Raw genomic sequence first — 57,671 nt, forward strand, 5'->3', positions numbered from 1 at the left:
AGAGACTAGTCCCTATTCCCTATTCCCTATTCCCTATTCCCTTGTCCCTTTTCCCTTCTTCCTCCGTTCAGCCCCATCCCCTCACAACGCACTACTTCAGGTCAACCGCGGTCAGCGTGCCGTCCGACTGCGCGATGAACAGGATGCCGTCGCGGCCCACCGCCAGGTGCCCGCCGGCGGGGTGGGACCAGGTCGCCGCGCGCGCGGCGATGTCGATGGCGTACGTGTGGCTTTCGGTGCTTACGAACAGCAGGTTGCGCGTGGCCACGATCGTTCCGGTCGCCCTCTGCCCGGCGGGCGGAATCCACACCCACACCCCCGATCCGTCGCTCTCGTTGCGTGCCTCGACCTGGCCGTTGTTGATCACGTACAGCATGCCCCCGGCCACGGTCACGTTGCCCGTGTAGTTCGAGCTGCGCTGCCACCCGATGGTGCGGCTCTGCAGGTTGAACGAGACCAGCCGCCCCGCCTGCGTAACCAGCACGTTGTTCATGGAGCCCAGCACGGGCGAGGCGTCCATGCTCCACCCGTTCCACGAGAAGCCGGGATCGGGGATGCTGAAGAGCTCCGCGCCCGTGGCGGCGTTGTGCACCTGCAGCTTGGGCGAGTAGCTGCCGGTGTACGCGTACACCCGGCCGTTGTCCACCGCCGGCGTCCACTCGTCGTACTGGTTGGTGTTGGCGAACCAGCGCTGCGCGCCGTCGGTGGAGGCGAAGGCGTACATTCCGTCGTAGTAGCCGCCCGCCATGTACACCGTCTCGCCCACCACCACGGGCGCAAAGTAGCGCGACCACTGGTTGCCGTACCGCTCGCGGAACGCCACGGCGCCGGTGGCCGCGTCGAACGCGTACAGGTTGGCGTCCTGGTGCCCGCTGGTGGTGGCGTACACGCGCCCGTTGCCGTACGCCGGGGGATGCACGCCGTGGATGGTGCCGAAGGAGTGCGACCAGACGGGCGCGCCGGTGCGCGCGTTCACCGTCGCCAGCGTCTGCCCGCCGAAGTACGCGTAGCCGGAGATGAACAGCCGGCCGTCGCCCTCGGTGACGGGGTTCAGGGACGTGGAGCCCAGCGGGCTGCGCGCCCACAGCGAATCGAAGGCCGTCGGGTCCGCCGTCACCGGCACGTAGCCGGTGTGGCGGGCGTTGCCCTGGTGCGTGGTCCACATCGTGGCCTGGCTCCAGTCGGCGGTGGGCCGCGCGAGGATCTGCAGGCTCGCCGTGCCCGTCTTTCCCTCGCTGGCCGCCGTGATGGTGACCGTGCCGGCGCCCGTGCCGGTCACCCTGCCGGCGGAGTCGACCGTCGCCCGCAGCGGGTCGGAGGTGGTCCAGGTGACCGGGCGGCCCGTGAGCGGCGCCCCCGAAGCGCTGTGCAGCGTGACGGTGAGCGGCACGTTCTGCGTCTGGTACAGCGCGGTGGCCGGCGCGGCGACGCTTACCGAGCCCACCGGCTCCAGGATCGCCAGGACGAACGAGGCGCTGCGCCCCTCCACGCTGGCCGTGATCAGCACGTCTCCGGCGTCGAGCGTGGTCACCAGCCCGTCCGCCGAGATGGTGGCCCGGGAGTGGTCGCTCGCCATCCAGAACACCGCGCGGCCCCCCAGCGAGTCGCCCGCGGCGCCGCGCGCCACCGCCCGCAGCTGCACCGTCGCCCCCGCCACGACCGGTGCCGCGGGCGCCCCCACGATCTGCACCGCCGAGACCGGCTCCAGGACGGTGAGGGTGAAGGTGGCGCCGACCCCCTCCACGGTGGCCGTGATCACCGCCTCGCCCGCACGCAGCGTCCGCAGCAGTCCGGCGGCCGAGACGGGGGCCACGTCGGGGTTGCTGGAGGTCCAGGCGATCACGCGGCCCGGGAGCGCCTCGCCCGCCGCGCCGCGCGCCACCGCGGAGAGCTGGAACGAGGGCCCGGCCACCACCGGGCCGGTCGGCGCGCCGCTGATCTCCACGGCCGCAACCGGCTCCAGGACGGTGAGGGTGAAGGTGGCGCTGACCCCCTCCACGGTGGCCGTGATCGCCGCGCTGCCGGGGGCGAGCGCCCGCACCAGGCCCCCGGCCGAGACGGAGGCCACCGCGGCGTTGCCGGAGGCCCAGGTGATGGTGCGCCCGCCGAGGGCCGCGCCCGCCGCGCCGCGGGCCACGGCGGCCAGCTGGACCTCGGCCCCGCGCAGCACGGGGTTCGCCGTTACGCCGGTGATCTGCACCGACACCACCGGCTCGAGGATGCGCAGCGTGACGGTGGCGCTGACCCCCTGGTGGACGGCCATGATGGTTACCTCGCCGGCCTTGTGCGTCTGCACGTAGCCGGCGCCCGTGACGGTGGCCAGCTCCGGGTTCCCCGAGGACCAGGTGATCACGCGGCCGGGGAGCGGGGCCCCGCCGGCGGCGCGGGCCACGGCGGCCAGCTGGACGCCCGTGCCGGCGATCACCGGGCCCTCCGGCGCGCCGGTGATCCGCACCTCCTCCACCGGCTCCACCACCTGCAGCACCAGCGTGGCGCGAACGTCCTCGACGGTGGCCGTGATCTCTACCGGGCCGGCGCGCAGCGTCTGCACCATGCCGGCGGGCGAGACGGTGGCCATGTCCGGGTTTCCCGAGCTCCAGGCGACGGGGCGCCCGGCGAGCGCGGCCCCCGACGCGCTGCGCGCCACCGCGTTCAGCTGGATGGCGGCGCCCGCCACCACCGGGGTCCCCGGCCCGCCGGCGATCTCCACCGACACCACGCGCTCCACGATCCGCAGGGTGAAGGGGGTGCTGACCCCCTCGTTGGCGGCCGTGATCACCACCTCGCCCGCCCCGAGCGTCTGCACCCTGCCGCTGTCCGAGACCGTCGCCAGCTGGGGGTTCGCCGACGTCCAGGTGATCACGCGCCCGGGGATGACGGCGCCCGCCCCGTTGCGCGCGGCCGCGGCCAGCTGCACGACGGTCCCGGCCACCACCGCCTCCGCCGGCCCGCCGGTGATCTCCACCGTCGCGGGCGGCTCCAGCTTTACCCGCACAGTGGCGGTGGCGCTCTTCTGCTCGCTGGTGGCCACGATCACCACGTCGCCCACCTTTCGCCCCGCGACCACGCCCTGCGCGCTCACCCCCGCGATGGTGCTGTCGCTGGAGATCCAGGTGACGGGGCGGTTGGCCAGCGCCTCGCCGTCGGCGTCGCGCGGGGTGGCGGCCAGGGTGGCGGTGGCGCCCACGTACAGGGTGGCGGGAATGCCGCTGATGTCCACCGAAGCCACGGGCTCCGTCCGGGGACCGGTGGCGTCGCCGCAGGCGATGGCGATCGCCGCCAGCACAACGCCACACGCCGCGCGGCGCATGGAAAAGAAAGGCTTTTTCACGGGGAGAGAATGAAAAGTTTCTGAATCGGGCGGCGCCTGGCGCGCCGGGGACGGCGGGTGCGAGGGGGCAAGGGGCCCCCTGCGACCGACAGGAAGGAATGGCCGTCGGGGCGGCCACACAGGGGCGACAAATATCCCATGGATCGCGCCGGAGCGCAATACGCATGTTTTTCCCGCCGCTCCCGGCGTGTGTTCGAGAATCAGCTTGGCCGCTTCACTTCCCGCTTCACTTCCCGGCCGAAGGATCCGGCCGGCGGCACGAATGGGCTGGATCGCACCCCGGGATCGGCCGTCGTATCCGAGAGCAGATCCTTCGGGTCGCCCCCCGTAGGATACCGAAGCCGGGAAAACAACACCTTCACGAGTACAGAGGAACAGAGTCAGACAGAGGAAACCCGGATGATGTTTCAGCTCGCGTTCTCTGTCTGACTCTGTTCCTCTGTACGATCATTCTTTTTCAGGACCTGGGATGAGGATGAGACAGCCCGTGGGGGAATGCACGATCGGGCCGAGAATCTGGGATCATCAGGAAGCCGGCGGCTTGCGTCAGGAGCCCGGAACCCTGGACACACTCCTCGAGGGCCGCGGATGGAGCGCGGCACGAGGCCGGATGCGGAGCCGCGCGGAGGATCTCCCGTCATCCATTTGCGTCCCGGCGTTTTTCATCATCATCATTGTTGCGGGGCGGAATGCGGCGTAAAATGGGTCACGTGGAACGCGGACAACGTACGTTCCCGTTCCACGCGCCGTCCGGCCGGCCGGCGGCTCGCCACCCATCCGCAGGAGAGATCCCATGAAAAAGCTCGCGCTCAACCTGGACCAGCTCACCGTCGACTCGTTTGAGACCTCCGCCAGGGCCGCCGAAAAGGGCACGGTGGTCGGCGAGCAGCAGTGCACCTGCCCCACGGCCTGCGAAACCGCCTGTACCTGCCCCGGCTGCCCCACCTGCGTGCAGACGGACTGTGGCCAGGCCTCGTGCAACGGGACCTGCGCCGGCTACGACACGTGCCATCCGTGCAACACGGCCGCCGGCAACTACACCTGCGACTACAGCGTCACGGCCGGCTACCCGGGCTTCTGCGAGTGCTGCCCGCTGTAGCTTCCATCCCCGCCGCGCCGCGCTGACGGCGGCGCGGACGGATGGACGAGGCGGGCCCGCGCACCGCGGGCCCGCCTTTCTTCGTGCGGAGCCACGGGTGCCAGGGGCGTCCCGCCGCCGTGCTTCCCGCGCCCCGGGGAAAGGCGCCGGTATCTCGCGGCGCGTTGTGCGCGGGCTGTCATAAAGCGGAACGGCCGTGCGTTACTCCATATCGCAGCACCCCACGATCGACCGCACTGCCGCAGGCCCTCCATGCATCGATCCCGCCCCGCCGGCCCCCGGCGTGCCGCCCTCGCCCTGCTCCTTGCGCTGGCCGCCTGCGACGGCCGCGCGGCAGACCCCCTGGCGCATCCGGACGACCTGCAGATGACCATCGTGCGCGGCGGCGGGCAGCACGCCTCCGTACGCCCCTTCGGCGAGCAGCCGGCGGATTCGCTGGTCGTCCACACCCCGGTGGTGGTGCGCATTGCCCTGGCGACGGACCTGGAGGCGGAGGACGGCGTCACGGGGCCGTCGGGCGGGGTGCGCCTGCCGCCCGTGACCGTGCACTGGCGCACGCTGGACCCGTTCTGCCAGGTGGTGGAGGCGACCACGCAGGTGGAGCCGGGAAGCGACAGCACCGTGAACCGCTACGTCCGGCCCACCCGCTCCGGCGTCTGCCGCCTGGTGGCCGAGGCGACGGCGGAGGGGCGGCCGGTGGGCAGGCCCGACACCGCGGCCATCCACTTCAACCCGGGGCCGCCGGTGCGGATCCAGGCGCCCGCCGCTGCCATGATCGAACCCTTCCGGGGAGCGGAGATCAACCTGTTTCCCGTCGGGCTGTTCGATGCCCACGGCAACTTCGTGCGACCCTCCCGCATCACCTACGAGCTGTCCGGGGGCGCACCCCAGTTCTACGTCGAGCATGCGTTCGTGGACTGGCTGCGCACCCGGGGCGAAGGGATCGGCGAGGTGACCGCCACCGCCGACGGGCTCAGCGTCCGGGTGCAGGTGTGGGCCCTGGAGGTGATGGGGCGGTCCTCGTGGCGCCTGTCGTGGGAATGCTATGGCATGGACCGTCCGGACGGGGTGCGCGTGGACAGCGTCCATCTCCGCATGGACACGGCCCAGCCGAGCTACGGGGGCCTTTCGCCGCGCGGGGTGGCGCTGACCCTGACGGGCACGCTGGTGCGGCGGGAGTGGGTCCGCGGGGAGCCCGTGCGCGAGACCCGTACGCCGGAGGCCCAGGTGTTCGCCGCCAAGAAGCCAGGGGTGGTGGAGTGGTCCGCCACCCAGGCGGCGCCCGAAACCGCCGCCGGGTACGTGGGCGGCACCCTGTGCCAGCCGGACCCCGGCGGCGCGGCGTGGAGCCGCACTTCGCCCGCGCAGCTGATCCGGCGGCCGCTGGACGTGCCGCGGTGAAGCCGCCCGCCCTGACCCGCGCCCGCCGTGCGCTGGCCGCGCGTCCCTCATCCGCCCCGGGGCCTCTGCCGCGCATGCGCGTTCTGCCTGCCTGTCTGCTGCTTCTGCCGCTGGCCGCCTGCGACGGCGGCGGGGCAGCCCCGGTCGCGCACCCCGACGACCTGCGGATGACGATCGTGCGCGGCGGCGGGCAGCGCACCTCCGTACGCCCTTTCGGCGAGCAGCCGGCGGATTCGCTGGTCGTCCACACCCCGGTGGTGGTGCGCATTTCCCTGGCGACGGACCTGGAGGCGGAGGACGGCGTCACGGGGCCGTCGGGCGGGGTGCGCCTGCCGCCGGTGACCGTGCACTGGCGCACGCTGGACCCGTTCTGCCAGGTGGTGGAGGCGGCCACGCAGGTGGAGCCGGGACGCGACAGCACCGTGAACCACTACGTCCGGCCCACCCGCTCGGGCGTCTGCCGCCTGGTGGCCGAGGCGACGGCGGAGGGGCGGCCCCTGGGCAGGCCCGACACCGCGGCCATCCACTTCGACCCGGGGCCGCCGGTGCGGATGGAGGTGATGCCCATTCGCCTGATCGAGCCCCGGGGCGTGGCGCTTTCCTCGTTCTTCTCGGCCCTGTTCGACGCCCACGGCAACTTCGTGGACACGCCCGGCCGCACGTACGAGCTGACCGGGGGCGCGCCCCAGTTCTACTTCGAGCGCCACTTCGAGGAATGGATCCACGCCACGGGCGAAGGCTACGGCGAGGTGACCATCCGGCACGGCGCGCTCAGCGGCCGGGTGCCGGTGTGGTCCATGGTGAACCTGGGCAGGTGGCTGTGGCGGCTGTCGTGGGAGTGCTACGGCCTGGACCGGCCGGACGGGGTGCGCGTGGACAGCGTGCACTTCAGCATGGACACCGCCCGGGTGTCGCACGGCGCCTTTTCGCCGCGGGGAGCGATGCTGACCCTGTCGGGCACGCTGGTGCGCCGCGAGTGGGTGCGCGGCGAGCCCGTGCGCGAGACGCGGACGCTGGACGCCAGCGTGTTCGCCGCCCGCAAGCCGCGGGTGGTGGAATGGTCCCCCGGCCAGCCGGTGACGGAAACCGCCGGCGGGTTCGTGGGCGGCACCCTGTGCCAGCCGGACCCCGGCGGCGCCGCGTGGAGCCGCACCGCGCCCGTGCGGCTGCTGCGCCGGCCCGAGGCGCCCCAGTGAAGCCCCCCGCCCTGACCCGCGCCCGCCGGCACCCGGCCGCGCGTCCTTCATCCGCCCCAGCCCCCCTGCCTGCCATGCGTTTGTTGATCGTCTGCGCCCTGCTGCTGCTGGCCGCCTGCGACGGCGGCGGCACCGGCGCCGCGCCCGCCGGCGGCGAGTTCATCGCCGCGCTCAAGTCGCCCCACGGCCCCGAGGGCGCCGTGCTGCTGGAGGTGGCCGGCGAGGGGCTGACGTTCGTGGGCACGTCGTCGGCCACCCTGTTCAAGCAGCCGGTGAGCGGCGGGTGGCGGGTGATGCTGGTGCGCGAGCCCGCGGGGGTCATCGAGTTCCGCGTGCACGTGGCGCCGGGGAACGAGCTTCCCTCCGTGCGCGTGCTGCAGGTGGCCGGCGCCGACGACCGCGTTCGCCCCTCCACCGACGGCTACTCGGTGGCGTTCACGCCCGCGCGGGGAGACGAGTGATGCGTACCATGCTGATGCGGGCGGCCCTGGCCGCCCTGGCCGCGCTGGCCGCCGTTCCCGCGGCGGCGCAGGACGTGGAGATCCTTTCGCAGCAGAGCGGAATTCCGCTGCCGCAGGGGTACTGGGACCGCGTTCGCCGGGACCCCGGCTTCTTCGAGACCCGGCGCGGCTGGCGCAACCGCCTTTCGGCCTCGCCCGGGGGGCCGTTGGCGGCGACGGCGCCCGCGCGGGGCAACCTGCGCATGGCGGTGCTGCTGGGGCTGTTCTCCGACTCGCCCGAGCCGGTGGTGACCTCGGCGGCGCTGCAGCAGCAGCTGTTCGGCACCAACCCGATGGGCAACCTGACGCAGTACTACCACGAGATCAGCCTGGGGCGGATGAACATCACCGGGACCGTGGGGCCCTGGGTGCGCACCTCGCTTCCCCGCGCGGAGGTGGTGGGCCAGTCGTACGGCCTGGGCATCGACGCCAGCCTGGGATGGTACCTGATCGACGTGCTGGCCCGCTCCGACCAGCACATCGACTTCGGACAGTTCGACAACGACGGCCCCGACAACGTGCCCAACAGCGGCGACGACGACGGCTACGTGGACCTGGCGGCCTTTCAGTTCAACGAGGTCGCGGCGTCGTGCGGGGGACCCGGCGTGTGGCCGCACCGCTCGTGGCTCACGGGGCTCATCGGGGTGGCGTACTCCACCCGGGACCTGCGCCCCGACGGGCATCCCATCATGGTGGACGACTACCACATGCAGAGCTCGGTGGAGTGCGACGGCACGCCGCAGAGCATCTCGGTGATGGCGCACGAGACGGGGCACGCCTTTGGCCTTCCCGACTGGTACGACGCCAGCGAGGGGCTGCTGCCGGCCGAGCGCCGCTGGGTGCACGGGTGCTGGACGCTGATGGCCGGCGGGTCGTGGGGATGCGGGGACGGCGCGTCGTTCGGCAAGACGCCCCGCCCGTCGCACCTGGGCCCGCTGGACAAGATCGCGATGGGGTGGGCCGCCGCCACCCGGGCGCAGCCGGGGTGGCGCCGCACGTACACGCTGAACCCGGTGCAGCAGAGCGGCGACCTCCTGCAGGTTCCGCTGGTGGGCGAGTTCGAGTTCCTGCTGCTGGAGTACCGCCCCAACACGGGCTTCGACTCGGAGCTCCCCGCGGGCGGCGTCCTGGTGCACCACATCGACCTGTTCCGGCCGCTGCGCCTGACGTGCTTCACCTGCCCGCGCCTGTACTACTGGTCGCTGCTCGAGGCCGACGGCGACGGGGCGCTGCGGCGCTCCGCCGGCGAGGGCGGCAACCGCGGCGCGGCCGGCGACATCTTCAACGGCCGGCGTCTGCTGGACGACCGCAGCCAGCCCGTGCTGGCGCTCAACTCCGGCCAGCCCGCCGGCGTGGCCATGGAGATCGACGTGTCGGGCGGCCAGGCGCGCATCACCGTCTCCACCGTGCCCACCGTGGCCACGGCGCCGCTGCTGGCCCCCCTGCTGGGCTCCGCGGGCGGCCCGCTGACCGCCGACGAGCGCGCGGCGCTGGACTACTTCGGCAACCGCGACGGGGCGTACGACCTGGGCGACCTTCGCGTGTACATGCGCTACCGCCCCACCACCGTGCGGCAGGGAGCCTAGCCGCCCTCCCGCGCCCGTCCGGATCATCCCGCCTCTCGTTTCTGCGGGGAGCAGCGGGTGATGCGGACGCGCCGCGGCGGTGGCGCATCGCTCCATCCCACGTTTTTAGGCCCACGCCTTCACGCAGGTGTCCTCCATGCACCCAACCCGCTTCGCCGGCCCCGGGCGCCTTGCCGCCGCGCTCCTCCTCCTGCTGGCCGCCTGCGGCGACGGCGGCGGTCCCGTGCCCGTCGCGGACCCGGACGACCTGGAGATCAGCATTCTGGACGGCGGCGGCCAGCGGGCCACGGTGCGCCCGCCGGGCGATCAGCCCGCCGACTCGCTGCTCGTGCGGGTGCCCGTGGTGCTGCGCGTGTCCGTGGTGCGGGACGTGGAGGGCGAGGACGGCGCCACCGGGCCGTCGCGCCGGGTGCGCCTTCCCGACGGCGTCACCGTGCACTGGCGCACGCTGGAGCCCTTCTGCCAGGTGGTGCACGCCACCACGCAGCTGGCCCCGGGCACCGACACCACCAGCAACCAGTACGTCCGCCCCACCCGCTCCGGCATCTGCCGCGTGGAGGCGGCGGCCACGGTGGAGGGGCGGCCGATCGGCGCCCCGGACACCGCGGCCGTCCACTTTGCCGCGGGACCCCCGGTGCGGGCGGTCTCGCGCGAGCCCATCGTGGCGATGACGACCGGCACGGCCGGCGAGCACGTGTTCCGGTTCATGCCCCGGGTGTTCGACGTCTACGACAACCTGGTGGAGGACATCGAGTTCTCGTTCACGTTCGCGATCACGAAGGGCGCGCCCAACTTCGCCATCCGCGACGTGCGCGGGGGCTTCGTCTGGGCCCCCGAAGAAGGGTACGGCGCGGTGACCGCCACGTACGGGACGGTGAGCGCCACCAGCGAGGCGTGGGCCCTGGACTTTCTGCCGTTCAAGTCCTGGCGGCTGTCGTGGGAGTGCTACGGCATGCAGCGCCCGGACGGCGCCGTCGTCGACAGCGTGCACCACCAGATGGACCCCGCGGCGGCCGAGTACGGCGGCCTGAACGCGCGGGGGCTGACCACCAGCTTCCGGGGCACGGTGACCCGCAGGGAGTGGGTGCGCGGACAGCCCATGCGCGAGACGCGGCAGCTGGGCGCCACGGTCTTTGCCGGCCAGCGTCCGGATATCCTGACCTGGTCGCCCGGCCAGGTGTCGCAGGCGGTCCCCACGGGCTACCGGGGCGGCACCCTCTGCGAGCCGGGCCCCGACGGTGCCGCCTGGACCCGCACCTCGCCCATGCGCGTGGACCGGCTGTAGGCGGGATCCTTCGGCCGGGGTCCCTGGCAGGGATCGAGCCGCGCCCGCGAGAGCCCCCTCTCCCGGCCTCTCCCCCCAGCTTCGGGCCCAGCTTCGGAGGAGAGGCGGCGCGCTCGGCGGGCCTGGCGCCGTGTCGACGCGAGATGCCCACGCCCACCCCCTCCCCTGGGGCTGCCCGGGGCTGGCGGCAGGGCGCATCAGCACGCGTGCGGCGGCGCGGCGGGACATTGTTTTCCGGTCCTGAAGTCTTCGGCTCCATCCCCCTCCAGGTACCCCATGCGCCGAACCCGCCCCGCCCGCTCCGGACCCCTTGCCGCCGCGCTCCTCCTGCTGCTGGCCGCCTGCGGGGACGGCGGCGGCCCGGCGCCCGTCGCGCACCCGGACGACCTGGAGATCCGCATCGTGGAGGGCGGCGGGCAGCGGGCCACGGTGCGCCCGCCGGGCGAGCAGCCGCCGGATTCGCTCGTCGTTCTTACGCCCGTGGTGCTGCGCGTCTCCCTTTCGCCGGACGTCGCGGACGACGACGGCGTGACCGGGCCGGTGCGCCGGGCGCGCCTCCCCGCCGTGACCATCCACTGGCGCACGCTGGACCCCTTCTGCCAGCCGCTGCACGCCACCACGCGGCTGGCGCCCGGCAGCGACACCACCCTCAACCACTACGTCCGCCCCACCCGCACCGGCATCTGCCTGCTGGTGGCGGAGGCGACGGTGGAGGGGCGGCCGTTCGGCAACCCCGACACCGCGGCCATCCACTTTGCCGCGGGGCCGGTGACGCAGGTGGTTACGTACGGCCCGGTGCTGATGGAGGCCGGCAACATCGGGCTCCAGACCTATTTCTTCGAGCCTACCCTGTTCGACGTCTACGGCAACGCGTGGATCGACGTCGAGTACACGTACGAGATCGCGGCCGGGGCACCGAACTTCGCCATCCGCGACGTGCGGGACGGCTTCGTCTGGGCACCGGCCGAAGGGTACGGCGCCGTGACCGCGACGTCCGCCCCGGGGGGGCGCGTCACCACCGAAGCGTGGGCGATCACGGTGCTTCCCAAGAAGTCGTGGCGGCTGTCGTGGGAATGCTACGCCATGCAGCGCGCGGACGGCGTCCTGGTCGACAGCGTGCACCACCGGATGGAACGGGCGTCGGCCGGGTACGGGGCCCCCCTGACGGCGCTGGGGCTGACCACCGGGTTCCAGGGCACGCTCACGACCAGGGAGTGGGTGCACGGCCAGCCCGTGCGTGAAACGCGGGACACGGACGGCACCGTGGCCGGCGCGCAGCGGCCCGGGGCGCTGCACTGGCCGTCGGGGCAGGTGTCACCCGCCGTTCCCGGCGGCTATCGGGGCGGCACCCTCTGCGAGCCGGGACCGGGCGGCGCCGCCTGGGGCCGCACCTCGCCCGTGCGCGTGGAGGCACTGTGAAGCCGTGTATCGGCGTTCACCGTACCAGGATGGAGGGAGGGCCGATGCGCGGGATGATGCGGATGGCCGCGGCGGCGGCGGTGCTGGCGGCGGCGCCGGCCGCGGGCCAGGACGTGGAGCTGCGCCCGGGGATGCGCGTCCACTCGCTGCCGCCGGGCTACCGGGAGCACGCGGGCCAGGCGCCCGCCTTTCCGCGGCCGGGGCGCGGATGGCCCGCCGGGATCGCCGCCCTGCGGGGAACGCCCGCCGCCGCGGCGCCGCGCCGCAGCCCGCGCATGGTGGTGATGCCGGCCCTGTTCGCCGACTCGCCCGAGCCGGCGGTGAGCGCCGCATCCATTCAGCGCACGCTGTTCGGCGACAACCCGGACGGCAACCTGACGCAGTACTACGAGGAGATCAGCTTGGGGGCCATGCGCATCACGGGGACGGTGACGCCCTGGGTGCGCAGCGCGTACACCCGCGCCCAGGTGCTGGGGGAGTCGTACGGCATGGGCAACGATGCCCTGCTGGGATGGTACCTGAAGGACGTGCTGGAGCGCGTGGACGAGACCACGGACTTCGCCCTGTACGACAGCGACGGCCCCGACGGCGTGCCCAACAGCGGCGACGACGACGGCGTCGTGGACATGGCGGCGTTCCAGTTCACCGAAGTCGCGGCCCCGTGCGGCGGGCCCGGCATGTGGCCCCACCGCTACCGGATGGACGCGTTGCGGGGCGCGCCGTACTTCACCGATGACCCGGGTGCCGGCGGCCGCCGCATCCGCGTGGACGACTACCACATCCAGAGCGCGGTGGAGTGCGACGGGACACCGCAAAGCATGGCCGTGATGGCGCACGAGACGGGTCACAAGTTCGCGATGCCGGACTGGTACCACGCCGCCGGCGGCGACCATCCCGCGGACCACCGCTGGATCCAGGGGTGCTGGACGCTGATGGGCGCCGGTGCATGGGGGTGCGGAGACGGCTCGACGTTCGGCAAGGTGGCGCGCCCCCCGCACCCGGGGCCGCTGGAAAAGCTCGCCCTGCAATGGACCGTCCCCACCGTCGCCCAGCCCGGGTGGCGCCGGACGTACACGCTGCGGCCGGTGCAGCAGAGCGGCGACATCCTGCACGTGCCCATGGCGGTGCCCTGGGAGTTCCTGCTGCTGGAATACCGGGTGAACACCGGCTTCGACGCCGGGCTCCCCGCGGCCGGGGTGCTGGTGTACCACGTGGACACCATGCGGACCGGGCTGCCGTGCCTTACCTGTCCGCGGCTGTACCTCGCGTCGCTGGTGGAGGCGGACGGCGACGGCGCGCTGCTGCGCACCGCGCGCGAAGGAGGCGACCGCGGCGTGGCGGGGGACGCCTTCGCCGGCCGGCGGCTGCTGGACGACCGCAGCCGGCCCGTCCTGCGCCTGAACACCGGCCAGCCCGCCGGCGTGGCGCTGGAGATCGACGTGTCCGGCGGCGTGGCCCGCGTCACCGTCTCCACCGTGCCGGCCGTGGCGTCGGCGCCGCTGCTGGCCCCGCTGCTGGGCTCGCCGGGCGGGCCGCTGACGGACGACGAGCGGGCGGCGCTGGACTACTTTGGAAACCGCGACGGCCGGTACGACGCCGGCGACCTTCGCACGTACATGCGCTACCGCCGCGACACGGTGCGCCAGGAGGCCGCGGCCGCGGCGGGGCTCCCGCCGGCGTCCGGAGCGGGTTAGCTTTGGACGTTCGCCGCGCGGCGGGGATGGATGCGCCGAACGGCGGCCGAAGAGGAGAGGGCCCGGCCGGGGTTGACGGGATCGGAAAAAGCCGGTACATTTTCCGTTCTGTTCGCCAACGCACCGGTAGCTCAATTGGCAGAGCAGGGGACTCTTAATCCCAAGGTTGTAGGTTCGATTCCTACCCGGTGCATTCGCGCGCCGCGCGAGGCATGTTGAAGTCTGTGCGCCCGTAGCTCAGCTGGATAGAGCGTCTGACTACGGATCAGAAGGTCGGAGGTTCGAATCCTTCCGGGCGCACCTTTGCTTGAAGGACACGCGGCGTGGGCCGGAAACGGTCACGCCGCGCGTCGTCAGGGCCGGCAGGCCCGCGGACCGGTTACGCTCCTGTGGCGGAATTGGTAGACGCGCTAGATTCAGGATCTAGTGGGCGCAAGCTCGTGGAGGTTCGAGTCCTCTCGGGAGCACTTGTCCGCGGAACGCACACTGCCGGAAACGCACCCGCCCAGGTGCTGAAACTGGTAGACAGGCCAGACTAAGGATCTGGTGCCTTAACCGGCGTGGAGGTTCGAGTCCTCTCCTGGGCACTTTTTTGACAACACGGGTCGTGGGAGGCGAGTGAGGATCGCGGCGTCCGCGTGCGGGCGTCGAGGAAAGTCCGAGCTCCACAGGGCAAGGGTGCCGGCTAACGGCCGGGGGTCGTGAGGCCACGGAAAGTGCAACAGAAAACAGACCGCCGATGGCCTTCGGGCACAGGCAAGGATGAAACGGTGCGGTAAGAGCGCACCGCGCGGCTGGCGACAGGCGCGGCATGGCAAACCCCACCCGGAGCAAGGCCGAGCAGGGACGAGGAGCTGCCCGCTCCGCGACCAGTCCCGGGTAGGCTGCACGAGGCCGGCGGCAACGCCGGTCCCAGAGAAATGATCCTCCCCCGGTTCGCCGGGTGACAGAACTCGGCTTATTCGCCTCCTCCGATCCACGACACACAGTACGCGCGCTCGTAGCTCAGCTGGATAGAGCGCTAGCCTCCGGAGCTAGAGGTCACAGGTTCGAATCCTGTCGGGCGCACTGAACGAAGAAGCCCCATCGCGAACACTCGCGGTGGGGCTTTTTCGTACGTGATGATGAGTTGCTGTACTTTTCAGGCGTTTTGATGCACATTGCTGTCGCGTTTGCCGCTGAAAACGCATTCTCGTTGCATCTGGCTTCAGGAGATCCGCGTTTGCTGATCCGATTTCGCGTCGAGAACTTTCGCTCCATCCACGGCGAGCAGGAGCTGTCGCTGGTCGCTTCTCCTCTTTCGGAGCGGCAGGAAGCTCTCGTGCATTCCGACCGCTACGATCTGGATCTGCTGCGAGCGGCGGCGATCTATGGACCGAATGCCTCCGGAAAGTCCACGCTCGTTGCCGCCCTCGAGTTCATGAAGGCAGCGGTGGAAAACTCGCATCGCAAGTGGGCGCCGGACGGCGGCATCTCGCGGGCGCCATTCGCGCTCGCTCCTGCCGCGGCCAAAGAGCCTTCTCTCTTTGCGGTGGACCTGCTGCTCGGCGGCGTTCGCTACGAATACGGCTTTGTGGTCGATTCCTCGCGTGTCCTCGAGGAGTGGCTTTTTGCATACCCGAAGGGGCGTAAGCAGGAGTGGTTCACGCGCGAGGCGGGCCGGGAACAGGAACTGATCTTCAGCCGCCTTCTCCAGGGTGAAAACCGTACGATCGCCGGTCTGACCAGACCCAACAGCCTCTTCCTCTCCGCGGCTGCGCAGAACAACCATCCCATGCTCGATCCCATCTACCGGTGGTTCTCCTCACACCTGTGGATCATTGACGAGCAGTCTCGATCGGGGCTGGAAATGGTTGCCACCCAGCTGTGCATGAACGAGCCGATGCGCACGGCTGTCCAGGCGTTTCTGGAGGCCGCGGATCTCGGGATCACGGATGTCGACGTCATCGAAGAGGATTTCACCAGCTTTGCCGTTCGCCACAACCTGGGGGCCGACGACCCGGATATGCGGGAGTTCCCATCGCGGATCGGAACCGGCGTACAATTCCGGCATCGGGCGGATTCCACGGGTGCAGGGGTCGTTCTTCCGTTCGATCAGGAGTCGCAGGGAACCAGGGCCCTGTTCGGGCTCTCCGGGCTCATTCTCTCCGTGCTGCAGAACGGCGGGGTGCTGGTGGTGGATGAGCTGGACCGCAGCCTGCACCCGCACCTTGCCCTGATGATCGTCGGATTGTTCAACACGCCCGCGGCGAACCCCAGGAACGCGCAGCTGATTTTCAATACTCACGACACCAACCTGCTGGACCGGCAACTCCTGCGGCGGGACCAGATCTGGTTCACGGAAAAGGGTGACGACGGCGCTACCCGGCTGTTCCCGCTGACCGACTACCGTGCCCGGAAATACGAAAACGTGGAACAGGGATACCTGCAGGGGAGATACGGGGCGGTCCCGTCCGTGGGTACGCCGGGCTTTCTGCAGCACCTGGGCAGCTGATGGCCAGACGCGGTTCGCGCCGCGCGGACGGCGGAAACCTGAGACGCCGCGGCCCCACGCGCGATCCCCTCCCGCTGGTCCTGGTCGTCTGCGAGGGGAAGGTCACGGAGCCGGAGTACCTGGACGCGTTCCGGATCGCGCATGGCGCCAACACGGTGCGCGTCCGGGTGGAATCTCCCGGAGGAGATCCCAGGGCGCTGGTGGAACGGGCGGTCAGGCTTCGGGACGAAGCGGATCGGGAGGCGCGGCGGGCTCGCGACCGGAACCTGCGCTACGACGAGGTCTGGTGCGTCTTCGACGTGGACCAGCACCAGCGGCTGGACGATGCGCGATCCGAGGCGGAGCGGAGCAGGGTTCACCTCGCCGTCTCCAATCCGAGCTTCGAACTCTGGCTGCTGCTGCATTTCGCCGAGCAGACGGCGCATCTCTCACCCAGACAGGCGCGCGACCGGCTTCGGAAGCACCTTCCCAGCTACGACAAGCACGTCTCGTTCGCGGACGTATCTGGCGGATATGGTGAGGCAGTGCGGCGGGCTGAGGCACTCGACGTTCGTCACACCGCGGCCGGATCTGCCGGCGGCAATCCCTCGACGGGTGTGCACCGGCTGACGGAGCGGATTCGGCAGTTCGGCAAGGAAAACCGGTTGTGAGCGCTAGCCTCCGGAGCTAGAGGTCACCGGTTCGAATCCTGTCGGGCGCACTGAAACGAAGACCCCCGCGGCTGCTGCTTCTGCAGCGCCCGCGGGGGTTTTCGCGTTTCCGGAGGATTTGCCGAATCCGTAACGGACCTGCTTCATGCCCATACCGGATCTTGAAAAAGAATGATCGTACAGAGGAACAGAGTCAGACAGAGAACGCGAACCGGAATATCATCTTGCTTCCTCTGTCTGACTCTGTTCCTCTGTACCCCCTGAAGGGCTGTTTTCCCGGATTCGGTAGCACGTGGAGACGCGGAGGAGAGGGAGGAGCCTGTCTCTCCGGGCCTGCCCGTCTTCGCGTGAGGTCATGGCGGCGATCTGTGTATGCGGAGTGTTCGGATGGATCGGGGGGGGGAAGCATGGCCTTGCCTTTGCTGGATGTACAGGCTTTGTCCGGGGAACGCTGGTCCGCCCCTTCACCCCGTGCGGTCGTTTCAGATTCCGATGCGTGCAGCAGCCACTCGCCCCCTCCGTTCTCTCCCGCCGCGGCCGCATGCCTGATCCAGGTCTTCGGGACGGGGCGGGGCACGCGGACGATCCCGCGCAGCCGGAAGTCTTTCTGGCGCGGCTGTCCGAGGCGCTGAAGGGGATCACGGATCCCGCCGACGTGCTGGCGGCCGCTGCGCGGATGCTGGGCGTGCACCTGGGGGCCGACCGCTGCGCCTACGCCGAAGTCGAAGAGGACGAGGACCACTTCGTCATCACCGGCGACTACACGCGCGGCGACATGCCCAGCATCCGGGGCCGCTTCGCCATGTCCGCCTTTGGCGCCGAGGCGCTGCGGCTGATGCGCGAAGACCAGCCTTACGTGGTCACCGACGCCCTGGCCGACGGGCGGGTGGGGGAGGCGGACCGGGCGGCGTACGCAATGACGAAGATCCGCGCCGTCATCTCCGTTCCGCTGCACAAGGACGGACGCTTCGTCGCCGGGATGGCGGTGCACCAGCGGGTGCCGCGCCGGTGGACGGACGGGGACGTGGCGCTGGTGCACGCCGTGGCCCACCGCTGCTGGGAGTCTCTGGAGCGGTCACGGACGGTGCAGGCGCTGCGGGAGCGGGAAGAGCGGTACCACGCCCTCTTCACCTCCATCGACGAGGGCTTCTGCGTGTGCGAGATGCTGCTGGACGAGCACGGCGCCCCCGCCGACTACCGCTTCGTGGAAGTGAACGCCGCGTTCGAGGAGCTGACCGGCCTGGTGGATCCGGTGGGGCGGACGGCGCGCGAGCTGGTGCCCGGGCTGGAAGACCACTGGGTGCAGACGTATGCGCGGGTGGCGTTCGGGGGCGAGCCCTTCCGGTTTCAGCAGGGCTCCGAGGCCATGGGCCGCTGGTTCGACGTGTACGCCACCCCGGTGGGGCCGCGCCGCCGGGGCGAGTTCGCCCTGGTGTTCACCAACATCACCGAGCAAAGGCGCGCGCAGCAGCAGTTGCTGGAGGCGCGCCGGCAGGCCGAGTCGCGGGCCGAAGAGGCTGCGCGCTTGGCCGCGCAGCTGCAGGAGCAGGCCGTCGAGCTGGAGCTGCAGGTGGAGCAGTCGCGGCAGCTGGCGGCGGAGCTGGAGACCGCCAACGAGGCGCTGCGGGACACCAACGTGCAGCTTACCGCCCACGCCCTGGCGCTGGCCGAGAGCGAGGAGCGCTTTCGCAACATGGCCGACAACGCGCCGGTCATGGTGTGGGTGACGGACCCCACCGGCTACTGCACCTACCTGAACCGGCGCTGGTACGAGTTCACCGGCCAGACGACCGAGGAGGCGCTGGGGTTCGGCTGGGTGGACGCGACGCACCCGGAGGATACGGAGCGGGCGCACCGCGCGTTCGTGGATGCCAACGCCGGCCGCGCGCAGTTCCGGGTGGAGTACCGCCTGCGCACCGCGGGCGGCGGCTACCGCTGGGCGATCGACGCCGCCGCGCCGCGCTTTGGCGCCGGGGGCGAGTTCCTGGGCTACGTGGGGTCGGTGATCGACATCCACGAGCGCAAGCAGATGGAGGAAGAGCGCGAGCGGCTGCTTTCGCGGGCGCGCGCCGCCCGCGACGACGCCGAGCGGGCGCGGACCGCGGCCGAAGAGGCCAGCGAGGCCAAGAGCGTGTTCATGGCGACCATGAGCCACGAGCTGCGCACCCCGCTGAACGCCATGATCGGCTACGCCGACCTGCTGCAGATGGGGATCCCGGACCCGATCTCCACGCGGGCGGGGGAGCAGGTCAGCCGCATCGGGGTGGCCGCCCGGCACCTGCTGCAGCTCATCGAGGAGATCCTTACCTTCAGCCGGCTGGAGGTGGGGCGCGAGGTGGTGGAGGCGGAGCCGGTGTCCCTGCCGGAGCTGGTGCACGAGGTTCGCGTGATCCTGGAGCCGCTGGCGGCGGAGAAGGGGCTGCGCTGGTCCGTGCACCGCGCGCCCGGGGTGGACGTGATCCGGACGGACCCCCGCAAGCTCCGGCAGATCCTGATCAACCTGGTGGGGAACGCGGTCAAGTTCACCGACCAGGGCGAGGTGGAGCTGACCGTCGACCGCGGCGGCGGCTGGGTGGTGTTCCGGGTGCGCGACACCGGAAGCGGGATCGCGCCCGAGCACCTGGAGGTCATCTTTCAGCCCTTTCACCAGCTGGTCACGGACCGCTCGCGGCGGGCGCACGGCACCGGGCTGGGGCTGACGGTTTCGCTGGGGTTGGCCCGGCTGCTGGGCGGGGACCTGTCCGTGGAGAGCACGCCCGGCCGGGGCAGCACCTTTACCCTCCGCCTTCCCGCGGATCCCTCTGACGGAAGCACCGACGCACCGGCCGTCCCTTAGCCTTGGAAGGTGTTGCTAAACCTCGCCCTACGATTGACTTCCTGAGGGAGGCGCCGCTCCGCAACCCGCTGGTGCGATGGGCTTTGGCGCCCGACCGAAGGATCTCGCCGGCAGAACCGGGGGGCCGGCTGCCGCGCCCGGAAGACAGTCCTTCGCGAAGGCGGACGAGATCCTTCGGTCGCGCGCAGGCGGTTGTGTGGCTTCTGGTTACCCGTGGTACGCTCCCTCAGGAAGTCACCGCTTCGTTGTAAGATTGAAGGTTCGGAGGTGTGGCAACATCCTCTCAGGCACTCCGTGTCGCGAACCCGTTGACGGTTGGAGGGAGGCTCGACGGGGGAAGGCCGATGCGGCCCCGCCGCATTTCGGCGGCTTCGGTCTGGAATCACCCGGTGCCGGACGGCTCCGGCGCGGCGGGGACGACGGTGGCGTGGCGCAGCTTGCGGCCGGGGGTCCATCGCAGCGCGGCGACCTCCACCGCGCGTCCGATCTCCGGCCGGCGCTGGTAGAACGCGCATCCCACGAACGATCCCTCCTCATCCACCAGCACCGCGCCGTCCTTGCCCAGCCCGGCGACGGTAAAGGTGTAGCGGTGCATGCACTTTACCTTCAGCCAGTCGCGCGAGCGGGCGCCGGGGCGGTAGCGGCTGCCCAGGCGCTTGGATACGATCCCTTCCAGCCCCGCCGCGTGCGCGGCCTGGAACAGCGCGGGGCCGTTTCCCACCAGGTGGTCGGTGTAGCGCACGCAGGCGCAGCGGTCGCGCACCAGCGCCTCCAGCATGCGCTTGCGGGTGAGCACGTCCATCCCCAGCAGCGCGTGCCCCTCCGCGTGCAGCAGGTCGAACACCTGGTACACCAGGGGCAGGGCGCCGCGCTTTCCGCTGATGGCCCGCGGCAGGGCGTGAAAGTCGGGCATGCCGTCCGGCCGCAGCGCCACCATCTCCCCGTCCAGCCACGCGGAGCGAATCCCCAGCCCCTCCACGGCCGCCGCCAGCCGCGGGAGCTCCGACGTCCAGTCGTTTCCCGGGCGGGTGAAGAAGCGGGCGCGGCCACCCTCCACTCGGCAGAGCAGCCGGTATCCATCGTACTTGATCTCGTGCAGCCAGCCGTCGCCCGGCGGGGCGGCCTTGGCCACGGTGAGCAGCTGCGGGGCGATCCAAGGGGCTGGCATGCCCGCCTGTACTCCGGATCTTTGTTCGGTGTTCGTTCGGTTTACGGAGTCGACGCAACGAGCGCAACATGTACGCGCCGCGGCCCCGAACGACCCTCGGATATCCGTCGGGACCCCGGCCCCAGGCAATTCAACGCAGCGTACGCGGAGTTGAAAACGGGTTCATCGCAGATGTGGTTGCAGGCAACACCGCGGGTCAGTCGCGCGGCGAGGCTTGCCGTCGTGCCGTCGCAAGCTCCCGCAACGGTGAGTATAGCGGACTCTTCCACAGACACCTTTGCCGTGTGCGCGCCGCAGCCGGCGGCCGCCTCCACCTGCCGCGCGTCTTTTTCAAGAGCCTGCCTCACCGTTGGGCCGGACGGAAGCGCCGGTGCGTCCGCGGGACCGGGACGCCGCTCCACCTTTCGTGCGTCCGCGAGTCCACAGGATCGCGCGGCGGGGATCGATGACGGCTGGCTCCCGGGGGCGCTCCGGCGGCAGGGGTGCCTCCCTCGAAAAACGCGGATGGCCCCCTGCCGCATCCCACCCGTCTGCCGACCCTCCGCTTCGCCTCGCCCGGGTCTCGTGCCGCGGCGATGGACCGGGTGCTTACCCCCGCCGGCCGTGATCTGCCGCCCCCGCGACGAAATCGACGAATTAAGGAGAGTGCGCGGATGGATCCGTGTCTGCCTCCACGTACGCTCATCTCTGCTCCGCGAAGGCTGCGTGGACGCGCCGTGCCCGCTGCGCGCGAAGGCGCATGCGGCGCGGTTGTCAGACTGTGGTCCCCGCGGACGTTGTAGATTCGCTCGCCGCGCCCCACTACCCCGTCCCACCCTCGAGCCCATGTCGTGAGCCGGCCGCTCCCCCGTTCTTGCCGAGGGCCCGTCCCGTCCGGCGGCCCTCCTCCTCCGCGCACAGACGCCGCCATGCCGCTCCGCACCCCCATCCCCCGCCCGCGCACCCGCATCGCCACACGCACGCGGCTGCTGCTGACCGCGCTCCTGCTGGCCCTGGCCGTACCCCGCGCCGCCACGGCGCAGGAGCCGGGCACGCTGCAGGGGCGGATCACCGACCCCGCGGGCGCGCCGGTCGCCTCGGCCGTGGTGGAGGTGACGGGCAGGTCGTTTCGCCGCGGCGCCACCACCGATGCCGAGGGACGGTACCGCGTGGCCCGCGTCCCGGCCGGCACCTGGCGGGTGCGCGTGCGGCACATGGCGTACGCCACGGTGACCGGGACGGTGACCACCCAGGCGGGCGCGGCCAGCACCTTCGACCTGGTGCTGCGCGACCGCACGGTGGCGCTGGACACGGTGATGGTGAGCGCGCGCAACCCGGCCGCCATCCGCCGCGAAGACACCGAGTTCCGCACCGAGATCAGCGAGGCCGCGCTGGAGCTGCTGCCGCTGCGCCCCGAAGTGCGCGACGTGGTGGGGCTTACCCCCGGCGCGCGGCCGGACCACGTGTGGGGCGGCGCCACCGCCCAGGCCAACCGGTACGAGATCGACGGCCTGGCCGCCGACCACCCCGGCGAGGGCGGCGACCTGGTGGCGCCCAGCATGATGTGGATCGAGAGCGTGGAGGTGCGGGGGCTGGGCGCGGCCGCCGAGTTCGGCAACTTCCAGGGCGGGCTGGTGAACGTGGTCACCAAGTCGGGCACCAACCGGCGCGAGGGCGCCGTGCGGGTGGGGATCGACGCGGGGGCGCTTTCCGCCAGCAACCTGCAGGAGTACGACGTGGCCACCGAGCCGGACTCGCGCTACGACGTGGAGGCCGAGGTGCGCGGCCCCCTGGTGCGCGACCGGCTGTTCTACTACCTGGGCGGCCAGTTCGTGCGGCGCGAGGACCTGGTGGTGAACCACCTGCGCACCCGCCAGGGCTTTCACGCCCCCGACCCGGTGCAGGCGCAGGAGCAGAAGGCGTTCGGCAAGCTGTCGTGGCACCCCCGCGGCGACACCCGCTTCGTGCTGTCGGGCGGGTACCTGGGGGTGGAGGTGGACCGCTTCGGATCCACGGGCTACGAGGACGGCGCCTTCGTGCGCAGCACCGCGCCCACCGCCTTCTACAACGCCGAGCTGCGCCGGGTGCTGGGCGCGGGGGCGCTGTTCGAGGCCACGCTGGGCGGCATCTCTCTCGACGAGCGGCGCGAGCCGTACGGCGACCCCGCCACCCCCGGCGTGGTGCTGTTCGGCCTGGGCGAGCGGCCGGCGTACCGCGCGGCGGCGTTCCGCCACCGCCGGGCTCCCTCGTCCACCACCGGCACGGCGTCGCTCAGCTGGGCGGGGCGCACCGGGCCGCTGGACCACCAGCTCAAGATCGGCGGCGAGTACTCGGCCGGCAGCTGGATCAACGAGCGGCTGCGCAACGGCGGGATGACGTGGCGCCCCGGCTACGGGCGCATCTACGACGCCTTCGATCCCGAGAACACCGCCACCTGGCGGCGCGACAACGTGGTGCCGTTCACCACCGGGGGCGAGATCCGGCAGGACGCCGACGTGCGCAACGCGGCGGTGTACGTCCAGGACCACATCGACCTGGGGCCCCGGGTCAGCGTGAGCCCGGGGCTGCGGATGGGGTGGTGGTCCGGCTCGCTGACGCCGGCGGACGCCGTGGGCCCCCGCATAAACGCGGCGGACGACCGCGCCATCGACCCGCGCCTGGGCCTTACGCTGGACCTTACCGGGCGCAACGACCTGGTGGTCAAGGCGCACTGGGGCCGCTTTCACCAGAGCATGTTCGCGCAGCTGTACGACCGCGTGCAGGGCGGCAACGTGTTCAGCAACGAGCAGACCTGGGACTACGTGGGCACCCCGGCGGACCCGGGGACCACCTGGACGCCGCGGCAGCTGGACTCCATGGCGCTGGTGGGGCGCATCAAGATGCGCGAGCAGGTGCGGCTCAACCAGACGGGCCCCATCGAGAACTACCGGCAGCCGTACGTGGACCAGTGGGTGCTGGGGATCGAGAAGCAGCTGGGCCGGTGGTGGAAGGCCGAGGTGGTGCTGGTCGACCGCCGCAACCACAACATGGTGGCGCTGCTGGACCGCAACGCGGCCACCAACTACACCCTGTTCGACAGCGTGTCGGTGCTGGACGCGGCCGGCAACGAGCTGGGCTTCGGCAACGACCCGGTGATGATTCCCGGGCTGTACCTGCCCAACGACGTGCTGGTGGACTACCTGAAGTACATGGCGCGCAACGGCGGGGGAAGCCCGCCGCCGGGGCTGGCCATGGCCGACACCATCCGGCTGCAGTGGGACCCCGACTACGTGCTCACCACCGCGCCCGACGCGCGGCGCTCGCTGCAGCAGGCGCAGCTGGTGCTGCGGATGGGCCACCCCCGCTACGGCGGCCTGGTGTCGGTCGTCTACAGCATGCTCAAGGGCAACCTGGACAACGTCTCGGGCTACGACGACGTGCTGGCCTTCGCCGGCCCGTACGTGAACCCCAACCAGGCCACCAACAACTACGGGCGGCTTTCCAACAGCAGCGAGTGGGAGATCAAGGCCTGGGTGTACGGCGCCCTGGGGTGGGGGGTGCGCGGGGGGGTGTTCTGGACGCAGTCGCGCGGCGACCGCTACTCGCCCACGGTGAACCTGTCCTCGTACTACCGCTACTCCGACGGGCAGGGACGGCTGTTCCAGCAGTACCTGCTGGTGCCGGTGAGCGGCCAGCCGGTGTTCCTGCGGCAGCGGGGAAGCGAGGAGTACAACCCCCGCTCGCTGGTGGACCTGCACCTGGAGCGGCCGGTGCGGCTGGCGGGCGCGGAGTGGACGCTGACGGCCGACGCCTTCAACGTGCTGGGGCGCAACACCGCCACCCGGTACAACACCATCGTGAACGGCGCGATCTCTCCCGGCGCCCCGCTGGACCCGGGAATCGAGCCGGAGCTGGTCTACGGCGCGGTGCGCGAGCGGGTTCGCCCCCGCAGCCTGCGCCTGGGCGCCGCCGTCCGCTTTTGAGGAAGACCACCATGCGCACCATGCATCCATCCGTCCTCCGCGCCCTGCTGCCGGCCCTGCTGCTGGCCGCCGCCGCGTGCGCCGACGCCACCGGCTCCCCCGCGCACGACGTGGGCGGCGAGTACGTCGGCGAGCTCGACACGCCGTACCTGGCCGAGGGCGCGGCGCTCATCGACCTGATCAGCCCCGACATCCGCGAGGTGTCGGCGCCGGGGCGCATCTTCGCGGCGCGCGGCGTCACCGAGCGCACCCTGCGCATCATGGTGGTCAACAACCCGCACGTGCCGGCCATCGGCGGGCCCATCGTCTTTCACGTGCGCATGCCCTCGGGCGTGGCGCCGCCGCGGTCGTCGGTGGTAGCGGTGGCCAGCCCCGAGAACGACGCCCGCAGCTTTGCCGGCGGGTACCAGGTGCGCTGGCGGCGGGTCACCCCGTCGCCCTCGTTCGCCCTGGCGCCGGGCGGCGCGCCGCGGCGGCAGACGGATCCGGCGCCCATCCCCTTCGCCCGGCTCATCGACCCGCTGTTTCCCGGCGGCGTTCCGCTCAACGGGCCCGAGGTCATCCTCGCGGACGGGCGGGGGAACGCCAACAAGATCTTCGACCTGGGCGACGTGCGCGGATACCTGTACCAGTACCCGGACCAGATCCCCCCCGCGACGGTCTGGAGCCGGTAGCTTTCCGCCGCCGTGGATGCACGAAGCCCCCGCGCGGCTCGCCGCGCGGGGGCTTTTGCGTGTGGACGGCCGGGCGTCAGCCGGCGGCCATCACGTCCAGCAGCTCGCGAAGGGTGGTTTCGCCGCGGTCCTTTGCGTACCAGCGCCGCACGTCGCGGTAGATCTCGTCCGCCGGGCGCGCACCGGCCTTCTTTTCGGTCATCACGAACTCCTGCAGCTCCGGCGGCCGCGGTCCCCACCGGCCCGCCACGCTGAAGTCCGGGCGCAGCACCAGCGCCAGGGGGATGGATCGCGAGCCGCTGGTAAGGAACGCGTCCATCAGCTCCAGGTTCTCGTCGCGCTTGACGATGCGGATCTGCACGCTGGGCAGCACCTCGGCCATGCGCGCCATCACCGGCACGGTGTTGAAGGCGTCGCCGCACCAGTCCTCGCTGATCACCAGCAGCTTCCACTCGCCCCCGATCTCCGCCCCGCGCTGCAGCGCCCAGTCGGGCACCACCGACCTGGCGTACACGCCGCGCCACATCTCCTCGTGCTTCTGCACCTCGCGGTTCAGGTAGTCTTCCCAGCTGAACGCGTTATCCCAGTACGTCCTGAAGTCCAGGTCGCTCATCTCGCCTCTCGTGATCTCCCGCTTCACCGCAGGGCCCACGGACGTCCCGCCAGCCCGCGGCGCAGCGCATTACCCATGCTTGATGATACCCCGCAGGGGCATTTCGGAGCCGGTGCGCGGCTCACGCCGAGACGCGGAGGCGCGGAGAGAACAAACTCGTTCTTTCTCTCTCCGCGTCTCCGCCCTTCCGCGTGAGGCAGATCCTGCGGGGGAGGCGGATAAGGCCAGCCGGCGTGCAAGTGTCTGAGGATGAGCGACTTGGAAGCGCCAGTCGCAGACGCGGGACACGGGTCGCGGATGGATGCGGGCGCGAGCGGTGGGCAGCGTTCTTGCATTCCCGCAAGCCGGCGCGGAGACGCCCGGGCGCTGCTCAATCTCCACCATCCAACCAGCCAGACCATGATCAGCAGACAGGACCTCGAACGGTTGATCCAGCGGCAGGACGGCGGCAAGCCGGTGCTCTCGCTGTTCCTGGACATGTCCGTCGACAGCAACAACAAGCGCACCCACCACGTCTTTCTGGGGCAGAAGCGCGCCCAGTTCGAAGAGCTGGACGGCAACCGCCCCATCCCCACCGGCAACGGCAACGAGTCGGGGATGGGCAGCCTGTTCGAGCGCGTGCAGGGGTGGATCGACGACAACTTCGAAGAGTCCAACCGCGGCCTGGTGATCTATGCCGAGGTGGGCGGCGACTGGTGGGAGGCGCTGCAGTTTCCCGTGCCGGTGCAGAACCGGATGGTGGTGGCCGACCGCCCGGTGATCGGGCCGCTGGTGCAGGTGCTGAACGACTACGAGCACTACGGCGTCATCCTGATGGACCGCGAGCACGTCCGCATTCTGAGCGTGTACCTGGGCACGCTGCTGGACGAGCTGGAGTTCCGCGGCGACCCCATCGCGCCGACGACCAACCACCACGTGCAGGCCGGGGGCTACTCGCACAAGCGCTTCCAGCGGCACAAGCTCGAGGAGATGCGCCACTTCTTCAAGGACTTCTCCGAAGAGGTGGAGCGCTTCGTCACGCGCTACCGTCCGCAGCACCTGGTGCTGATGGGAACGGACCAGAACGTGGCCCGGTTCAAGGAGTTCCTGCCGCAGCCGGTCGCGGAGATGATCATCCACACCGGCCCCGCGCCGGTGGACGGCCCCGCGTCCGAGATCCTGGCCCGCCTGGAGCCGCACCTGGCCGACGAGCACGAGCGCCAGGGGCAGGAGCTCATCGACCAGGTGCGCGACCGCGCGGCGCACGACTACCTGGCCACGGCCGGCGTGCAGGGAACGCTTACCGCGCTGCAGGAGGGCAAGGTCGACACGCTGGTGCTGGCCAAGGACGGGCAGATGCAGGGCGCTCGCTGCAGCCAGTGCGGCTTCGTCTTCGTGCGCGAGGTGAACCGCTGCCCGTATGACGGCAGCGAGCAGCTGGAGTCGGTGGACGTGATGGAGGAGATGGTGCGGCTGGCGCAGCAGCAGGGCGCCGACATCCAGTTCGCCGACGCCAACGCCATCGCCGACCTCCGCGGCGCCGCCGCCCTGCTGCGCTTCTAGCTCCGCGGGACGGATGACGAAAACGCGCCGCCGGCCTTTCGAGGCCGGCGGCGCGTTCGCGTATCCGGAAGCAGGGCAGGGCCGTGTCCCGCTATTCCCTATTCCCTGTTCCCTATTCCCTCTCCCTCAGGAGCAGATCGAGGCGCCGGGGCACGTCTCGATCGTCTGGCAGTTGCACACCGTGTAGTCCGTGCCGCCCCCCGTGCCGCCCGTCCCACCGGTCCCGCCGGTTCCGCCCGTGCCGCATCCGCAGGTGCTGCCGCAGGTATTGTTGCAGGTGGCGGCGCAGCTCACGCAGGTGCCCCAGCACGAATCCATGCAGGTGGCGCAGGTGTTGTAGGCCTGCGTGCAGCCGGCGTCGCAGCTCCCCGCCGGCGTCTGGCACTCGTCCAGGTAGTACGTGGGATTGTGGCCGGGGACCGTGCCGCGCCCGGACTGGGACCCGAGCGCGTGAAACGACTCCACCTGCAGCGCGTCGATCGACAGCTTGAGCTTGCGCATGTTCACCATCTCCGGCATACGAGGGGCGGATCGGCCCGGTGCGGGGCCGTTGCCGCAGGGCGCGGCGCGCGGAGAAGATGCCCCTTCAGGCGCGAAAAGAAAAGCCTGGGAAGATCGGTGGATGTGACGCGGCTGGTGGACGGACCGTCCTTTTCGCCCACGCGGCGGGCGGATGCAACGTAAAACTTGACAGCGCGCTGTTTCCGCCCCAACGTTCGATCCAACCTTCCCTCACAATCTGTTTCCCGCCCATGCCCTTATCCGCACTGGACGTGGACGCGCGCGAGCACCTGCGCGCCGAGCTCGAGGCGCTTGAAGGCGTCCGCCGCGCCGTCATCGACGAAGACCCGCTGCGCATCTACCTGATCTGCGAGCGCGCCGATGGTCCCACGGAGATGCTGGTGCACGGCCTGCTGGCCCGCAACGGCCTGCCCGCCGGCGCCGAGGTGCACCTGGCCTACCTGCCCAAGCCCGAGGCGCGGCGGCGGGTGCGCTTCGTGGCCGCGCGGCTCACCACCCCGCGCACCGGGCGCGCGCAGGCGCAGGTGGAGCTCGAGTGGAACGGCGAGACGCACCGGGGCGAGGTGGAGGGCGAAACCGGCAACGCCGTCGAGCTTCGCCTGGCGGCGATGGCCACGCTGCGCACGCTGGAGTCCATCCTGCACGGGCGCATGCAGTTCGGCCTCGTGGGCATCAAGAGCTTTCGCGCGTTCGACACCGACGTGATCGTGGTCCTGCTGCGCACCGAGAACGTGCACGCGCTCATCGGCGCCTCGCTCGCCACGGGTGACGTGCACCGCTCCGCCGCCCTCGCCGTGCTGAACGCCACCAACCGCGTCCTTGGCAACTACCTCGCGAACACCGAAGACGAGTAGGCGCTTCCGAGACCGTATCGCCGGCGAAACCCGCTGCAACGCCCGCGCCTGAGCGAGCGGTGAGGGCCTCCGCCGGCGCCAGCGCGATCCCGTTCCGCTGACACACGCTGCCGATCGGTGGACTCCGAAACACCGAATCGCCCCGCCGGCATGATGCCAGGCGGGGCGATTCGTTCGATGGGGAACGGACGGCGGAGCTACCGGTGCTTGTTCCGCTTGCCGAGCACCATCTCCACGTAGCCGTTGTTGGGGTCCTGCCCGGCGCGCAGCAGCTGGTCCACGCGGTCGGGGCCGCGGTTGTAGGCCAGCAGCGCCAGCTCCAGGTTGCCGTTGTACTTCTCGATGAGCGTGCGCAGGTAGCGGAACCCAATGCGCAGGTTGGTGTCGCGGTCCATCAGCGCCTCGCGCGACACGCCGCGCTTGAAGTAGCGCGCCGTGGACGGCATGAGCTGCGTGAGCCCCACCGCGCCCACCGGGCTTACCGCGCGGCGGTTGAACTCGCTCTCGGCGCGCACCAGCCCGAACGCCACGTGCGGCTCGATGCCCTCCGCCTGGGCAATGTCCTCGATGCGCTCCGCGAGGTCCGCCGGAATGCCGAACCTGGCGGAATTCTCGTGGATGCGCTTGAGCCGCGTGATCTCCAGCTGCTGGAGCTCGATGGCTCCCTCGGGCGCGGCCACGCCCAGCCGCTCCCCCCACTGGACCACGCTGCTGTCGGCGGACTTGGCGCCCAGAAAAAAGGCCGCCAGGAACAGCAGTCCGCCCACCAGCGTGACCCTTGCGGTCGCGGAGATGTCCAGCCGGGATTGTTTGCGGGCCTCTACGTCGGCCTGCAACTTCAGGATCAGAGCCTGCATATGGGTGTGCCTCCGTTGTGCACGGGTCGGCCCTCAACGGAGCAAGGGGTATGCCGTCTCAGCCCTCAGAACCCGCTTCCCACGTGCCGCTCCGTCCACCTTCCTTTCGCAGCAGCCGCACCCCGTTCACCACCATTCCGCGGTCCCGCGCCTTGCACATGTCGTAGACGGTTAGCAGCGCGCAGCTTACCGCGGTGAGCGCCTCCATCTCCACGCCGGTCTTCGCCTCCACCCCCACCGTCGCCGTCACCCGCACACCGGGGAGGGATTCGTCGGGCTTGACTTCCACCTGTACGGAGGTCAGTGGAACGGAATGACACAAGGGGATGAGGTCCGGGGTGCGCTTGGCGCCCATGATCCCGGCCAGCTGGGCGATCAGCAGCACGTTGCCCTTGGGCGTGTCGCCGGCCACGATGGCGCGCAGCGTATCCGCCGACATGCGGATTGTGCCTTCCGCCACGGCGATTCGGCGGGTGACGGCCTTGCCGCCCACGTCCACCATGCGCGGGCGGCCGCTCTCGTCCAGGTGGGTGAATCCGGGATCGTCGGACATCTTTTCCATGGCGGAACAGGATTCCACAGCCCGTTGGGACACGGGTGGGACGGTGCTGCAAACACATGGCGCGTCAAGGGCCAGGTGTGCGACGACAGGTGGATGCAGATTGGTGCGGACGGTTGATCTCGCAGCCGTCCGCCCACTGGAGCGAATGAATTCGCCGCTGGAAAATCGCAAAGTCCGCCTGCGCGGACTCGGCGGCCCGGCTCTATGCAGTATCCGAAGCACCTGCGCGTCCGCAACCCGGAGATCAACGAATCAGATCCGCATGGGCATGATTCGCCGCTGAGAACGCGAAATCCGCCTGCGCGGATCGTGGCCGCCGGTTCTCCGTCGCGCGACCGATCACGAGCAGCCCGACAGTAGATTCCCCGGTCGCGCGCCGGGTCTGGTGATGCGGATGGTTCCGCGCGGCGCTCCCTCGGAATGACAGATACGGGATGTCGGGTCCACAGCCCCGATGCGCCGCCACGGTGTCGGCCACAATCAGGGCGCGTTGGCGAGCCACGGTGTCGGCCCAACCAGCCCCGCGGTTTGCGGGGCTTCCCCGCTGTCGTTGCGGCGGCTTCAGCCGCTCTCGCGGGAGGCCAGCCCGGCTCCACGCCCCCTACGCCAGCGCCTTCCGGATCCCGCCGAGCAGGTCCGCCAGGATCAGTTGCGGGTTCACGTTGCCGGCGGCAAGCTCCTGCGCCTCCTGCACGCGCAGGATGGCGCGCGCCACGCCTTCCGCGCGTACGCCGGGGCGCGCGGCCAGCTTGCGCAGCAGCGCCTCGTCGGCCGAGGTGGCGAATGCGACGGAGTCGTGCGCGCCCGCGGCCACCGCCATCAGGTCGCGCAGCCAGAGCGCCAGCGCGCTCAGCACGCCGGTGAACTCGCCGCGCGCGCCGGAGGGCGCCACCGCGTTGGCCGCCGCGAACCGTCCCGCCTCGCCGTCCGCCAGCGCCGCCGCCAGCAGGTCGCGCCCCATCTCGCGCATCCGCAGCGCCGCGCCCGCGCCCCCCGCGCTGGGCGACAGCCGCAGCGCCCGCCCGATCGCGCCCTCCGAAATCCCCGCCAGCGATGCCGCGGCGGCGCGGTCCATCGACAGCTCGCGCACCAGGAACTCCGTCACGTCTTCCGCCGCCAGCCGCAGCAGGCGGATGGGCAGCACCCGCGAGCGGATGGTGGGGAGCAGCGCGCCCGGATTGGACGAGGTAAGGATGAGTGTGGTGTCGGCCGGCGGCTCCTCCAGCAGCTTCAGAAAGGCGTTGGCCGCCTCGGGGCTGCTTTCCTGCGGCACCATGGCGTCCGCGTCGCCCACCACGAACACCTTGCGCGACCCCACGGACGGGCGGACCGAGGCGATGCGCTGCAGGTTCTGGATGGTGCCCATGAAGTACGCGGGCGCCTTGTCGAACTGCGGCACGTGGTGCGGGTTGGCGCGCCGCGCCTCCAATTCGGCCCCGCGGGCCTCCTCCAGCTTGTCGCGCAGCTTTTCGGGGGTGGACGCGTCGGGGCGGGGAAGGGGAAAGAACCAGTGCACGTCCGGGTGCTCCAGCCGGTCGATCTGCCGGCAGGCGCGGCACCGGCCGCACGGCCCGCCGTCCGCCGGCTGCTCGCAGAGCACCCGCTGGGCAATCCACAGCGCCACCCGCTCCTTGCCGATGCCGGACGGACCGTGCACCAGGAGCGACTGCGACAGGTTGCCCGCGCGCGCCGCCGCCGCGAGCATCGCCAGCGCGTCCGCGTGGCCGTAGACGGGAGGAAGCGGCATGAACGGCAGGGAATAGGGAACAGGGAATAGGGAACAGCGGGCCTGAACGGCCCGGGGGGCTCTCACGCGCTTGGCCCGGGCTTCCTCCTACCGCAAGAGCGTGAACGGAACAACGTCGAACGCGTGCGGCGTGCTTCCGGGCTCACGCGCGGGGCGCATCTTACACTGCCTGTGACCGCCTGGGAAAGACGCCGGGACAGCCCCGCAGCCGTTGCAGGCTATTCCCTATTCCCTATTCCCTATTCCCTATTCCCTGCCCCTATCTTCTCCCCCGCAGCCACCGCACCGGGTCCACCGCGCCGCCGCCGGGCTCGCGGATCTGGAACTCCAGGTGCGGACCCTCCGGCGACGACTCGCCGCCCACGGTGCCGATGGTCTGGCCCCTGGCGACCTGCGTGCCGGGGCGCACGTGGACGTCCTTCAGGTACAGGTACAGCGAGTAGTAGCCGCCGCCGTGGCTCACCACCACCGTGGGGCCGTAGCCCTCGAACGGCGCCGCCATCTCCACCGTTCCCGCCTCCACCGCCCGCACCGGCGCCCCCGCCGCCGCGCCGATCCCCACGCCGTTGTAGCGGATGGTGGTGCCGTTGGGCTGCGTCGCGCGGCCAAAGTTGTAGACCAGCCGCCCGCCCACCGGCCAGTCCAGGTTCCCCACGTCCGCCGTCGTCATGGTGGACGCGGCGGGGCGCGGCGCGGCGGGACGGGTGGCGCCCGGGGCCACGGGCGCCGCGGCGGCGGCCGCGGCGCGGCGCTCGGCCTCGCGGCGGCGGCGCTCCAGGTCGGCGATCACGCCCGTCATCCGGCGCTCGTCGCGGGCCAGCGCCTCCAGCCGCGCGTTGGTCTGCCGCTCGGTGCTCCGCAGCCCCGTCAGCGTCTGGCCGCGCGCGTTGCGCAGCTCGGCCAGGGTGACGTTCTCCTGCGCCCGCTGGCCCTGCAGGTACTGGATGTCGCTCAGGCTGCGCCGCAGCTCGCGCTCGCGCAGCTCCAGCTCGCGCGCCAGCGCGCCCACCTCCTGCACCAGCCCCCGGTCGCGGCGGGCCACGATGTGCAGGTACTTGTAGCGGTTCAGCAGGTCGCTGAACGACTGGGACGAGAGCAGCACCTGCGCCGAGTGCAGCGGCCCGCGCTTGTAGATGCCGCGCAGCCGCTGGTGCAGCAGCCGGCGCTTTTCCACCAGCTCCGACTGCGTGTTCGCCATCTCCAGCGTGGTCTCGTCGATCTTCCGCGACGTCTCGGCCAGCTGCAGGTTGATCTCGCGCAGCAGCGACGACGACACCTGCTGCTGGCGCTGGATGTTGCGGATCTCGGCCGACACGTCGCCCACGCGGCTGCGAATGCGCGTCAGCTCGTCGCGCAGCTGCGTGCGCTCGCGGCGAATCTCCTGCAGCCGCCGCTGGCTTTCGGTCAGGCTGGGGGTCTGCTGCGCGCGCATCCCCCACGGCAGCGCCGCCAGGGCCAGCAGCAGCCCCAGTCCCACGAGCCGAAGGCGGCGCATCGCCCTACACCTCCCCCAGGTGGCGGCGCACCGCGATCAGGCTGCTGATCAGCCCGAACCCGGTCCCCGCCAGCACCGTCAGCACGATCCACTCGCTCGGCAGCCACTCCACCCGGAACATCGTGCTTCCCAGCAGCTGGTAGGTGGCGTACGTAAGCCCCGCCGCCAGCAGCCCGCCCAGCAGCCCGCTGATCAGCCCCTCCAGCAGAAACGGGCGCTGCACGAACCCGTCGGTGGCGCCCACCAGCCGCATGATCCCGATCTCTTCGCGCCGCGCGAACACCGTGATGCGCACCGCGGTGGCGATGACGATGGCCGCCACCAGCGCGAACGCGCCCCCGATCACCATCGCCACCCCCGCCGCGATGCGGCGCAGGGTGTAGATGGTGTTCAGCCAGTCGCGCCCGTAGCGCACGTCCTCCACGAACGGGTACGCCTGGATGCGCTTCGCCACCCGCTCCACCACCTGCGGGCTGCGGCTTCCCGCCTTCAGGCTCACCTCGAACGACGCCGGGAGCGGGTTTGACTCCAGGTCGCTGAAGACGTCCTTGAACTCCTCCATCTCGGCCATCGCCGTGGCCAGCGCCTCGGTCTTGGTCACGTGGCGCAGCGCGGCCACCTGCGGCAGGGCGCGCACCTCCTGCTGCGCCATCTCCACCTGCGCGGGGGTGGCGTCGTCGGCCAGGTAGGCCACGATCTCCACCTTTTCCTCCACCTTCTCGATCGCCCTGCGGATGTTGAACGCCGTCAGCCCGAAGAGGCCGATGACGAACAGCGCGAAGGCGATGGCGATCACCGAGAGCGCGGCCAGCAGCGGCGTGCGGCGAAAGGCCGACAGCGCCTCGCGAAGTGCGTACGGCATCAGCGCTGCCCCGCCTCGACGGCCGCCGCCGCCGAATCGTAGACCACCGAGCCCTGGGCCAGCTCCACCACCCGGTACTCGGGGTGGGCGCGCACCAGCGCCAGGTCGTGCGTGGCCATCAGCACGGTCATCCCCATGGAGTTGATCTCGCGGAACAGCTCGAACACGCCCTTGGCCGCCCACTCGTCCAGGTTGCCCGTGGGCTCGTCGGCCAGCAGCACCAGCGGCTCGTTGGCGAGCGCCCGCGCAACCGCCACGCGCTGGCGCTCGCCGCCCGACAGCTCGTCGGGGAACGCCCGCGCCTTGTGGGCCAGCCCCACCTGCGTCAGCAGCCGGTTCACGCGGGGGGTGATGGCGGTGCGCTTGGTGCCCGTCACCTCCAGCGCGAACGCCACGTTCTCTTCCGCCGTGCGGTCGCGCAGCAGGCGAAAGTCCTGGAACACCACGCCCAGCTTGCGGCGCAGCTGCGGGATGTCGCGGCGGCGCATGAGCTTGGACGAAAAGCCGGAGACGCGCACCTCGCCCGCGGAGGGGAGCTCCGCCATCTGCAGCAGGCGCAGGATGGTGCTCTTGCCCGCGCCGGAGTGGCCGGTCAGGAACACCAGCTCGCCCTTGGCGACGTGCAGGGTGATGTCGCGGAGTGCCGTGCCGGAGCGCGGATACTCCTTGTAGACCGAAGTAAGCCTGATCACGCGAGGAACTTCCGCGGGTGGGGAGAGCGCAAGCCCGGAATTCCTAAGAATTTAGTCCGGCGTGCCCGGCCTGTCAAAACGTCCGGACAGCCGCACGGCCAGCAGCATGGCCTCCTTCATCGACGACGGGTCGGCGATCCCCTTGCCCGCGATGTCCAGCGCCGTCCCGTGGTCGGGCGAGGTGCGGGGAAAGGGCAGCCCCAGCGTCACGTTGACTCCCGCCCCGAACGCCGCCGTCTTGAACGCCGCCATCCCCACGTCGTGGTACGGCGCCACCACCGCGTCGAACTCGCCCCGCACCGCGCGGGTGAACACCGTGTCCGCGGGGATCGGCCCCCGCGCGTCGATCCCGGCCTCCACCAGCGCCCGCAGCGCCGGCTCCACGATCCGCGCCTCCTCGTCGCCGAACAGCCCGCCGTCCGACGCGTGCGGGTTCACCGCGCACAGGGCGATGCGGGGCCGGCCGATCCCCCACAGCCGCCGCAGCCCGTCGGCGGTCAGCGTGGCCTGGCGGACGAGAAGCTCCGCCGTGAGCGCCGCCGGCACGTCGCGCAGCGCCAGGTGCGTCGTGGCCAGGATCACGCGCAGCGCCCCGCCCAGCGCCGTGCGCTCCGCCGCCATCATCATCACCACGTCCGCCGCGCCCGTCAGCTCGCCCAGCATCTCCGTGTGGCCGGGGTAGTGCCAGCCGCCAGCGCGAAACGCGTTCTTCTCGATCGGCGCCGTGACGACGGCGTGCACCTGGCCCGCCAGCGCCATCTCCGTCGCGCGGCGGATGGCCTCCCCCGCGATGCGCCCCGCCGCCGCGGCCCCGTCCCCCGCCCTCCATTCGCCGACGGAGACGTCCGCCCTCCCCGGGCGCAGCAGCGCATCGGGGCCGACGAGCACCCACTCCGCGGCGTCCGCCACCTCCGCGTCCGCCAGCGCCGCGCGCGTCACCTCCGGCCCGATCCCCCGCGGGTCGCCCAGCGTGATCGCGATTCGGGGGAGGGGGTTGGCGTTGGTCACGGTGTGTTGCCGTTCGGGTAGATTGAATCGAATGCCCGGATGATGGCGGAGAGAGGATGCGGAGGCAAGCGCAACGCTCACCGTACCCGACGGAACGATGGCAGCGGGGGGAGGGACTTGACGAGCGAGCAGATCCAGATACCATTTAGGGACACGAAACTCCAAATGTTTCCCCTCATCCGGAGTGCCGCAATGAGTTCATCCAGACTGTCCCTGAACCTCGACGAACTGAACGTCGATTCGTTCCGCACCTCCTCCGCCGACGAGAGCGCGGTGGAATCCGTGATCATCTACACCGTGCTTCCCCACACGGGTGGGGTGTCGTGCGGCGGCACGTGCGGCACCTGCGGGGGCACGGATTGCTGGGCCGTCGTGGACCCCAACAACAACTAGCTGGTTGCCTCGGCGCTTCGGAACAACTAACGGCCCTCCCTGCGATCAAGCGGGGAGGGCCGTTGCCCACGATGGACATCGATCTACCTGTTCGCGCTGACGATCTTCTCCAGTTCGTCCGGCTGCTGGTAGAGCGGATTGAACACCGTGAGGCCGTTCTGGCGCGCCGCCTCGGCGAGTCCCTTGTCCGCCGTAACGAAGACGAGCGGCTCCGATCTTTCCTGCGCCATCAACGCGAGTGCCGTAGCGAGGTGGATCGCGTCCGCCGCGCCGATCGTGTACTCCGGGTGCGCCTTCAGCAGGTCGGCCGCCGCCTCGATCTCCTCGTCCGTGACGGGAACGATGGTGAAGACGGGGAGGCTCAGGTCACGTCTGAAGGAATCGACGACCCTCGGGTGCAACTTGTAGTAATGCTCCTGGTGCGGCGTCCGCGCGCGGGCGTACTTGCCGAGCGCAGAGATGACCTCCGGTTCGATGAGGCTGGAGACGACGAAGCCGCCCCAGCGGTCGAAGCGGCCCGTGATGTCTCTCATCTTTCGCGTGCTGTCACCCTCGTGCAGGTAGCGCTTCGCCAGCGCGCACGCATCAAGGAAAAGGGGCATGCGTAGTGCGGCGGGGCGAGGTCAGCGCGTGCATCATCCTCTTGCAGGCGCGCACGATCCTTTCTCGGATCCGCCTGCGGAGACTTGGAGGCGGGTAGAAGTAGGCATCCGGGATTTCCGACATCGTGCCCTCTCCCGTTCCGATCCGGATGTTGTATCCGGCCGCCCTCATGCGCCGAACCCATTCAGGTTCCGCGCGCGCTTCGTCAGACATTCGATCGCCTCCCGTCAAAGGCCCGTCCCTCACTTCCTTCCCAACGTTAAAGCCCGAACAGCGCACCTGTCAAGAGTGCACGGTTTTACAGACAAGATGGACAAGGTAAACAGTTCCGGACGCAGAACAACCCTCTTCCTTGCATCGTGGAAGAGGGTCGTTGTTTACGGGGCGTCGTGCCCGCCATCAGAACCGCTCGTCGCGGACCTTTTCGTTCTTGAGGATGCGGTACAGGTCGCGGGCCCGCCTTCTTCGACACGCTCTTTCTCGGCATCTCCAGCAGTTCCACCCCAAGCAGCCGCGACGGTACTTGACCACAATCCCCGAACCAGCCCCACAAACTTGGCTTTCGACAACTATGCATTGCACCCGCGCTTAACGCCCGTGAAGGTGAAGCCCCGTCTGGCGAGCGCAAGCGAGCCAGGACGGGGCTTGTCGCAGTTCCAGCGTGCGGCTTTAGCCGCCCGTGCTGTGGCCATCCGCGCTGGGCCATCGGTGCTGTGGCCGCCGCATCGCCTGCCAAGACGACCCCTCCTCCGCGCGCGGCGGAGGAGGGCCTTTGTTGCCGTAATCATGATCATCCCTCCGTGCCCACGATCTTTTCCAGCTCGTCGGGCCGCTGGTAGAGCGGATTGAACACGGTGAGCTCGTTCTGGCGCGCCGCCTCGGCGAGTCCCTTGTCGGCCGTCACGAAGACGAGCGGCGTTCCCGCCTGCGCCTGCCGGGCGACGGCCAGCGCGGTCGCAAGGTGGATCGCATCGGCCGCGCCGATGGCATACTCCGGATGCGCCCTCAGCAGGTCGGCCGCGGCCTCGATTTCCTCGTCCGAAACCGGGATGATCGTGAACGCGCCGCGGCTCAGGTCGCGCCTGAAGTTGTCGACCACCCGCGGGTGCAACCGGTAAAAGTGCGTCTGGTGCGGCGCCTGGGCACGCGCATACTTGCCGAACGCGGAGATCACCTCCGGCTCGATGAGACTCAAAACGACGAAGCCGCCCCAGCCATCGAAGCGGCCCGTGATCTGTTGCATCCGCCGCGTACTCTCGCCTTCCTTCAGGTAACGCTTCGCGAGAGCGCACGCATCAAGGAAGAGGGGCATGGGGCTCCCGGGCATTCAGGGGCTCGAGGCGGAACAAGCTCCTGAAGGTGTTGACGATCCTCTCCTGGGCCCGTTGGCGGCGGCTCAGCGGCGGATCGAACATGACTTCAGGGATCTCGGAAAGAGGTTCGCCGCGGCCCACCCGGACATTGTATCCCGCAGCCCTCATCCGCTGAACCCATTCGGGCTCCGCGCGCGCTTCATCAGACATGCATCACCTCCTGTCGAAGGTCCGTCCCTCACTTCCTTCGCAACGTTAAAACCGGAACGGATCGCCTGTCAAGAGTGCGCGGTTTTGCGGACGAGGTGGCCGGAGTGAACATTTCCCGCCGCAGAACGGCCCTCCTTCGCAGATCGCGAAAGAGGGCCGCTGGTCATGCATCCACGAATCCGCCGCTCAGAACGGCTCGTCGCGGACCTTTTCGTCCTTGAGAATGCGGTACAGGTCGCGGGCCGCCTTCTTGGACACGCTCTTTCCCGGCATCTCCAGAAGCTCCACCTCGAGCAGGCGCGACGGGTACTTCACCGCGATGCGCCTGCCCGCCTGCACCGTGTCGCTGGGCCGGGCGCGCTTGCCGTCCAGCGTTACCGCGCCCGCCTCGCACGCCGCCTTGGCCTCGCTGCGGCTCTTGGTCAGGCAGAGCCGGTGCAGCAGCACGTCCACCCGCAGCGGCTCGGCCGCCGGCGTGCTCACAGGTTGATGGAGACGTACATGTCGCGGCGCAGCTCGGCCAGAAGGCGCTCCATCTGCCGCTGCTCGCGCATCATCTCGCGAATGCGCTCGCGCTGGTCCTCGACCGTGTACTCGCCGCTGGTCTGGCGCCCCGTCACCCGCACCACCGCAAAGGCCGGCGTGGGGCCGTCCACCTGCACCGGCCCGGCCACCGTCCCCGTGGTCGCGCCCTCCAGCGCCGTGGCGAACGCCGGCGGCAGCTGGTCGATGGCCACGTTCTGCTGAAAGCGCAGCGCGTCGGGCGTGTTGTAGCGGGCCGCCAGCTCCGGCGCCGGCGCGCCCGCGCGCAGCGCCTGCGCCACCGAATCCGCCCGCACCCGCGCCGCGTCGATGTTGGCCTGGGTGATCTCGGGGCGAATCAGGATGTGGCGCGCCTGCCGCTCGGGCCCGCGCACCTTTTCCAGCTTGATGACGTGAAAGCCGAACTCCGTCTCCACGACGCCGCTGGTCTGCCCCGGCCGCATGCCGAACACCACCCTGTCGAACTCGCGCACCATCTGCCCCTGGCGAAACCACCCCAGGTCGCCGCCGCGGTCCTTGGTGCCGTCCATCCCGTAGCGGCGGGCCAGCACCTCGAACTCCGCGCCCTCGTTCAGCTCCTTCAGCATCTCGCCCACCGTGCGCAGCGCCGCCGCCCGGGCGGAGTCGCTGGCGACCGGGCGCACCAGCACCTGCTGGAACGAGACCGACGCCGGCCGCTGGCCAAAGCGCGCGCGGTTGGCCTCGAAAAAGGCGCGGATCTCGGCGTCGGTCACCGCCGGGGGCGCCATCTCACCCACGCGCTTGCGGATGAACCGCTGCACCAGCGTCTGGTCGGCGAACTGGCGGGTCAGCTCGGCCCGGTAGCTTTCGGGCGTGCGGCCAGCCTCGGCGAGCGCCGCGTTGAACGCCGCCTCGTTGGGAAAGCGCTGGCGCACCTGGCCGATCTGCTCCTCCACCGACGCCAGCACCTCTTCGTCCGACACCGTCTCGCCGGCGGCGCGGGCGCCCTCGATCAGCAGCAGGTCGCTCACCCGCTCGTCCACCAGCTGCTGCACCATCCGCTGGTACTCGGCGGGGTCGGTGGGCACCGGGCGCCCCTCGGCGCGCATGGCTTCCACCGCCAGCAGCAGGTCGGAGCGCAGCAGGGTGGTGTCGCCCACCACCGCCACCACGCCGTCCCACAGCTCTTCGCCGGGCTGGGTGGCGGGGGGCTGCGCCTGCGCCATCGCGGGCGCGGCGGCAAGCGAAAGCAGCAGGGCCAGAAGGGTACGCATGGATGATTGCCGGGATTGCTCTTGATCGGACCAGCCGTGCGCCCGGTGCGGGCGCCGGCGAGAAAACGCGGGCCGGGAGCGGAACAGGCCGCCCCCGGCCGCGCGGTGGTTATATCCTGTTGCCGGGCCGCAGGTTCCGCGGCCCGGCACCCGACCTTACGGCGCCGGCGTCGGCGTGGGGGCCGGCTGCGCGGGCTGGGCCTGCGGCTGCGGCTGTCCCTGCGGCGGGCCGCCCTGCGAGCGCGGGTCCACGCCCGGGGGCATGCCCTGCGGACCGCCCTGCGGCATTCCGCCCTGCGACGGGCCCTGCGGCTGCGGCGGGATCGACGCGCGGATGGACTTCATGCGGTCGATCACCTTCTGGAACGAGCTGGTGTTCACGTCCGCGCCGTAGGCGTTGCGCAGGGCGTAGCCCAGCTTGCCCAGCGGGCGGATGGGACGCTGCCCGGCCACCGCCTCGGCCATCAGGGTGCGCACGGCCTCCTGGATGGCGCCCTCGCCCTGCTTGCCGCGCGGAAAGCGCCGGCCCTCGAAGCCCGCCATCCGCAGCACCTCGCGAATGGCCGAGCGCGCGTCGGTGCGGATGGAGTCCACCGCCGCGGTGCTCAGGCGGAAGTTCCTGTTGCGGGCCTCCAGCAGCAGGAACTCGCGCAGCGCCTGGTCTTCCAGGAAGGGCTTGATCTGGTCCTCGGGCGCCTCCTTCATCCCTTCGCGGTCCTGCGCCGAGGCGCTCTGCAGCAGCTCGGCGATCTCGCCGGCCGTCACTTCGCCGCCCTTGTAGCTGGCCAGCGAGCGCGAGGCCGCGCGGCCGCGCAGCGACAGGTTTTCCTGGGCCGCCAGCTCCTTCATCGCCGCCGGGGCGCCGGCCTCCACCTGCACCGTGGCCACCTTCTTCAGCGAGTCCACGAACGCGCCCACCGCCCGCTGCTGCGCGGTGCCGCGCAGCTGCGCGCGAAACTGCTCGCGGTTCTCGCCCATGGCCTGCTGGCGGCGCTCTTCCACCTTGATGACGTGGTAGCCGAACGGCGTCTCCACCACCGGGCTCACCTGGCCGGCCTGCAGCTTGAACGCCGCCTCCTCGAACTGCGGCACCATGCGGCCGCGGCCAAACCACCCCAGGTCGCCGCCGCGCTCCTTGCCCTGCGGCTCCTCGGTGAACTGCGCGGCCAGCTGCGCGAAGTCCTCACCCGCCGCGGCGCGGCGCTGGATCTCTTCGGCCTGCTGGCGCTTGGCCTGGCGCTGCGCCGGCGTGGGCTCGGGGCCGCCCTCCTGGCCGGGGCGCAGCAGGATGTGGCGGGCCTTGACCTCGGAGCCCGGCCCCTCGTTGTTCCATGCCTGCTCCAGCTCGGCGTCGGTCCACGTGGTGTCTACCCGGACGTTGGCCTCCAGGTAGCGCATGACCGTCATCTCTTCGCGCTGGTCCTCGACGAACTTTTCCATGTCCAGCACCGACAGGGTGCTGTCCTCGGCGGCGGCGGTGGCCAGCAGCGTGTAGTCCACCCACAGGTCGGCCAGGGCGCGCACCACCTGCGCGTCCGCGGGGATCTGGGGGTTGCCGGCCAGCAGCTGGGCGGCGTCCTCCACGCTCAGCTCCTTGCCGGCGGCCTTGGCGACCACGTCGGTATGGGCCGTCATGGCGCTGCCGAAGCCTCCGCACGCCCCGAGGGCGAGCGGCGCGGCGACCAGCGCCCAGCGGGACAACTTCATTACGTTCTCCGGAACCGGGTTGGTGGGATGAGTGGCGCGCCTGGCGTAGCCGCGCCGGGGTTGATGCACAGGAACTCGCGAGTGCGAAAGTTCGGAATCGCGGTGGTACACGGAAGCGGCGGAGAAGTGCCGCGGGGGGCAGTGTTCAGGATCAAGTGCCCAGGATCGAGTGCCCAGTGCCCAGGATCGAGTGCCTAGTGCCCAGGATCGAGTACCTAGTACCTAGTACCGAGTGCCTGGTGCAGATCCGGCGGACACCCTGCCCTCGTTGCGGACGCGCAGGTGCCTGTAACGCCGCACACCGCCGGGCCGCCGAGTCCGCGCAGGCGGACTTTGCGCCCTTCCAGCGGCGAATTCATTCGCTCCTGGAAGCGGCCTCGCGCCGTTCTTGTCGTGAATGCCGCGTCCCTGGAGGCGGGCTCACGTCGTCGTCGGCCGTGAATCCTCGACTCCTGAAGGCGGACTCGCGAAGGTCTCCGCGGCCAAGCACTCGATCCTCGGTACTAGGCACTCGATCCTCGGTACTAGGCACTCGATTCCAAGCCCCGGTACTCGCCCCCCAGGCACTCGACCCTGGGCACCGGGCACTCGACCCTTTTCCCTACGCCACCCGCGCCGGGTCCGCCGCCAGCTCCCGCAGCGCCGAAACCAGCGTCCCCAGGATCGGCTCCGTGCCGTGGCGGGTCAGCGTGAGCGACAGGGGCAGCGGCCGCCGCACCTCGACCGCGAACTGCCACGCCTGCAGCGCCTTCTGCAGCGTCGCCATCCGCGGCACCACGCCCTGGCGAAAGTTGATGCGCACGTCCCACGGCCGCACCAGGATGCGCTCGATCCCCAGGTCCGCCCCCAGCAGCCGCAGCGCCGCCGTTCCCAGCAGCGTCTCGGCCTCGTCCGGCAGCGGGCCGTAGCGGTCGCGCAGCTCGCGGCGCACCGCGTCGATCCCCTCCAGCGCCTCTTCGCGGCTCAGGCGGCGGTAGAAGTTCAGCTTCTGCGCCTCGTCGGGCACGTACCAGTCGGGAAGCAGCGCCGTGCCGTCCACCGACGCCTCGGCCATCCTGCGCACCGGCGCCTGGCCGCCGCCCTTCATCTGCTTGATGGTGTCTTCGAGCAGGCGCAGGTACGTGTCCAGCCCCACCGCGTGCACGAAGCCCGACTGCTGCTGCCCCAGGATGTTCCCCGCGCCGCGCAGCTCCAGGTCCTTGAGCGCGATGCGGTAGCCGCTCCCCAGCTCGGTGTAGTGCTCCAGCACCCGCAGCCGCTTCTCGGCGTCTTCCTGGATCTCGTCGGGTACCAGCAGATAGCAGTAGGCGCGGTGGTGGCTGCGCCCCACCCGCCCGCGAATCTGGTACAGCTGGCTCAGGCCGAAGTAGTCGGCGCGGTTCACGATCAGCGTGTTGGCGCGGGGCACGTCCAGCCCGCTCTCGATGATCGCCGTCGCCACCAGCACGTCGAGCTCGCCTTCGATGAAGTGCGTCATCACGTGCTCCAGCTCCTTTTCGCGCATCTGCCCGTGCGCCACGCCGATGGCGGCGTCGGGCACCAGCTTCTGCACCTTCTGCGCGACGGCGCCGATGGTCTCGACCCGGTTGTGGACGAAGAACACCTGCCCGCCGCGGTCCAGCTCGCGGCGGATGGCGTCTTCCAGGATGGCGTCGGTCCACGGCAGCACGTGGGTGATCACCGGCTGCCGGTCGCGGGGCGGCGTCTGGATGAGCGTCATGTCGCGCAGCCCCAGCAGCGAAAAGTGCAGCGTGCGGGGGATGGGGGTGGCCGTCAGCGTCAGCACGTCCACCGTGCGGCGCAGCTGCTTCAGCCACTCCTTGTGCTTCACCCCGAACCGCTGCTCCTCGTCGACGACGATGAGCCCCAGGTCGTTGAACTTCACGTCCGGCGACAGCACCCGGTGCGTGCCCACGATGATGTCCACGTCGCCCTTTTCCAGCCGCTCCAGCACCCGCGACTGCTCCTTCGCCGTGCGAAAGCGCGAGAGCGCCTCGATCTTCACCGGAAAGTCGGCCAGGCGCTCGCTGAAGGTGTGCAGGTGCTGCTCGGCAAGGATCGTCGTCGGGACCAGGACGGCCACCTGCTTGCCGTCCTGCACCGCCTTGAACGCCGCGCGGATGGCGATCTCCGTCTTGCCGTATCCCACGTCGCCGCAGATCAGGCGGTCCATGGGGCGCTGGCTCTCCATGTCGCGCTTGACGTCTTCGGTGGCCTGGCGCTGGTCGGGGGTGTCCTCGAACAGGAAGGCCGATTCCATCTCGCGCTGCCAGCGGGTGTCGGGGGCGTAGGCGTATCCTTTTTCCGCCTGGCGGGCCGCGTACAGCTCCAGCAGCTCGGCCGTCATCTCCTGGATGGCCTTCTGCGTCTTGCCCTTGGCCCGCGACCACTCCTTGCCGCCGATGCGGTGCACCCTGGGCGGCGGCGCGTCGTCGCCGTCCGCGTCGCCCACGTAGCGCTCGATCAGGTCCACGCGGTGCACGGGCACGCGCAGCAGCTCGCCGCCGGCGTACTCGATCACCAGCGTCTCGAACTCCTCCTCGCCCAGCCGCACCCGCTCCATCCGCCGGAACTGGCCGATGCCGTGGTCCATGTGCACCACGTAGTCGCCCGGCTTGAGCGCCGCCACGCTCTCCAGCGCCGCCCCGCCGCGAAAGCGCCGCCGCCGGCGAATGCGGCGCGAGCGGCGAAAGATCTCGTGGTCGGTCAGCACCCGCGTGGGCGGCTCCGCGTCCGCCAGCACGAACCCGCCGCCGATGGAGCCGATCCCCAGCTCCACCGTGCGCGCCACCTTCAGCTCGTCCAGCAGCTCCTGCAGGCGCTCCAGCTGGCCCTGGTTGTCGCACAGGATCAGCGTGCGCTCGCCCCGCGCCGCGCCCCCCTTGAGCACGTCGCCCAGCCGCCCCATGTCGCGGTCGATGGGGTCCGGCGGCAGCGCACGGAACCGCGACACCGACTGCAGCGGCGCGCTACCCGCGTCGTCGATGTACAGCTGCGGAAACGCGGAAAGCCGCTGGTCCGCGTGCGACGGCGAAAAGAAGAGACGCTCCGGGTCCTCGGGCCGCGTGCCGCGCTTGACCTCCGCGTCGTGCAGGCGGACGACTTCCCCCCAGGTGCGCTCCAGCTCCTGCCGCGTCCCCGTGCCGTGCAGGTGGACGACCACGGTGTCCTCCGGCACGTAGTCCAGCAGCGACCGCCGCTCCGCGTCACCGGAGGGCGCGGCGGCTTCGGTGGATTCGGACGATGACGACGGGGATGCGGATTTTCCGTCGCCCATCCCGTCGACCGACTTCAGGTCGACGGGAAGGAGCTGCAGGTGGTCGACGGCGCGGACGGAGAGCTGGCTGAGGATGTCGAAGAAGCGGATGGAGTCGACCTCGTCGCCCAGCAGCTCGATGCGGGCCGGCTCGGGCGTCCCGAAGCCGAACACGTCCACGATGCCGCCGCGCAGGGCGAACTGGCCCACCTCCTCAACCGTGGCTACGCGCTCGAAGCCCATGTCTTCCAGCCGCGCGGAGAGCTCGGGGAGCCGAACGGTGTCGCCCGCCTTGATCTCCAGCCGCAGGTCGCGCAGCCCGTCCACCGCGGGAGAGAGCTCCTGCATGGCGCGCGCGGTGGTCACCATCAGCCGGGCGCGGCCGCTGAGCAGCGCCTCCAGCGCCTCCACCCGTGCCCCGCCGATCTCCAGGTGCGGCTCGCCCTCCTCGTAGGGAAGGGATTCGCGCTGGGGATACAGGAACACCGCCTGCTCGCCGAGCAGCGCCTCGAGGTCGCTGGCGGCCTGGTCGGCGTCCTCGGGCCCGCCGGCGACCAGCAGCCAGATGCGCTCGGGGCGCACGCGGTGCAGCGCCGCCAGCATCACCATGACGGACGACCCCGCCAGCCCCGACGCCAGCGCGCGCTCGCCGACGCGCGGCAGCGACGCGGCCAGCGCGCGGAACGCGGGGACCGTCTGAAACGACTCGATCAGCAGGGGATGGGGCACGGCTCCTTTTCTTGGAAAGCCGGGAAGGTATCCGGGCGGGCGGGGGGCGTCAACGGATGGCGGCGGCGAACGGGTGAAGGGGTGAGCGGGTGAGCGGGTGAAGGGGGAGTCGCGACCCGCGGCGCCCCCTCCGGGCGAGCACCACTCGCCCACCTCCCCCGAAACTGCCGGGGGAGGTTGGTGTTGGGCGGGGCTGGATGTGGCTTCGAAGGGTTTCCCTGCGCCCGCCGGGGCCCCCCCACCCGGGTCCTCCCCGCAAACTGCGCGGGGGAGGGTGACGCGCTCGAAAGGCTGTCCGGAGCCGCGATCGAATTCTCCCCTTTCCCAAGGAGGCCCTCCGCGGACGGAGACCGATGCCTTTCGAATCACCCCGATCCATCGGCCGCCCCAACCTCCCCCAGCAGTTTTGGGGAGGTGGCGAGCCCAGGCGAGCCGGAGGGGGCGCTGGCGGACGCAGTTCGTCCCCATCCGAAGCACTATCGAATTCTCCTCTCCCCCATGCAGTTTATGGGGGAGAGGCCGGGAGAGGGGGCCGCCTCGGACGCAGCGCGCCCCACGTCGACGCTCCACGATCCATCGGCCCCCCTTCACCCCTTCACCCCTTCACCCCTTCACCCCTTCACCCCTTCACCCCTTCACCCCTTCACCCCTTCACCCCCTCCGCCGTCCCCTGCGGGAGAACCACCGTCCCCGGCCGTGGACGGAGCGCGGGGACGGGCACAGAGGGGAATCTTGCCAAGTCGTTGCGCCGCATTATCTTGCTTTTTGGGCCGCACCCGGAACGGCGATTGCCCTGCCACCATGGGCGTAGACCCCAGCACCACCCCGGAGAAATACTCCCATGCGATACATGATCCTGGCGGGCCTTGCGCTGAGCGCGCTGGCCGCCGCACCGGCGGCCGCGGCTCCCGCGCCCGCACTGCTGCTGGACGCCGACGCCGCCGTCCTCGAAGCCGCCACGGCCGCGCAGAGCGGCGGCGTGCAGGTGTGGATGGACCGCGACCTGTTCGGCCTCGGCGACCGCATGCGCGTCCGCGTCCGCACGGACCGCGACGCGTACCTCGCCGTGTTCCACATCGACACCAACGGTGACGTCGACGTCATCTTTCCCCGCTACGACGGCGACGACGGCTGGGTGCAGGGGGGCCGCACCCTGAACCTGGGCTCGCGCGGCGGGGTGAACCTGAACGTGCGCGGCGGCTACGGCATGGGCTACGTGATGGCCGTGGCCCTGGACGAGCCGCTGGAGATGTGGCGCGTGCGCGACCTGTACCGCCCGCGCCTTGCGTCGTGGGACGGCGACCGGTCCATCTACGGCGACCCGTTCTACGCCATGGACGAGATCGTCCGCGCCGTGGTGCCGGAGCCGTCGTACGGCTTCGAGTCGGTGGACTACTACACCTACCACGTGGGCAACCGCCGCTACGACTATCCGCGGTACGCCTGCTACGACGGCTACGGCGACTGGTACCACGACTCGCGCTACGACTACTATGGCCGCTCTCGCTGCGACCGCGTCCGCGTGATCCTGGTGCACCGGCCGTACTACTACGACACGTACCGCTGGCGCGGCGGCCGGCGCCCGTACTACGACCGGTACTACTACCGCACGGCCCGCAACCGCCCGCTGCACGGCTACAAGGAGCGCACGGACGGCCAGGCGCCCCCGGTGCGCACCACCTCCGCGCGTCGTCCCGGCGCCTCGGGCGCGCCCGAAGCCCGCGGCGGCACGGCCCGCACCGACCGGCCGGCCAGCGCCCGTCCGTCCGGGGGCGGCGCGTCCGGCGGGGGCACGTCGGCGGAGCGGCCGCAGACGGGCGGCAGCGGCAGCCGCGGCGGCGTGTCGTCGGTGCGGCGCCCGGAGAGCGGCGGCTCCACGGCCCCGGCCGACCGCCCCACCCGCGGCACGTACGAGCCCCGCGTCCGCGACCGAAGCGAGGGCCGCGGCACGGCCGAGCCCCGCGCCCGCGACGCGGGAAGCCGCGGCGGACCTTCGCAGCCGCGCCAGCCCGAGGAGTCGGTGGCGCAGCCGCCGCAGCAGGACAAGCCGGTGGCGCCGGCGCGCGAGCGCCCCACCTTCCAGCGCCGCCCGGCCGAGTCGCCGCCGCAGCGCTCGGCCGAGCCGCGGCGCGAGTCGCCCCCGCAGCGGCAGGCGGAGCCCCGTCGCGAGTCGCCTCCGCAGCGGCAGGCGCAGCCCCGCCGCGAGTCGCCCCCGGCGCGTCAGTCCGCGCCGCCGCGCAGCTCGTCGCCGCCGCCGTCGCGCGAAAGCTCGGGAAGCGCAAGCAGGCCCCGCTCCTCGGACAACTGACGGGAGCGACGTCGAGAGCCCCTCTCCGGTGCGCCGGGGAGGGGCTCTGCCGTATGCCGCGACTGCTTCGGTTCTACCGGAACCTGAAAAAGAATGATCGTACAGAGGAACAGAGTCAGACAGAGGAAGCAAGATGATGATTCAGCTCGCTTCTCTGTCTGACTCTGTTCCTCTGTACCCATCGAGCTGTTGTTTCCCGGCTTCGGCTAGGGCATGGTGGTGTCGCTGCGGCCGCCCAGGCCGAAGGTGGCGATCCAGCCGCTGCGCTCGTCATTGCCCGAGCCGCTGGTGATGCGGGCCACGCCCAGCTGGATGGGGCCCAGCGACAGGCCGCCGCTGAGCAGCGTGCCGTCCTCCATGTCGCTGGCGAAGCCGGCGCGCAGGGTGACGATGGGGATGCGCTGCTGCACGCCCAGGCTGACCTGCTGGTCCCACAGCGCGCCCACGGGCGAGCCGCCGCCCAGTTCGCTCCGGAACGCGGCGGCCAGCGTGGTGCCCGTGCCCAGGCGGTACGCCGCGCCCGCGCGCAGCACCGCCGGCAGCCCCGCGTCGCGGTCCGCCAGCACCGAGTCGGCCAGGCGGTCCCACGGCTGCGCCACGTCCACCGCGGTGTTGTAGTCGCGCTTGCTGTCGTCGTACTCTTCCAGCACCCCCTCGGGGTCGCCGTCCTCGTAGTCCTCACGGTCCAGCGTCACCGTGCGCAGCGTCAGGTCGCCGCTCCACTGCACGGTGTTGAAGGCGTTCTCGATCGCGGCGCTCACCGTAAGGCCCGGGATGGGCTCGGCCGCCACGCCCAGGTCCAGCCCCAGGCCGCTGCCGCCCTCGCTGGCGATCCCCGCGTACGTCACCCGGATGTCGGTGGGCACCCTGAAGCCGCTGATGTCGGTGAAGGTGGTGTCGGCCGCCACCAGCCCGGAGCGCACCATCTCGCGGGGGATGAACCAGTGCGCCGTGGCGCCCACGCTGACCGGGCCCACGCGGCGCCCGTACGCCGCGGCGATGTCCCAGAACCCCGCGCGAAAGCCCTCGGTGTTCTCGATGGTGTAGCTGTTCTGGGGATCGAACCCGTTCAGCACCAGGTCGACGATGCTCTTGTTGACCGTGTGGCTGCCCACCGTCTGGTAGCTCAGGCCCACGGCGAAGCGCCGCACCTGCAGCGCCACCAGCGGCGCCCGCACGTCCACGTCCACGCCCGTGCCGCCGGCGGGGATGTCGGCCAGCAGGGCGTCGCGCTCGGCCTCGCTGAGCTCGTTGTACGCCAGCAGGTCGCCCAGCTGGTCGGTGTCGATGCCGCGGGTGCCCAGTCCGATGGAAAGCGTGGGAATGGCGGCGGACCAGTGCGGGCTGTTGGGAAGCCCCAGGTTGGCGGGGTTCTGCCACAGCGACTCGGCCCCGCGCGCCACGCCGATGTACGCGCCGCCCATCCCCAGGGCGCGCGGGGTCAGCGGCACCTGCGCGGCGGCCGGCGCGGCGGCGGCCACGGCCGCGGCGATGGCCAGACGATGGATCTTCATCTATGCAAACGGGTTGGTTCGTGGGATGCGCGTACCGATCCGGGATTCCGGGAGCGGAAGGGGCGCGCGTAAAAGGGTGCGGGAGTGCCCGCGGCGGGGGGTGCGGCCGGAGATCCGGACGCAGGGTGCCGCGGGCGTGCCGAAAATAGCCGGAACGTGCGCGGGCGGCAACCGTTTTCGCTTCAGTCCCCGCCTGGATTTCTCCCGGAACCCGAGGGAACTTCGCCGGCGGGGGCTGGTGTAGACGTTGCTCGCGCGCGGGGAGAATGATGTCGGCTCCGCGTTCGTACGCCCCATCATCCGCAGCATCACCCCCGATCATCGGACCGCGATTCCATGACGACGCGCACGAAGCGGGTGTCCATCCTCGCGGGGCTGTTCGCAGTGCTTTCCGCCGCGCCCGCCGCGGCGCAGACGATCCGCGCGTCCGCGGTGGACGCGGCCACCGGCGCCCCCCTGGCGGAGGCGATGATCCGGGTGGAGGCGGAGGACGGCTCGCTGGCCGCGGCGGGCTTTACGCGTTCGGACGGGAGTGTGACGCTGCGGGTGCGGCGGCCGGGCCCATACCGGGTGCAGGCCACGCGCTCCGGCTACCATCCCGGCGCGGTGGCGGTGCAGGCGGCGGGGGGCGAGGTGCGGGTGGCGGTGCGGATGGCGCAGCGGCCGTTCGCGCTGGACACGGTGGTGGTGTTCGGGCAGACGCGCGACGAGCGGGGGCGGCAGGGGTTCGAGCGGCGGCGCTCGCTGGGGCTGGGGGTGTTCCTTGACTCGGCGTACCTGGAGCCGCGCATGGGCGGCGCGGCCTACGTGGGCGACATGCTGCGCGGCGTGCCGGGCACGTACCTGCAGCGGGGGCGCGGGGTCACGGTGCCCCGCTCGCTGCGCGGCTGGCGGTGCATGGTGATGCTGATCGACGGATACCCCCTGTCGATGCGGTTCGACGACGGCGGCAGCCGCGAGCTGCACCACGTGATCGGCCCGACCGACATCAAGTCGGTGGAGATCTACCGCGAGTGGAGCGAGGTGCCGCCGGAGTTCCAGCGCTGGGCCAACAACGGCTTCAACAACTGCGGCGTGTACCTGTACTGGACCCGCGCGGGGTGGTAGGCCGGCCGTCTTCGCGCGTTCGCCCGGCGCGGGGCGGCCTTTTTTCGGGTTCTTCGTCGATCTCGTTGCAGGGGCGGCAGATCATGTGTCGGCGGGGATGAGCACCCGATCCATCACTGCGGCACGATGCCCGGTGGAGGCAAAGCGGAGGGTCGGCGGGCGGGTGGAATGTGGCAGGGGGCCATCCGCGTTTTCCGAGGGAGGCACCCATGCCGCCGGAGCGCCCCGGGAGCCAGCCGCCACCGATATCCGCCGCGCGATCTCGTGGAATTTCGGACGCACGGAAGGTGGAACAACGTCCCGGTCCAGCGGACGCACCGGCGCTCCCTTCCGGCTCAACGGCGGGGCAGGCGCGTGGAAAAGACGCGCGGCAGGTGGAGGCGTCCGCCAGCTGCGGCGCGTACGCGGCGGGAAAGGTCTCTGCGGAGGATTCAGCGATACTCACCGCTGCGGGAGCTTGCGACGGCACGACGGCAGGCTTGCCGCACGACGGACCCTCGACGTTTGCCTGCAGCCAGATCTGCGATGAACCTTTTTCGATGGGTTCAGCCTGTGGTGCGGTCCTCTTTTCCCTTCGTGAGGCGAGACGCATGGTGACGAATCGCGGGCGGCGGTGGCTGGGGGCGGTGCTCGCGGTCCTGGCGGCGGGGCCGGCGGCGGCGCAGTCCGTCCGGGCGGTGGCCACGGACGCGGCGACCGGCGCTCCCGTGGCCGAGGCCATGGTCCGCGTGGAGGCGGCGGACGGCTCGCTGGCGGCCGCGGGGTTCACCGACGAGCAGGGCACCGTGGTGCTGCGTGTTCGCCGGCCGGGGACGTACCGGGTGCAGGCCCGGCGGTCCGGGTACACCGTGGCGGAGGTGGCGGCGGTGGAGGTGGGCCGGCCGCAGGCCGGCGTGGCGATCGCGATGACCCAGCGGCCGTTTGCGCTGGACACCGTGGTGGTGTACGGCCAGCGGCGCAACGAGCGGGGGCGGCAGGGGTTCGAGCGGCGCCGGTCGCTGGGGCTGGGCGTGTTCCTGGATTCCGCCTACCTGGAGCAGCGCAGCGGAGGGGCGGCGTACGCGGGCGACCTGCTGCGCGGCGTGCCCGGGCTGTACGTGGAGCGGCAGGGCCGGGGCGGCACGCGGCCCCGGTCGCAGCGGGGGTGGCGGTGCATGGTGATGCTGCTGGACGGCGTTCCGGTGCCGCAGTTTCGCGCGGGCACCCGCCGCGAGCTGTCGCACATCATCGGACCGCGCGACGTGAAGGCGGTGGAGGTGTACCGTGAGTGGAGCGAGGTGCCCCCCGAGTTCCAGCAGTACGCCAGCGAAGGGATCTACAACTGTGGCGTGTACCTGTACTGGACCCGCGCCAGCTGGTAGCGCCGCGGCGAAGAAAGGCGGACGTCCGCGAGCCCCCGGCCGCCCCCGGCGGGACGGGGCTTTCTCCATCCCCCTCCGCGGGGTTAACTTACAGAGCTTTGCACTGAACGAACGACCTGAATTCTCCCATCGGGAATCGCACGTTGCGACTGGACCATATCCGCAATTTCTGCATCGTCGCCCACATCGACCACGGCAAGAGCACGCTGGCCGACCGCCTGCTGGAGACCACGGGAACGCTCCAGCTGCGCGAGATGAAGGACCAGGTGCTCGACTCCATGGACATCGAGCGCGAGCGGGGGATCACGATCAAGCTGAACGCGGTGCGCATGCGCTACAAGGCGCGTGACGGCCGCGACTACCAGCTGAACCTGATCGACACCCCGGGGCACGTGGACTTCACCTACGAGGTGTCGCGCTCCCTGGCCGCGTGCGAGGGGGCCATCCTCGTCGTCGACGCGTCGCAGGGCGTGCAGGCGCAGACGCTGAGCAACCTGTTCCTGGCGATGGAGGCGGGGCTGGAGATCATCCCCGTGCTCAACAAGATCGACCTTCCCGGCGCGGAGCCCGAGCGGCGCCGCGCCGAGCTGGTGGACCTCCTGGGCGTGGACCCGGACGACGTGATCGCCGCGTCGGCCAAGGCGGGGATCGGCATCGCCGACATCCTGGAGGCGGTGGTCGCCAAGGTGCCGCCGCCGCAGGGCGACCCGGCCGCGCCGCCGCGCGCGCTGATCTTCGACTCGTACTACGACAAGTACGTGGGCGCGGTGCCCAGCATCCGCGTGGTGGACGGGGTGCTGAAGCCGGGGATGCGCATCGCCTTTGGCGCGCACGACAGCGTGTATCCCATCGACGAGGTGGGGTACCTGCAGCTGGGGCGCTTTCCCGCGCCCGAGCTGCGGCCGGGCGAGGTGGGGTACGTGATCGCCGGCATCAAGCGGGTGGCCGACACGCGCAGCGGCGACACCATCCTGGACGCGGAGAACCGTGCGGAGCAGCTGCTTCCCGGCTACCAGGAGGTCAAGCCGATGGTGTTCGCGGGGATCTATCCCACGGACACCGAGCAGTACGAGGACCTGCGCGACGCGCTGGCCAAGCTCAAGCTGAACGACGCCTCGCTGGTGTACGAGCCCGAGACGTCGCTGGCGCTGGGCTTCGGCTTTCGCTGCGGGTTCCTGGGGCTGCTGCACATGGAGATCATCCAGGAGCGGCTGGAGCGCGAGCACGACCTGGACCTGATCACCACCGTCCCGAACGTAAAGTACTCGGTGACGATGACGGACGGCGAAGAGCTGTGGGTGGAAAGCCCCAGCACGCTGCCGGACCCCACCAAGATCCACGAGATCGAGGAGCCGTACGTGCGCGCCCGGGTGATGTGCCCGGCGGAGTACATCGGCGCGGTCCAGAAGCTGTGCCACGAGCGGCGCGGCAACTTCATGGGGATGACGTACCCCGACCCGCAGCGCGTGGAGCTGAGCTACGAGCTGCCGCTGGCGGAGATCGTGCTGGACTTCTACGACCGGCTGAAGAGCGCCACCCGCGGCTACGCGTCGCTGGACTACGAGCTGGCCGGCTACCGCGCCAACCCGCTGGTCAAGCTGGACATGCTGATCAACGGCGACCCGGTGGACGCGTTCAGCGTGATCATCCACCGCGACAAGGCGTACGAGTACGGCCGCACCATCGCCGAGAAGCTGAAGGAGCTGATCCCCCGGCAGCAGTTCGAGGTGGTGATCCAGGCGGCCATCGGCAACAAGATCATCGCCCGCGAAAGCAAGAGCGCGCTGCGGAAGAACGTGACCGCCAAGTGCTACGGCGGCGACATCACCCGCAAGCGCAAGCTCCTGGAGAAGCAGAAGGAGGGCAAGAAGCGGATGAAGCAGGTGGGCACGGTCGAGATTCCGCAGGAGGCCTTCCTGGCGGTGCTGCAGATCGGGGGATGAGGCGGAGTGCGGAAGTGCGTGAGTGCGTGAGTGCGGGAGTGCGAAAGGGGTTCGCGCTCCCGCTTTCGCACGTGCGGGCGGGCTGAGCGATGGCGATGGCGCGGCCGTCCGTGATCGTTACGACGTACAACCAGCCGCGGCAGCTGGAGCTGGTGCTGTGGGGATACGGCGCGCAGACGTTCCGCGGCTTCGAGGTGGTGGTCGCGGACGACGGGTCGGGGCCGGAGACGCGCGCGGTTGTGGAGCGGATGCGGGCGGAGACGGGGCTGCGCATCGTCCACGTTTGGCACGAGGACCGGGGGTTCCGCAAGACGGAGATCCTGAACCGCGCCATCCTGGCGTCGTCCGGCGACTACCTGCTCTTTACGGACGGCGACTGCATTCCGCGCGAGGACCTGCTGGCCACGCACGTTCGGCTGGCGCGCCCCGGCCACTTTCTCTCCGGCGGATACCTGAAGCTTTCCGCGGACGTCACCGCGGCGATCGGCGTCGACGACGTGCGGGAGATGCGGGTGGCGGATCCGACCTGGCTGCGGGCGCACGGGTGGCGCGGCGGGCGGCACGGGGTGCGGCTGACGCGCTCGGCGGCGCTCGCGGCGGCGCTGGACCGGCTGACGCCCACGCGGCCCACGTGGAACGGCCACAACGCGGGGGGCTGGAAGGACGACGTAATCGCCGTCAACGGCTACGACACGGACATGGCGTACGGCGGGCTGGACCGCGCCCTGGGCGAGCGGCTGGAGAACGCGGGGATCCGCGGGGTGCAGGTGCGCTTTCGCGCGCCGGTGCTTCACCTGCACCACGAGCGCCCGTACGCGGACCCCGAGAAGGTGCGCCGCAACCGCGAGTTCCGCGCGCGCATCCGCCGCGAGGGAATTGTGCGGGCGCCGCTGGGGATCGACGAGATGGCGGCGGATGCGACGCTGCGGGTGGACGGGTAGGGAAGGGAATAGGGAATAGGGAACAGGGAATAGGGGATAGGGAATAGGGAATAGCCAGCAGGGGAAAGGCCGTGTCCGTGGAGGGGCGCGGCTTTTTGTGTCCGCTGCAAGGGCTGCAAGGGCGAATGAATTCGCTGCAACAAGCACACGAAGGCCGCCTTCGCGGACTGGAGGCAGAGGTGGCAGGGAGAGTGCTGTGGGCGTGGCGGGATTGGGGAGGGGCGGCAGGGTCGATCGGAGCAACTCTGCTGACTCCGTCTGAGTTCCCCACCTGCTGCGCAGACCCCTGCTCACCGAACCTGGCCAGCAGTAGCGGCATCCACCCCGCCGTTGCCGGCTGTTCCTGTCCCCTGTCCCCTGTCCCCTGTCCCCTATTCCCTATTCCCTATTCCCTATTCCCTATTCCCTATCGTCGGCAGTGCGTCCACTACGTGCATCTGTGGAGGGGCGCGGGCTTTCACGGCGAACCGGCGGATGTTAGGTTGCCGCATCCCCGATCCCGCCGCCCGCATGCCGCGGCACACGAGAGCAGACTGCCCATGACGCCCGGAACGGCCGAGAAAAAGTGGATCGTCGGAGTAGACCTCGGCGGCACCAACATCGTGGTGGGGCTGGTGCCCATCGAGGGCGGAGACGTGCTGGGGCTGCGCACGCTGCCCACCGACGCCCAGCGGGGCGCCAAGGCGGTGGTGGACCGCATCGTCCACATGGTGGAGGACGCGGTGGGCGAGGTGACGCAGGCGGCGGGGACCACGCGCGGGGCGGTGGCGGGGGTGGGCATCGGCTCGCCCGGGCCGCTGGACCGCAAGACGGGTACGGTGATCAACACCCCCAACCTGGGGTGGCGCAATTTTCCCCTGCGCGACCTGGTGAGCAACCAGGTAAAGCTGCCCTGCACGCTGGACAACGACGCCAACTGCGCCACCTACGGCGAGTGGTGGCTGGGCGCGGGCCGCGGCGTGGACACGCTGGTGGGCCTTACGCTGGGAACGGGGATCGGCGGCGGGATCGTGCTGGACGGGCACATCTACCACGGCTGCAGCGACGTGGCGGGCGAGATCGGCCACATGACCATCGACAGCAACGGCCGGCGCTGCAAGTGCGGCAACTACGGGTGCCTTGAGCAGTACGCCAGCGGCCCGGCCATCGCGGTGCGCGCGGTGGAGGGGATCGAGGCGGGGGCCGAGACGGTGCTGGTGGAGATGGTGGGCGGCCGGATGGAAGACATCACCGCCGCCACGGTCTACGAGGCCACCGTGCTGGGCGACGCCTACGCGGCGGAGGTGATGAAGGACACCGCCAAGTTCCTGGGCGCCGGCGTGGCCAGCATCATCAACATCCTGAACCCCGAGATGGTGGTGATCGCCGGCGGCGTGACCCGCGCGGGTGACACGCTGTTCGAGCCGCTGCGCGCCGAAGTGCGCCGCCGCGCCTTTCGCAGCGCCCAGGAGTGCTGCCGCATCGTCCCCGCCGAGCTGCCGGGGACGGCGGGGGTGGTGGGCGCGGCGGGCGTGTTCAAGCGCGAGAACTACGGGGCGGTGTAGGGGGATCCGAGAGTCCGTCGCGAGTCCCCGGCGCCCCCTCCGCTCGCTTAGGCTCGCACCTCCCCCGAAACTGCCGGGGGAGGTTGGGGTGGGGCAGGGGATCAGACGCTTCGATCGGGATCGGTCTGCATCGGCAGGCGCCCCCACCCCGGCCCTCCCCACAAACTGCGTGGGGGAGGATGACGCGCCCGACAGGCTGCCGGATCGCGATCGAATTCTCCCCTCTCCGTGAGGAACGAACGGGGAGGGGCCGGGGGAGGGGCACCTCGCCTGCGCAGTCTGATGCCTGTCGCCGAATCCGGATCTCAGCCGAACTTCAACCTCCCCCAGCAGTTTTGGGGAGGTGCGAGCCCAGGCGAGCGGAGGGGGCGGCAGTAGAAGCCCGTACAGCACCACGCAATCGCACCATCAGACGACGAGCGGATGTTCATCCTCTGCACCAACGACGACGGATACCTTGCGCCGGGGATCGCGCTGCTGGCGGACGCGGCGCGCACGCTGGGCGACGTGCACGTGGTGGCGCCCGACCGCGAGCAGAGCGCCACCAGCCACTCGCTCACCATGCACTTTCCCCTGCGCGCCCGTAAGGTGCGCGAGGGGGTGCACCACGTGGACGGCACCCCCACCGACTGCGTGGCGCTGGCCGTGGGCGCGCTGCTGGACCGGCGCCCGGACCTGGTGGTAAGCGGGGTGAACCACGGGCCCAACATGGGCGAGGACGTCCTCTATTCCGGCACGGTGGCCGGCGCGATGGAGGCCACCATCCTGGGTATTCCCGCCATCGCCGTCTCGTACACGGGCCGCGATCCGGAGCAGATGCAGAGCTACGGGCCGCTGCTGGCAAAGCTGCTGCCGCAGATGGTGCGCCCCGGCGCGTTTCCGCGCGAGACGCTGATGAACGTGAACCTGCCGCCGATCGACGCCTCCGAGGTGAAG

The 57,671-nt window shown here is 70.8% G+C and carries 41 protein-coding genes, 5 tRNA genes and 1 other RNA gene (1 of these 47 running past the window's edge); 29 read left to right on the forward strand and 18 right to left on the reverse strand.

The window, feature by feature from the left end:
- Positions 1-91 precede the first annotated feature (91 nt).
- A complete protein-coding gene (locus VGC13_RS27425) occupies positions 92-3,331 on the reverse strand; it encodes an Ig-like domain-containing protein (protein ID WP_331128519.1) in 3,240 nt (1,079 codons plus the stop codon).
- 793 nt (positions 3,332-4,124) lie between these two features.
- Between VGC13_RS27425 and VGC13_RS27430 the strand changes: the two genes are divergently transcribed.
- The 17 genes from VGC13_RS27430 to VGC13_RS27510 all read left to right on the forward strand — a co-directional run bounded on the left by VGC13_RS27430 (position 4,125) and on the right by VGC13_RS27510 (position 19,491).
- On the forward strand, positions 4,125-4,430 hold the full coding sequence (locus VGC13_RS27430; protein WP_331128520.1) for a pinensin family lanthipeptide: 306 nt from the start codon (positions 4,125-4,127) through the stop codon (positions 4,428-4,430).
- A gap of 252 nt (positions 4,431-4,682) precedes the next feature.
- On the forward strand, positions 4,683-5,831 hold the full coding sequence (locus VGC13_RS27435; protein WP_331128521.1) for a hypothetical protein: 1,149 nt from the start codon (positions 4,683-4,685) through the stop codon (positions 5,829-5,831).
- Positions 5,828-7,027 carry a hypothetical protein gene (locus VGC13_RS27440; RefSeq protein ID WP_331128522.1) on the forward strand — a complete coding sequence of 400 codons (1,200 nt, stop codon included), beginning with the start codon at positions 5,828-5,830 and terminating at the stop codon, positions 7,025-7,027. Before VGC13_RS27435 ends, VGC13_RS27440 begins: the two co-directional genes overlap by 4 nt.
- Before the next feature lie 74 nt (positions 7,028-7,101).
- On the forward strand, positions 7,102-7,488 hold the full coding sequence (locus VGC13_RS27445) for a hypothetical protein (RefSeq protein WP_331128523.1): 387 nt from the start codon (positions 7,102-7,104) through the stop codon (positions 7,486-7,488).
- Positions 7,488-9,113 carry an immune inhibitor A domain-containing protein gene (locus VGC13_RS27450; RefSeq protein ID WP_331128524.1) on the forward strand — a complete coding sequence of 542 codons (1,626 nt, stop codon included), beginning with the start codon at positions 7,488-7,490 and terminating at the stop codon, positions 9,111-9,113. Before VGC13_RS27445 ends, VGC13_RS27450 begins: the two co-directional genes overlap by 1 nt.
- 136 nt (positions 9,114-9,249) lie before the next feature.
- Positions 9,250-10,398: a hypothetical protein gene (locus VGC13_RS27455; RefSeq protein ID WP_331128525.1), complete on the forward strand. Its 1,149-nt coding sequence runs from the start codon at positions 9,250-9,252 to the stop codon at positions 10,396-10,398.
- 276 nt (positions 10,399-10,674) lie between these two features.
- Positions 10,675-11,817 (forward strand): hypothetical protein, encoded by a 1,143-nt coding sequence (locus VGC13_RS27460; RefSeq protein ID WP_331128526.1) that lies wholly within the window; start codon positions 10,675-10,677, stop codon positions 11,815-11,817.
- 44 nt (positions 11,818-11,861) lie between these two features.
- Positions 11,862-13,511: a M6 family metalloprotease domain-containing protein gene (locus VGC13_RS27465; protein WP_331128527.1), complete on the forward strand. Its 1,650-nt coding sequence runs from the start codon at positions 11,862-11,864 to the stop codon at positions 13,509-13,511.
- 120 nt (positions 13,512-13,631) lie between these two features.
- A tRNA-Lys gene (locus tag VGC13_RS27470) sits at positions 13,632-13,704 on the forward strand.
- Between the two features lie 33 nt (positions 13,705-13,737).
- Positions 13,738-13,811, forward strand: a tRNA-Arg gene (locus VGC13_RS27475).
- Positions 13,812-13,894: 83 nt separating this feature from the next.
- Positions 13,895-13,978, forward strand: a tRNA-Leu gene (locus tag VGC13_RS27480).
- 36 nt (positions 13,979-14,014) lie between these two features.
- Positions 14,015-14,098 (forward strand) — tRNA-Leu (locus VGC13_RS27485).
- Between the two features lie 20 nt (positions 14,099-14,118).
- Positions 14,119-14,488, forward strand: an RNA gene (rnpB, locus tag VGC13_RS27490) — RNase P RNA component class A.
- A gap of 17 nt (positions 14,489-14,505) precedes the next feature.
- Positions 14,506-14,579 (forward strand) — tRNA-Arg (locus tag VGC13_RS27495).
- Positions 14,580-14,640: 61 nt separating this feature from the next.
- The gene (locus tag VGC13_RS27500; protein WP_331128528.1) at positions 14,641-16,005 is read left to right on the forward strand and encodes an ATP-binding protein; all 1,365 of its coding nucleotides are present in this window, start codon (positions 14,641-14,643) and stop codon (positions 16,003-16,005) included.
- Positions 16,005-16,655 (forward strand): RloB family protein, encoded by a 651-nt coding sequence (locus tag VGC13_RS27505; protein WP_331128529.1) that lies wholly within the window; start codon positions 16,005-16,007, stop codon positions 16,653-16,655. Before VGC13_RS27500 ends, VGC13_RS27505 begins: the two co-directional genes overlap by 1 nt.
- Before the next feature lie 541 nt (positions 16,656-17,196).
- Entirely contained in the window at positions 17,197-19,491 is a 2,295-nt protein-coding gene (locus VGC13_RS27510) for an ATP-binding protein (RefSeq protein ID WP_331128530.1), read from the forward strand.
- A gap of 382 nt (positions 19,492-19,873) precedes the next feature.
- Here VGC13_RS27510 and VGC13_RS27515 read toward each other — a convergent pair whose 3' ends face one another.
- Complete coding sequence (locus tag VGC13_RS27515) at positions 19,874-20,659, reverse strand: hypothetical protein (RefSeq protein ID WP_331128531.1); 786 nt, start codon at positions 20,657-20,659, stop codon at positions 19,874-19,876.
- Between the two features lie 908 nt (positions 20,660-21,567).
- Between VGC13_RS27515 and VGC13_RS27520 the strand changes: the two genes are divergently transcribed.
- Positions 21,568-24,600: a TonB-dependent receptor gene (locus VGC13_RS27520; protein ID WP_331128532.1), complete on the forward strand. Its 3,033-nt coding sequence runs from the start codon at positions 21,568-21,570 to the stop codon at positions 24,598-24,600.
- An 11-nt stretch (positions 24,601-24,611) separates the two neighbouring features.
- Positions 24,612-25,274 carry a hypothetical protein gene (locus VGC13_RS27525; protein WP_331128533.1) on the forward strand — a complete coding sequence of 221 codons (663 nt, stop codon included), beginning with the start codon at positions 24,612-24,614 and terminating at the stop codon, positions 25,272-25,274.
- Between the two features lie 76 nt (positions 25,275-25,350).
- On the opposite strand, the gene VGC13_RS27530 is transcribed toward VGC13_RS27525, so the two are convergent.
- Positions 25,351-25,887 carry a thioredoxin family protein gene (locus VGC13_RS27530; protein ID WP_331128534.1) on the reverse strand — a complete coding sequence of 179 codons (537 nt, stop codon included), beginning with the start codon at positions 25,885-25,887 and terminating at the stop codon, positions 25,351-25,353.
- Positions 25,888-26,286: 399 nt separating this feature from the next.
- On the opposite strand from VGC13_RS27530, the gene VGC13_RS27535 reads away from it, so the two are divergent.
- On the forward strand, positions 26,287-27,429 hold the full coding sequence (locus tag VGC13_RS27535) for a VLRF1 family aeRF1-type release factor (RefSeq protein WP_331128535.1): 1,143 nt from the start codon (positions 26,287-26,289) through the stop codon (positions 27,427-27,429).
- Between the two features lie 126 nt (positions 27,430-27,555).
- Here VGC13_RS27535 and VGC13_RS27540 read toward each other — a convergent pair whose 3' ends face one another.
- Positions 27,556-27,930 (reverse strand): hypothetical protein, encoded by a 375-nt coding sequence (locus VGC13_RS27540; protein ID WP_331128536.1) that lies wholly within the window; start codon positions 27,928-27,930, stop codon positions 27,556-27,558.
- A gap of 251 nt (positions 27,931-28,181) precedes the next feature.
- On the opposite strand from VGC13_RS27540, the gene VGC13_RS27545 reads away from it, so the two are divergent.
- On the forward strand, positions 28,182-28,805 hold the full coding sequence (locus VGC13_RS27545; RefSeq protein ID WP_331128537.1) for a hypothetical protein: 624 nt from the start codon (positions 28,182-28,184) through the stop codon (positions 28,803-28,805).
- Between the two features lie 197 nt (positions 28,806-29,002).
- Here the strand turns inward: VGC13_RS27545 and VGC13_RS27550 are convergent, their stop codons facing one another.
- The 7 genes from VGC13_RS27550 to pdxA form a co-directional block, all read right to left on the reverse strand.
- Positions 29,003-29,662: a transglycosylase SLT domain-containing protein gene (locus tag VGC13_RS27550; RefSeq protein ID WP_331128538.1), complete on the reverse strand. Its 660-nt coding sequence runs from the start codon at positions 29,660-29,662 to the stop codon at positions 29,003-29,005.
- Positions 29,663-29,720: 58 nt separating this feature from the next.
- Entirely contained in the window at positions 29,721-30,215 is a 495-nt protein-coding gene (gene moaC, locus VGC13_RS27555; protein WP_331128539.1) for a cyclic pyranopterin monophosphate synthase MoaC, read from the reverse strand.
- A gap of 610 nt (positions 30,216-30,825) precedes the next feature.
- On the reverse strand, positions 30,826-31,971 hold the full coding sequence (locus VGC13_RS27560; protein ID WP_331128540.1) for a DNA polymerase III subunit: 1,146 nt from the start codon (positions 31,969-31,971) through the stop codon (positions 30,826-30,828).
- Positions 31,972-32,230: 259 nt separating this feature from the next.
- Positions 32,231-33,466, reverse strand: coding sequence for a murein hydrolase activator EnvC family protein (locus VGC13_RS27565; protein ID WP_331128541.1), 1,236 nt, complete (start codon positions 33,464-33,466; stop codon positions 32,231-32,233).
- A gap of 4 nt (positions 33,467-33,470) precedes the next feature.
- Positions 33,471-34,328 (reverse strand): cell division protein FtsX, encoded by an 858-nt coding sequence (locus VGC13_RS27570; RefSeq protein WP_331128542.1) that lies wholly within the window; start codon positions 34,326-34,328, stop codon positions 33,471-33,473.
- Positions 34,328-35,020 carry a cell division ATP-binding protein FtsE gene (gene ftsE, locus VGC13_RS27575; protein WP_331128543.1) on the reverse strand — a complete coding sequence of 231 codons (693 nt, stop codon included), beginning with the start codon at positions 35,018-35,020 and terminating at the stop codon, positions 34,328-34,330. Before ftsE ends, VGC13_RS27570 begins: the two co-directional genes overlap by 1 nt.
- 51 nt (positions 35,021-35,071) lie before the next feature.
- Positions 35,072-36,028 carry a 4-hydroxythreonine-4-phosphate dehydrogenase PdxA gene (gene pdxA / locus VGC13_RS27580; RefSeq protein ID WP_331128544.1) on the reverse strand — a complete coding sequence of 319 codons (957 nt, stop codon included), beginning with the start codon at positions 36,026-36,028 and terminating at the stop codon, positions 35,072-35,074.
- A gap of 192 nt (positions 36,029-36,220) precedes the next feature.
- On the opposite strand from pdxA, the gene VGC13_RS27585 reads away from it, so the two are divergent.
- Positions 36,221-36,421 carry a hypothetical protein gene (locus tag VGC13_RS27585; protein ID WP_331128545.1) on the forward strand — a complete coding sequence of 67 codons (201 nt, stop codon included), beginning with the start codon at positions 36,221-36,223 and terminating at the stop codon, positions 36,419-36,421.
- A gap of 83 nt (positions 36,422-36,504) precedes the next feature.
- Here VGC13_RS27585 and VGC13_RS27590 read toward each other — a convergent pair whose 3' ends face one another.
- The 6 genes from VGC13_RS27590 to mfd form a co-directional block, all read right to left on the reverse strand.
- Positions 36,505-37,023, reverse strand: coding sequence for a type II toxin-antitoxin system VapC family toxin (locus VGC13_RS27590; protein WP_331128546.1), 519 nt, complete (start codon positions 37,021-37,023; stop codon positions 36,505-36,507).
- Positions 37,024-37,814: 791 nt separating this feature from the next.
- A complete protein-coding gene (locus VGC13_RS27595; RefSeq protein WP_331128547.1) occupies positions 37,815-38,336 on the reverse strand; it encodes a type II toxin-antitoxin system VapC family toxin in 522 nt (173 codons plus the stop codon).
- A gap of 397 nt (positions 38,337-38,733) precedes the next feature.
- Positions 38,734-39,030: a S4 domain-containing protein gene (locus tag VGC13_RS27600; protein WP_331128548.1), complete on the reverse strand. Its 297-nt coding sequence runs from the start codon at positions 39,028-39,030 to the stop codon at positions 38,734-38,736.
- On the reverse strand, positions 39,027-40,325 hold the full coding sequence (locus VGC13_RS27605; protein ID WP_331128549.1) for a peptidylprolyl isomerase: 1,299 nt from the start codon (positions 40,323-40,325) through the stop codon (positions 39,027-39,029). The genes VGC13_RS27600 and VGC13_RS27605 overlap by 4 nt, the downstream gene beginning before the upstream one ends.
- A 156-nt stretch (positions 40,326-40,481) precedes the next feature.
- A complete protein-coding gene (locus VGC13_RS27610) occupies positions 40,482-42,032 on the reverse strand; it encodes a peptidylprolyl isomerase (RefSeq protein ID WP_331128550.1) in 1,551 nt (516 codons plus the stop codon).
- A 601-nt stretch (positions 42,033-42,633) separates the two neighbouring features.
- The gene (gene mfd / locus VGC13_RS27615) at positions 42,634-46,017 is read right to left on the reverse strand and encodes a transcription-repair coupling factor (protein WP_331128551.1); all 3,384 of its coding nucleotides are present in this window, start codon (positions 46,015-46,017) and stop codon (positions 42,634-42,636) included.
- An 841-nt stretch (positions 46,018-46,858) separates the two neighbouring features.
- On the opposite strand from mfd, the gene VGC13_RS27620 reads away from it, so the two are divergent.
- On the forward strand, positions 46,859-48,325 hold the full coding sequence (locus VGC13_RS27620; RefSeq protein ID WP_331128552.1) for a DUF4384 domain-containing protein: 1,467 nt from the start codon (positions 46,859-46,861) through the stop codon (positions 48,323-48,325).
- A 206-nt stretch (positions 48,326-48,531) separates the two neighbouring features.
- Here the strand turns inward: VGC13_RS27620 and VGC13_RS27625 are convergent, their stop codons facing one another.
- Positions 48,532-49,839 carry a DUF5723 family protein gene (locus tag VGC13_RS27625; RefSeq protein ID WP_331128553.1) on the reverse strand — a complete coding sequence of 436 codons (1,308 nt, stop codon included), beginning with the start codon at positions 49,837-49,839 and terminating at the stop codon, positions 48,532-48,534.
- Between the two features lie 336 nt (positions 49,840-50,175).
- On the opposite strand from VGC13_RS27625, the gene VGC13_RS27630 reads away from it, so the two are divergent.
- The 6 genes from VGC13_RS27630 to surE all read left to right on the forward strand — a co-directional run.
- Positions 50,176-50,946, forward strand: coding sequence for a carboxypeptidase-like regulatory domain-containing protein (locus VGC13_RS27630; protein ID WP_331128554.1), 771 nt, complete (start codon positions 50,176-50,178; stop codon positions 50,944-50,946).
- A 590-nt stretch (positions 50,947-51,536) separates the two neighbouring features.
- On the forward strand, positions 51,537-52,307 hold the full coding sequence (locus tag VGC13_RS27635; RefSeq protein WP_331128555.1) for a TonB-dependent receptor: 771 nt from the start codon (positions 51,537-51,539) through the stop codon (positions 52,305-52,307).
- Between the two features lie 143 nt (positions 52,308-52,450).
- Positions 52,451-54,250 carry a translation elongation factor 4 gene (gene lepA, locus VGC13_RS27640; protein WP_331128556.1) on the forward strand — a complete coding sequence of 600 codons (1,800 nt, stop codon included), beginning with the start codon at positions 52,451-52,453 and terminating at the stop codon, positions 54,248-54,250.
- 95 nt (positions 54,251-54,345) lie between these two features.
- Positions 54,346-55,191 (forward strand): glycosyltransferase family 2 protein, encoded by an 846-nt coding sequence (locus tag VGC13_RS27645; RefSeq protein ID WP_331128557.1) that lies wholly within the window; start codon positions 54,346-54,348, stop codon positions 55,189-55,191.
- Positions 55,192-55,730: 539 nt separating this feature from the next.
- A complete protein-coding gene (locus tag VGC13_RS27650) occupies positions 55,731-56,735 on the forward strand; it encodes an ROK family protein (protein ID WP_331128558.1) in 1,005 nt (334 codons plus the stop codon).
- Between the two features lie 423 nt (positions 56,736-57,158).
- Positions 57,159-57,671, forward strand: the 5' portion of a protein-coding gene (gene surE, locus VGC13_RS27655; RefSeq protein ID WP_331128559.1) for a 5'/3'-nucleotidase SurE. Its footprint extends 237 nt past the window's final position; only the first 513 of its 750 coding nucleotides appear in the window; its start codon is at positions 57,159-57,161; the stop codon falls past the right edge of the window.

This window comes from Longimicrobium sp. (assembly GCF_036399255.1).
Taxonomy (GTDB): Bacteria; Gemmatimonadota; Gemmatimonadetes; order Longimicrobiales; family Longimicrobiaceae; genus Longimicrobium.

Excerpts from the sequence above, each read along its gene's own strand:
- VGC13_RS27510 (WP_331128530.1), top strand. The coding sequence starts at position 17,197 with ATGCCTGATCCAGGTCTTCGGGACGGGGCGGGGCACGCGGACGATCCC.
- VGC13_RS27505 (WP_331128529.1), top strand. The coding sequence starts at position 16,005 with ATGGCCAGACGCGGTTCGCGCCGCGCGGACGGCGGAAACCTGAGACGC.
- VGC13_RS27590 (WP_331128546.1), bottom strand. The coding sequence starts at position 37,023 with ATGCCCCTTTTCCTTGATGCGTGCGCGCTGGCGAAGCGCTACCTGCAC.
- VGC13_RS27545 (WP_331128537.1), top strand. The coding sequence starts at position 28,182 with ATGCCCTTATCCGCACTGGACGTGGACGCGCGCGAGCACCTGCGCGCC.
- VGC13_RS27435 (WP_331128521.1), top strand. The coding sequence starts at position 4,683 with ATGCATCGATCCCGCCCCGCCGGCCCCCGGCGTGCCGCCCTCGCCCTG.
- VGC13_RS27560 (WP_331128540.1), bottom strand. The coding sequence starts at position 31,971 with ATGCCGCTTCCTCCCGTCTACGGCCACGCGGACGCGCTGGCGATGCTC.
- VGC13_RS27455 (WP_331128525.1), top strand. The coding sequence starts at position 9,250 with ATGCACCCAACCCGCTTCGCCGGCCCCGGGCGCCTTGCCGCCGCGCTC.
- VGC13_RS27620 (WP_331128552.1), top strand. The coding sequence starts at position 46,859 with ATGCGATACATGATCCTGGCGGGCCTTGCGCTGAGCGCGCTGGCCGCC.
- VGC13_RS27650 (WP_331128558.1), top strand. The coding sequence starts at position 55,731 with ATGACGCCCGGAACGGCCGAGAAAAAGTGGATCGTCGGAGTAGACCTC.
- VGC13_RS27445 (WP_331128523.1), top strand. The coding sequence starts at position 7,102 with ATGCGTTTGTTGATCGTCTGCGCCCTGCTGCTGCTGGCCGCCTGCGAC.
- VGC13_RS27625 (WP_331128553.1), bottom strand. The coding sequence starts at position 49,839 with ATGAAGATCCATCGTCTGGCCATCGCCGCGGCCGTGGCCGCCGCCGCG.
- VGC13_RS27535 (WP_331128535.1), top strand. The coding sequence starts at position 26,287 with ATGATCAGCAGACAGGACCTCGAACGGTTGATCCAGCGGCAGGACGGC.
- VGC13_RS27525 (WP_331128533.1), top strand. The coding sequence starts at position 24,612 with ATGCGCACCATGCATCCATCCGTCCTCCGCGCCCTGCTGCCGGCCCTG.
- VGC13_RS27530 (WP_331128534.1), bottom strand. The coding sequence starts at position 25,887 with ATGAGCGACCTGGACTTCAGGACGTACTGGGATAACGCGTTCAGCTGG.
- moaC (WP_331128539.1), bottom strand. The coding sequence starts at position 30,215 with ATGTCCGACGATCCCGGATTCACCCACCTGGACGAGAGCGGCCGCCCG.
- VGC13_RS27460 (WP_331128526.1), top strand. The coding sequence starts at position 10,675 with ATGCGCCGAACCCGCCCCGCCCGCTCCGGACCCCTTGCCGCCGCGCTC.
- VGC13_RS27450 (WP_331128524.1), top strand. The coding sequence starts at position 7,488 with ATGCGTACCATGCTGATGCGGGCGGCCCTGGCCGCCCTGGCCGCGCTG.
- VGC13_RS27430 (WP_331128520.1), top strand. The coding sequence starts at position 4,125 with ATGAAAAAGCTCGCGCTCAACCTGGACCAGCTCACCGTCGACTCGTTT.
- VGC13_RS27605 (WP_331128549.1), bottom strand. The coding sequence starts at position 40,325 with ATGCGTACCCTTCTGGCCCTGCTGCTTTCGCTTGCCGCCGCGCCCGCG.
- VGC13_RS27520 (WP_331128532.1), top strand. The coding sequence starts at position 21,568 with ATGCCGCTCCGCACCCCCATCCCCCGCCCGCGCACCCGCATCGCCACA.
- VGC13_RS27465 (WP_331128527.1), top strand. The coding sequence starts at position 11,862 with ATGCGCGGGATGATGCGGATGGCCGCGGCGGCGGCGGTGCTGGCGGCG.
- VGC13_RS27550 (WP_331128538.1), bottom strand. The coding sequence starts at position 29,662 with ATGCAGGCTCTGATCCTGAAGTTGCAGGCCGACGTAGAGGCCCGCAAA.
- VGC13_RS27610 (WP_331128550.1), bottom strand. The coding sequence starts at position 42,032 with ATGAAGTTGTCCCGCTGGGCGCTGGTCGCCGCGCCGCTCGCCCTCGGG.
- VGC13_RS27645 (WP_331128557.1), top strand. The coding sequence starts at position 54,346 with ATGGCGCGGCCGTCCGTGATCGTTACGACGTACAACCAGCCGCGGCAG.
- VGC13_RS27515 (WP_331128531.1), bottom strand. The coding sequence starts at position 20,659 with ATGCCAGCCCCTTGGATCGCCCCGCAGCTGCTCACCGTGGCCAAGGCC.
- VGC13_RS27635 (WP_331128555.1), top strand. The coding sequence starts at position 51,537 with ATGGTGACGAATCGCGGGCGGCGGTGGCTGGGGGCGGTGCTCGCGGTC.
- VGC13_RS27540 (WP_331128536.1), bottom strand. The coding sequence starts at position 27,930 with ATGCGCAAGCTCAAGCTGTCGATCGACGCGCTGCAGGTGGAGTCGTTT.
- VGC13_RS27595 (WP_331128547.1), bottom strand. The coding sequence starts at position 38,336 with ATGCCCCTCTTCCTTGATGCGTGCGCTCTCGCGAAGCGTTACCTGAAG.
- VGC13_RS27565 (WP_331128541.1), bottom strand. The coding sequence starts at position 33,466 with ATGCGCCGCCTTCGGCTCGTGGGACTGGGGCTGCTGCTGGCCCTGGCG.
- VGC13_RS27630 (WP_331128554.1), top strand. The coding sequence starts at position 50,176 with ATGACGACGCGCACGAAGCGGGTGTCCATCCTCGCGGGGCTGTTCGCA.
- VGC13_RS27585 (WP_331128545.1), top strand. The coding sequence starts at position 36,221 with ATGAGTTCATCCAGACTGTCCCTGAACCTCGACGAACTGAACGTCGAT.
- VGC13_RS27570 (WP_331128542.1), bottom strand. The coding sequence starts at position 34,328 with ATGCCGTACGCACTTCGCGAGGCGCTGTCGGCCTTTCGCCGCACGCCG.